Consider the following 52,094-nt stretch of genomic DNA (forward strand, 5'->3'; position numbering starts at 1 on the left):
GTAGTCAAAATAAAAATAATTGCAATACTTTTGAAATTTTTCGACAAGACTTGATATATTTGCTTATTATGAATTAGCTCATTGTAAACAAAAAATGCAAACAGTAGATTAATAAATGAAATTCCTAAAGTTACTGAATTCAGTAGCGATTCAACAGTTATTTTTATTCTAAATAATTCAAACAAAAGAGTATTACCTTGTTGGTTAATTACAAGATTAAAAACAACTGTCACTAAAAAAATGACTACACTAAATTTTAAGTATTTCAAAAAAATTTGACGATTTATTGCCAAATTTAATATAAAAAAAGAAATCGATAAAGATACTGTCAGAAATAAATTATTGTAGATTAATGAAACAAATATTATCGACAAAATATAATAGAAGATTGTTATGCTATTGACACTTTTTTGAAAATTATCTATCAACACTCTCATAGTTTATTCCATTCTTTAAAAAGAGGTCACACCATAATAGCGTGACCTTTTTTAAGACATAGTTATTTTAGATACAGAAAAGCCTAGATTATCTCTCAAGAAATACATACCTTGCTTCATTGATTCTTTAATTGAGCTGATATCTCCAGATAGAACCACTGATCCACTGAATCGATCAATGAAGACAATCTTAACCAAACCCGATTTAGTAGCAATATCTGAAGCGATTGCCGCTGCCTCAGGAGGAGTGATTGTCATTATCCCTATTGAGATATTGTCATCATCAATTCCTATCGTTTTTAAAACTTCAGAATCAGGTTTTGATATCACATGAGCCAAGGTAATTTGTTTTCCTGGAACAGACTCTTGTATAACTCTCTTTAATTTTTCAGTCATTTTATCATTTCCTATACTAATCTAAATACATCTCTAGCAATTACAATTTCTTCATCAGTAGGAATCACACAGATATTTACTTTACTTGAATCACTACTAATAACCAGTGAATTATCTTTATTTCTAGATTCATCTATTTCTGCACCAAGATAAGTAAAGTTTTTCATAACACTTGATCGTATCGAAGAATCGTGTTCTCCAACACCTGCAGTGAAAACTATCGTATCAACGCCATTCATTGTAGCAACATATGAACCAATGTAGCTTTGAATTCGATGAACCATAATATTTACAGCTAATTGTGCTCGTTGATTTCCTTCTGATGCAGCCTTTTCAACATCACGAATATCGTTAGAAACTCCTGATATTCCCAATATTCCAGATTTAAGATTCAAAATATCTTTGATCTGCTGGCTATCCAAATTTTCATGTTCTTGAAGAAATGGAATAATTTGAGGATCGATATCTCCTGATCTAGTACCCATGACCAAGCCTGCTAATGGAGTAAAACCCATTGAATTATCAACTGTCTCTCCATTTTGAATCGCAGATATACTTGCTCCACTACCCAAATGACAACTAATTATCTTAGATGATTGATGTGGAAACAAGTCTTCAACCTGTTCTTTTATGTATTGGTGACTGGGACCATGAAATCCAAATCTCTTTATTCCATATTTTTCATAATACTCATATGGGATAGCATACATTGAGTTTTCTTTTGGAATTGTAGTATTAAAAGAAGTATCAAAAATTGCTACCTGAGGAGTATCAGGCATCAAATTTTCAAAAGCTTTAATACCCAATAAATTGACTGGATTGTGTAGAGGAGAAAGAGCCGATAAACGATCTATTGTATCTTCGACTTTTTTATCGACTACAACAGATTGTTCATACTCTTCCCCACCATTTGAAATTCTATGACCTACACCTTTAATTTCAGACATATCATTAACAATATGATTATCAATAAGACCATCAATAACAAGTTGTACAGCAATTTTATGATCTAAAACACTAAGTGTTTTTTCAAATCTATCATCACTAGTTTTGATATAAAAACTAGCATCATCATGACCTATTCGATCTACCTGACCACTTGCTATAGCAGTTTCTTCAGGCATCTCATAAAGTTTGAACTTTAATGAAGAGCTACCTGAATTTATAGCTAAAATTTTTGATACCATGGAATTCTCCATCCTTAAATATACTTATCCAACTATTTTTTTATAGATATTTAGCAAATCTTCATCAGATGGTTCTACTGGATTGTACTTATAGTTTCCATCTTTTTTGGCATATTCAACAACTCGATCTGCTTCTTGCATTGCATCTTTTGCTGTAATTCCAAATTCCTTCAATGACTTAGGACAATCCATTTGAGTCATCATCAAATGAATCTGACGAATTATTTTTTTAATAGCTACATTGTCTGCAATATTTTTAGAAACTAGTCCACAACGTCTAGCTGCATCAGCATACTTTTTCTGTGCATTTTTATCTGCACGTGCATTGTACTCAATAGCATATGGCAATGTAATAGCACATGCTAAACCATGTGGCATATGATAAATTGAACCCAATTGATGAGCAATTGCATGAGCAATTCCTAATCCAGCATAACTAAATGAAGCACCTGCAGCAGCTGAAGCCTCATGAATGATTTTACGTAATTCTATATTTTGTGGATCTTTAGTCACTTCTACAAGATGATCAAATATTACACTCATAGATTTTTCTGCTAAAGCATCTGTAAATAAATTATTATCTTTACCAACTAGAGCTTCAAAATCATGTGTCAAAACATCTAATCCTGAAAATGCAGTTACAGATTTAGGGGCACTCATTACTAATTCCGGATACAAAATTGAAATATCAGGAATTAGATAATTTTCAATAATTGGAAATTTGACTCCATTTTTATCATCAGTGATAACCGCAGCATTGGTAACTTCAGAACCTGTTCCACTTGTTGTAGGGATTCCAACAAAGCAACCGATAGGACTATTTGTTATTTTTTCACCAAAGAATCTGATTGCTTTAGCTGTATCTATGGCAGATCCACCACCGACTGCAACCATCACAGTTGGTTTGACATTAACAAAGAATTTAACTCCACTAGTTATGTTTTCCAAAGGAGGATCAGGTTTTACATCAGAAAAAATCTCGATAGTATTTCCTGAATTAAGATGACTTGTGATTTTATTAAATTCTTTAGTATCAACTAAAAATGGATCACAAACTAAAAGGATTTTTTGATTTTTAAAATTATCTAATTTATTTAAACTATCACTACCTGAAACAATGATAGGTTTTAAGGTAAACTCTGACATTTGAATTTTTCCTTTCTAGTTCCAAGATCTCAATGAAAATCCTTGTGGTGAATTTAGTCTTCTACGTCTTGTAAATGACTTAGAAGTTGTTGTTCCTTCTCCAGTTGGTGTAGCAATAGTTAGAGCTGATGCTCCTGTATAACCAACACCTGTACCTGAATATGTAGGACCATTGACAACAAAAATTGATGTATTCATACGATGTGCAGCTTTGTTGATTTGTACCAAATCTCTAGAGTGGATTGAAGCAGTATGATGATTACCATTTTCTGAGAATACGGCAGTAGCTAGTGTACTTTCAAAATCAGGACATGCAACAATCGGAATAATTGGCATCAACATTTCAGTTGTATTGAATGGATGTTCTTTATCAGCTTCCAAAATAATAATTTTTGGATTGCCAGTATATGAAATATTGGCTTGATCTAAGATAAATGTGGCATCTTTACCGATAAATTTACGGTCAGGTTCACCACTTGGTTGAATTGTCATTCCTACTAATTTATCAATATCAGCTTTATTTCTTAGTAAAAATGCACCTTCTGCTTGAAGTTTTTGGATTAGTTCTGCTTTAACAGGTTGTTCAACAATAATTTCTTTTTCAGCAGTACATAGGATGTCATTATCAAATGAAATTGAATCAACTAAGTTATGGGCTGCCAAATCTATATCAGCAGTAGCATCAACAATTGCTGGAGGATTTCCTGCACCTGCACCAATTGTTTTCTTGCCACTTGTCATTGCTTGATGAACAACAGCTGGACCACCTGTAACAGCTAATAGAGCTATATCAGGGTGTTCCATCATTCTCTGAACAGATTCAATACTTGGTTCACTAATACTTACGATCAAGTTCTTTAGTCCAGTAGCTTGATAGATGAATTCATTCATCTTTTCAATTGTCCAGCGAGTAATATTCTTAGCACCAGGATGAGCACCAAAGAATATAGTATTTCCACCTGCAAACATCATAATTGCATTTGCAATTACTGTTTCTGATGGATTAGTACTTGGACCTACCGCACCAATAACACCATAAGGTGCATATTCGTACATAATAAGTCCACCATCACCAGTTTCAGCTTCTGGTTGAAGAAGTTCAGAACCGGGAGTATTGTACAAAGCATTGTTTAATTTTGCTATCTTTGCATCAACAGTACCCATTCCTGTTTCTTCTTTGATTTGTTTTGCCATCCATTCAATATAAGGCTTGAAACCTTCCTTAATTGAAGTTATGACTTTTTCTCTAGTTTCAATTGAGCAATCCATGAAGATATCTGAAGCAGCTTTTGCTGCAGCAATTGCATCATCGACATTATTAAAAATTCCATTGTTACCATCTGATGAAGATCCTTGCACTGAAGTATCTAAACCATTGGATTTTTGTAATTCTTCACTTAAAATTGCACGAATTTTTTCTTCTAAATTATCCATACTTAATTCCTTTCATAATGTATTCAACAATTGACTCGCAAATAGCTTGATCTTCTTCGACTGCTCCACCACTCACGCCAACAGATCCAATAATTTGATTGTTTACAACAACTGGAATTCCACCTGCAAATGATACAAGTTTTCCATCCAACATTGTTTCCATCTCATATAATGGTTGACCAGGTTGAATTTGAGGTCCAACTTCTTTAGTTGGCATCTTCATAGCAACAGCACTCCAAGCTTTTTTAGGAGCAAGTACAGCACTAACCATATTTGCATTTGGCATATGATAGGTTAGGATTGGTTGAGCATATGCATCAGTGATACACATTGTTACTCCAACGCCTAATTCATTTGCTTTCATTTCTCCTTGGTCTAAAGCTGATTGTAAGTTTTTTCTAGAAAAAACAGACACACCATCTTGATTTGTTATTGAGCTTTGCATTTTCACAAAAATATTTTCAGGTGTCATGATTTAACTTCTTTCCTTATATTCTTTGAGAACTTTTTCCACTATTTCATCTTGCTGGTCTATATAGTCTTCATCACGCGCAAGAATATAGAAAAAATCTGATAGACGATTAACATACTTCATTAGGTCAGGTCTCACAGTTGAAGTATCATTCAATTGATCCACTAGACGTTCTGCTCTTCGGCAAACAGATCTTGCAAGGTGAAGATGAGCTCCGGCGACACTTCTACCTGGAAGTATAAATTCATGTACTTCCGGTAACTTTTTGGTGTACTCATCAATGACTTCTTCTAAAACCTTAGTGTCATTTCCATCTACTCGCTTACTTTTACTATAGAATCTATCGGTATCTTCATTAGCTAATTCGCCAGCAACTAAAAATAAGTTGTTTTGTATTGTATCCAACAAATCTATGTTCTTGGAACTTTTACAAAATTTTTGAGCGACACTAACTTGTGAATTACATTCATCGATAGAACCATATGTTTCAACTCGCAATGAATATTTTTTTACACGTGTTCCATCAAAAAGTGAAGTACTACCTTTGTCACCTTTTTTTGTATAAATAGCCATCATTAAAACCTCTACTTATCAAATCTATCGACTATACCAACAATTGCAGAATCAGCGGCTTCATTTCTATTTTGACCGTTAGACGAATCAGAAATTCTTGCTGCTGCTCCTCTAACCATAAGAACTGTCTCGCCAATACCTGCTCCAACAGTATCTACTGATACCTCTTCACTACGAATATTGTTTCTAGAACTATCTATGGGTTGGACAATCATTAATTTTTTACCAACTAGAGATTTTGCTTTTTGCGTTGATACTACACTTCCTACTACTACACCCATGTACATATCATTCAGGCCCTTCAATTAATATTATTTTTCGTTTTTTTATTTCTTCCAGTGCTAGATTCGTTAACTTTTGCTTAGTCGTTACATACAGATAAGAATCACTATTCAAATTCATAACACTAGAAAGAGTAATGTTACGACGATTTAAAGTATTAATTGCTTTCTTTTCTTTACCAAAAAATTTGCCTGGAAATAAATTAATTAAATTCCAAGGAATCAATTCAATATTTGAAAATCCCAAATAAATACTAAAATTTATATCATAATTTACTCCTCTTTGAATCCAATTGATCCAATCATCATCAAAGTTCCAATCCTTAAGAGAATATATAAAAGATAGATCCACTTCATGGATTTCAATATTTTGATAAGTAAGAAATTCATTTTCATCTGGACAATCGTCAGAAAATTTGACCTTAAGCGTTTTTTGAGAGCGCTCATCTAACAAGTTCATAATCATTTCGACCATTGATTCATGACTATTCATCTCGTTTGGCCACCTTTCCTAAACTATTGTTCGTTGACAATGTATGCTTTAGTTCCGTCTGTAACTCCTGCTGCACTGGCTTCATCTGTATCAATGTGCATTTCCAGAACAAAATCTTTTCTTGGACGTGCAATGACATCTTCGTAGATAGTTGTTCTGTCATCAGATGTAATTTTTACACTCACAGAATCTCCATATTTAACACCAAATCTTGCAGCATCATCTAAATTCATATGAATATGACGTTTTGCAGCAATTACACCTTGAATTTCAATTTCAGCATAATCAGATTTCACTTTTAGTGAAGGTGTATTGTCCAAAACTCCAGATAATCTAATTGGAATTTGAATACCTAAATCAAATGATTCACTTCTTGAAATTTCAATTTGAGAATGTGATCTTGTTGGTCCAAGTATACGTACGTTAGGAATTTCATTCCCATTTGGACCTACAATTGTAATCATTTGCTCTGAAGCAAAATCAGAAGGTTGTTTCAATTGCTTGAATACTTTCATTTCTTGATTTGGGAATAATTTTGCAAAGTCCTCATCAGTTAAATGAATATGGTGGTTAGAAACTCCAATTGGAATTCCGCCATCATCATTTTTAGTTAATTCTTCTTCAATAATTCTACGAATCATTGAACGTAATTGATCGTCGTTCATAACTGATTATCCTCCACAGAATTATTTGTTGTTATTTGGTAGTAATTTTTCAACATCTGCGTGTGGACGAGGAATTACGTAACTTGATACAACTTCTCCAACTTCTTCAGCTGATGCAGCACCTGCGTCTACAGCTGCTTTAACAGCTCCAACATCTCCACGAACAATAACTGTTACTAGTCCTGAACCAATTTTTTCGTATCCTTCTAATTCAACATTTGCTGCCTTTACCATTGCATCTGCTGCTTCAATTGCTCCAACTAAACCTTTTGTTTCGATCATTCCTAATGCGTTATTCATAATAAAAATCCTCCAAGATTATTTTGTTTTATTTGTATTTTTTTGATTATTATTTTGTGCTTTTGGTTCTACTTTTTTTGCTGTTTCTTTAACACCAAACTTCTTTGGATCAAATGCAGGACGTGCAATAACTTTAAAGCTAACAAGTTTATCAGTTTGTTCTGCTAAATCTTGTCCAGCGGCAATTGCTGCATTAACTGCACCTACATCACCAGATATATAAATAGTCATCCAACCATTTCCTTTAGCTCGTTCAATCTTATCAATTGAAATATCGGCTGTTTTAACCATTGTATCGGCAATATATATTGAAGTTGAATAACCTTCTACTTCAACTAAACCTAGTGAATCATTCATCTTTTAATCACCTTCTTTAATTTCTTTAAATGGAATTCCTTTTACCAACCTAGCAGCATTTGTACCTAAATGATTTAGATTTTCAAGATCTGTAGTTCTCACTCGGAACAATGGTTCATCTTCTGGCAAACTCTTTTGATGTAAATAAGCAAAAGAATCATCAAAAGCTATACCCACTCCTAATTGAGAGGACAACGATGCTTGATATGCTTTTTTAATTGTTTCCATTGAGGATAAGTTTTCTATCTTCTCATCATCAACAAATGTAAAAGGGATTTCTTCTTCTTCAATACCGTAATAAATTTGTTTAATATTTTCGTTATCAATACCAGATGCTATATAGATACTAGGTTTTTTAACTTCCATAACTTAACCTCTTATCTTCAGCATATGAAAGGATCAATCCAGTAGCAACCGCGTTTCTAGGACCTTCTATTGCTCGAATATTTCCTCGTCCAGCTACCAAATTATAATGTGAAAGTTCATCTGTAACCAGCTGTGGTATTTCGAAATCTAAAGCAGATCCTCCCACAATTACAACAAATGGAATATCACGAATATTTCCAGTAGGACTAACATGTTTTAAAGATCTAATAGCATTTTGAACAAAAACACGTTTTTTAGCAGTTTGCCTAACTGACTTAATCTTCTCAATACTTAAATCACCCGGAACAGGTGAAAATCCATCTGGTTTAACTACTACAATATTGGCAAATAAATTACCCGGTAAAGCTTTGTCAAAGAACTGAACACTACCATCTTCATGACGGATAAAGAACAAGCTCTCCACTTTTGCAAGTGGATATTTTTTTATATCTTCTGCTAAATATAGGTCATCTAAGCCAAGCTCCGAATTAATGATCATTGAGACCATATCTCCAGCACCGGCTAAATGAATGGCTACAGACTCACCTTCTTTATTGATGATAGAAGCGTCAGTTGAACCTGCACCTAAATCCAATATTGCCATTGGAGCAGAAGTACCTGGTGTTGTCAGAGCACCCAATATTGCTGACTGCGCTTCAGCACCACCTATTTCAACTTTTACATTGAATTTCTTTTCAATTTCATCTGCAATAATTGACATTTGCAATCTATCAGATTTAACCATAGAAGCAATACCAACTGCCTGCTCCATTGAAAATTCACCGGCTAGTCCACCTTTAACGTCAATCGGAACGGATGTATTAACCGCCAAAAGATCCTGAATGAATATCTCACTCATTTCCTTATCAGTTAAATTTGCCATCGTTTCTCTAACACGTTCTAGCATTCCACCAATGTTAGTACCTGATTCTCCAGTAACATTATCAATTTGCTTAAAAGAAGAAATTGCTTCCATGATTTTATCGGCACCTGCTGACAAATCAACCTTTTTAGGCATTGGAGTTCCTTGAATTTCAATTGAACCCGCTGGAATAACTCTTTCTTTAACATCACCTTTAGGGGTTTTAATTACAACAGCTGATCTATTTCCAATCAATGCTCTAGAAACCGGAACAATATTCTTAGTTTCCTCTGAATCTAAATCAAACACTGTTGCTATACCGTAAGGATTAGATAATTGTGATATTACCTGACCTTTTTCTGCGACTTCCACTGCTGCTAACATTCCTATCGGAATTTTTTCAATAAAAGCAACCTCATCAACTATAGGAATACGATTCTTTATACGATTATCAACTAAGACACCGTCATCAGATTGAAGTATTGCAGCAGAAATCTTAAAACCATTGTCAACATAAGTGTTGATTAGCTTTGCCGCATCATCAAAATCAATATCTTTATTGATAATTACAATATATTGTCGATCTCGATCCTGTTGATTATAAAGATCACGAATATCGACTGTATATCCAATTCCTACACCGACACCACCTGGTGTCTTAGGATTATGACCAATCATTGTAGACTCAGTAATGATAGTCTCAGTAATGGTTTCCATGGCAACATCTCCAATAACCGGAGTTGCTTCATTTATCCTAATAAGATCGACTTTATCAATTGTGATATTGCTTTTTTCCAACAAACCGTTAATTGAATTCTCAATACCTAGCATATTTTGCTTTGTACCCTTAATTCCGGTTGTATCAGCAATATTAGAATTTATAAAATTAATAGAACCATTATCTTCGACATCAGCTAAAACTACTTCTGTAGAAGAATTACCAATATCAACGCCAATTACTTTTTCCAAAAACTAATTGTCCCCTTTAAGTTTCTTTCTGATTTCATATTCAGAAGCAGCTTCTCGGACAAAGTTTGCAGTAATAACGGCGTTATATTTATTTTGTAACTCATCGGCAATATCTAATAATTCTTGTTTAGAAGATCTATATGGTCTTAATGAACCATACATTTCAAGCAATCTTTCATCAGGAATGCTTGTTAATTCAGCAGCTCTATCCATATTACTTTTAATGGCTTCACGACCAGAATTCTTAGCAATTTCTCCTTGAGCTTTCAATGTATCTGAAGAAATACGTAAATCTTCTGGTTTAACCTGACCATTAATAGCAGCTTCTAGAGTTATTTCACTAACATTTTTTCCTGTAGGTGCATTGACCATTTCTGGATGTTTTTGAAATAGCGGATAATCATCTCTAGTCATCTCACGGTTAAGTGCTTGTGTTGCTTGTTTAACTGGTTCAGGCTTTGGTTCACTTGAACTAGCATCTTGAACGTTATTAACGATTTTACTAATTAAGTCGTCAATTTCTGTCATACCAATTACCGACCTTTCATTTCATTAATCAAAATTGATTTCTATTTCATCAGGACCTTTTCCCGGTACAACATACTTAGTTTCTTTAATATGCATCAAAGCTGATTTAGCTTGATATTGAACACGAGACATTTGGTCATTAACTGTAGGAACAGGTGATGGTGATTCACCTTTTGCATAACTTGCTGCATTCTTTCCAATAGCACGGTAAGTATCCAGATCAATAACAGGAGCTTGTGGAAATAGTTCCAGGTTAGACAATGGTTCTAGATCTTTTTGATGAATAATTGTCGTTCCCTTAGATTGAATTGATATGGCTACTCCAGATCCGGAGTATTCATCACCTTCCGCACCTGCAAATGAAACATCTGCAGTACGATATACTTTAATCACACGTGCTTTCAATCCCTGTTCTTCAATACCAGCAATAGTTTGTCTCAAAATTTCTTTATGAGGAACACCTTTTAAATTTTCAGTCATATGTTCTGCAAATCCTGGTAAAACGGCAATCACAACTTCATCAGAAGAGGTTCCTTTTTTAGCAGGTCCAACATGTTTAAACCAATCTAATTTTAAAGGTGCATCCATTCCTGGCGCAGTCGTATTAGATTCTGGTTGAACTTCTTTAGGTTTATCAGCGACCGCTGGTGAATCAGTATTAGAAGTGCCAAAATCAACGACTTTTTCATTACTTCGTTGTTCATCAATTACTTGACGAATTATTTTTCTCAATAAATCTTCATTAACTTCATTTGCCATTTTTACACCTCCTACACCAATTTTTTAAACATCAGATGGATTGATTGCCATTGGAACATTTTTAATCTTTTCCCATAACTCATCTTCCATGTGATATCCAGTTCCTGGTCCGTTATAATCGTTTGAATTATTTACAGCAGATATAACATTCCAATCTTTGTCAAAAATTGCTGAAGTTTGTAAAAAGTCACCAGCTATTCTTTGTTGTAGAAGTTTCAATACTGCATCAGCAACATCTTCAAATCCACCTTCATAAAGTGATTTGATAATATCAACACCAGTAATGCCTCGATCCATGATATCTTGAGCTGATTTCATATCTTCAACCATATTTCTATCTGGCATATCTTTAGATGTGAATGCATATGTAGCTGCTTCTACTTCTTCATCAGTAATTTCAGGAAGATTTAATCCCTTAAATACTGATTGAAGAGCTCTAGCTGCTTTATTTCTCACTCTGATGATGTCTTCTTCTTTAACTGGAACAATACCACCATTAATCTTCAAGTCACGTTGCATTGCGTAATAATCATCGTAATCCATCGCATCTGTGTTAGATCCGGCAAAAGTATTGTCATAGTTAGGGACTGAAGAATATCCTGATGAGATATAATCTGTACCTGCCAAAAATTGACCAATAAGACGTTCTGTTCTTCTGATATCAGAGTGTGAGAATGCTTGATCATTACCAGATGCACATTCAATATCTAACATCATGCACAATAGATTTTCTCCAAGAACTTCTCTGATTCCTGATGGAACTGCACCGGGGATTCCGATACAACTAACGGCACCATTTTGTAATCCTTGAACACCACAACCCTTTGTAATAAAGATACAACGTGATTCAAGATACAACATTGACTTACCTTCAGCGTATCCCATCATAACTTCTGAACCTGATCCAGAAGTAAAACGCATTTTTAATCCACGAGATGCGTAACATGATGCTAGAAATCCTTTAGACCAAGGAGTATCGTCACCATCTGTAAATACTTGTTCTGTACCATAAACAGAAATTGTTTCAGCATAAGCAGTAAAACCTCTCATACCCAAACTCAATTCCATAGCTTCTTCGACTGAACATTGTGTAATTACTCCAGGACGACCAGTTTGTGCACCAACCATAATTGAAATGGCATTTAAAGGCGCATAACGAGCAACAGCTGTTGTTGTTTCTTGTTCTGGGAAACCTCTAAAGGCAGCATCTGCAGCATCTGCAGCAATCAATACTGGATTATCTCTGATATTAGTAACGTGACATTGAGATGCAGGCATCTTACGAGGACGCATCTTTTGAACCGCCATCATCATTTCAACGAAATTTAGTTGACAGATAACATCTGCTGCTTTGGCAGGTGTCATACCAGTTGTTATAGGAATAATTTCCTCACGTGTTACATTTGGATCACATAACATATTGGCAATTTTTACTGAATCCATTGCCATAACTTTTTCAGCATTTTCAATTTTAATAGAATGCTTGGCAATAAATTTATCAATCAAATCAAATTCGTCTTCGGTTTTACCATCCATTTCAACGATTTCACCGTCACGAACTGTAACACTTGGTTTGGGGTCATTAGGACCATCCATTGCTACAAAACCTTCTTCAGGCCATTCGTCAACGAATCCATCCAAGTGAACAGGTCTTTTTTCTATTTCTTCAAATCTTTTTTGTCTTTTCAAATTTTTCACCTCTTAGAAAAGTGATCCAGAATTTTAAATAATGTATGAAGGATAATCGTTTGTAGGTGTACCACCTAAACTTGATAATAATTTAATTCCTACATCACGAGCAGACATAACTGCTTGTTTCACAGCACCAGATTCACCTGTTATATGAAGAATACCTTCATTTGAAAAACTTGTTCCATGTGCTGGTGAAGCAAATGATAGAACTTCAACATTTGCCGCTTTAACTGCAACGTCTGCCATAACTAGTCCAATTCCTGCAGGTGCACCTGAAACCATTCCATATGCTTGTCCCTCAGGAACACCAAATGCCATATTACATGCTTGACTAGCACGTGCTGTGTATTGGAATTCTAGGTGTCCGGCTTCAGTATTGTAGATATCGCCAAACATATCAGGAACTCTATTAAGAGCTGTACTAATAGCTTGTCGAACATCTGAAACATCATTTCCACCAATTAAAATCAATGAACCATGACCTGCTCCACCTTTTGTATCTCTAGGCAATTGAATACTTATAACTTCTGTATTAGTGCTTTTTACAGCTTCGTCCATTGCCAATATTTGAGGACCACCACCTGATCTTGCTGAAAGAATTCCGACAGATTTGAATGGTTTTTCAACATGTAGATGTTTAAAAAGTTCTGGATCCACATTAGCAATAGCCATGCCAATTGTGTCTCCTATAGGAGCTGTTCCGATAAATTCTGTTACTCCAACTGATAAGTTGTTCACTTGCTTATCCTCCTTGCCACTACTAACTACACCTTCTTGTAATACTTGTCCCAATATTTTGTCTACAAGAGTATTTTTATCAAGTTCCTGCATAATAACTACCTACTTACAAATTTTATAATTTAGAAATAATTAGCTTTTCAATATCTTCATGTGGACGAGGAATTACAAAGTTAGATGTAACTTCTCCAATATTTTCTGCCGCTGCAACACCAGCATCAACTGATGCATTAACAGCTCCAACATCACCACGAACCATTGTTGTAACCAATCCGTGTCCAACTTTTTGTTGACCAACAAGTGTTACATTAGCTGCTTTTAACATTGCATCTGCTGCTTCAATAGCAGGTACCAATCCGTTAGTTTCTATTAAACCTAATGCTTCTAGTGCCATAATTAAATCCTCCAAAATTATCTAAATTTACTTACAAATAAAATTATATACAATTTTAACGATTTTTAGACTATTTTTTTTATACTTGTTGATCAATAGAGCGTTGATAGATAGTTAATTCACAATTGAAATTGTTTATTACCATATGATAATTGCGTATATATTCACATAGTCAACCAACTGATATAGCTAAAGACAGCAAGAATTTATAAATATGAAGCGTTTTCATGTTTTTACATTATTTTGTACTATATGACCATAGAACACTACTACATCGGGTTTTCTATATATACTATTGATTATATTTTTACCATATATTGATTTTTCTAATTATTAATGTGAAACTAATAATAACTATGTGAATATTATTCACAATTGTGAGGTGAATCTCTTTGTTGTCTATTGTTGCAATTTCTGGTAGTAATCGACCAGATTCATATAACTTAAGTTTGATTAAATATTATCAACAACATCATATTGATGAGATACAAATACAGATTTTAGATATTGATGACTTACCAATGTTCAAAATAGTAAAAGATTCAGACACTCCTTCAAAAGTTCGTTATATTAATGATTGTGTGCGAGATGCAGATGGTATTATGATTGCTACAACAGAAATAAATCATTCCATTCCTTCCAATATAAAAAATGTAATTGATTGGTTATCTATGCAACCGGGTTTATTAAAGAACAAACCCACACTATTGATGGGTGCCTCAACTGGTCCCTTAGGAACTGTCAGAGCACAAATGCATTTGAGAGAAATACTTGCCACTCCAGCGATTAATGCAAAAGTTACTCATAATAATGAGTGCTTTATAACTAATGCTAATGACAATTTTGATGACAATAATCACGTCACATCTCAAAAAACGATTGATGTTCTTGAAAATCTGTACAGTGAATTTATAGAAATAATTAATGAAAGATTTTAGGTGAATAATATGTCAGAAGATACTTTTCCTGAAAGAATTATCCAGGAATACGTCCCTGGTAAACAAATTACCCTTGCTCATATAATCGCTAACCCTAATCCAGATCTATACGAAAAACTGGGTATTACCGACACTACTTTACCCATAGGTATTATTACTATTACTCCTTCTGAATCGTCTATTCTGGCTGGAGATATTGCAAGAAAGTCTGGTAATGTTCATATTGGATTCTTAGATAGATTTAGTGGATCGGTTTTTTTAGTCGGTAAAATAGACGATCTTATAGCATCTTTGGAGAGTGTGAATAATTTCTTCTTGAATGAATTAAATTTTAATGTTACAAATATAACAAGAAGTTAAATAAAAAAGGGGAATAATTATGTATAAAAAAATTGTTACTGTATTTATGACTTTGGCATTGCTTTTCACAACAGGAGTTTCTGCAACAAATGTTGAAGCCAAAAAATCTAATGACAGCATTCATGTTACTTACGTATTGAAAGATGGTAAGAAACAAATTGCTAAGAAGAAAATCACTCTTAAGAAGAACTCATCAGTTATGACTGGTGTCAAAAAGGGTTGGACTGTTAAGGAAAAAGATGGATTCATCACGTCTATTGATGGTCACAAACAAAATGAAAAGAAAAACAAATACTGGACTTTTACAGTAAACAAAAAGCAAGTTAACGTTGGCGCTAAAGACAAGAAATTAAAGAACAAAGATAACGTTGAATTCAAACTTGATACATATAAAGACAAATAAAAAAGCAATCCTTTAAAGGATTGCTTTTTTATTTTTTCTGTATTGTGTAGGATTAACCCCAGTATACTTTTTAAATATCTGACTGAAATACCCCACTCTTGTGAATCCAACCAGCTTTGATATATATTCAACAGAATAGTCGAAATTTTCTAGTAGATCCATCGCCTTTTGAGTGCGCTTAACATTTAAAAAGTTAGAGAAATTTAGCCCCGTTTCTTGCTTAAATAGTTTACTCAAATAATAATCTGATACATAGACGTGCTTAGCTATCTCACTTAAAGTTAAATTATCAGTTAAGTGATCATTAATATAGTCTATCGCTTTAAGGACTATTTCATTTTTTGTTTTTATTGATGAATAAATTATTAGTTCATGACTGAAATTTATAGGAGTGTTAAGAGTTTTTTCATAATCAATATATTTCTCTGTTCCTTTAATTGTTAAGATAAAATTACATATATTTTCCAAAATTTTCTGTAAAAAAAGATTTTGTTGTGCTAATTCTTTTGTATCATTCGAATCATCGGTATACCCAAAAAGATATAATTTGAACTGATTGCTTTGGATATTCAGATAATTTGTAGAAAAATTTGAATGATTTGTTATGGCTTCAAGAGTAGTTGAGTTAATTTCTAAAGTAACATCTACATAGCTTTGAATAATTTGATTACTATTATCTGTAATTAAAAAAATAAGATTATGACCATCAATGTAACTTTGAATGATATCTGAAATACTGATATCTGGATTATCGAGTATTGCTTTTAAATCAACTTTTTCACTCATGAAAACTCACTCCTGCTTTTGAATAATTCTAGCATAATTAAAAACAATATAATTAGTTTTATTCAAAAAAATTATTTACGATATACAATATTTAACGCTCTTAAAACATTAGTTTTGAGGTATCATAACTTTATGTACATAAAAAATTATACCTACAAAAAAACATGTGGTGATGAGTCAGTACGTGATTACCTTACTAGACTGTACATCCCTAAAAAATGGCAACATAATCTGAGAGTCACTAAGTCAATTAAATTCAACAATGAATATCTTTCTTTTAATAGAATTATCCCTGATTTATCTGAAGTTGAATTTATGTTTGATTTTGCTCCTAGATCTGAAAATCAATTCTATGCACCAGGAAATAAAGACATAACAGTAGTATATGAAAATGATGAGCTACTAGTAGTCAACAAACCTAGCGGTATAAAAACACATCCAAATCTTGCCACAGAAGATGATACTCTCTTCAATGATATAGCTAGATATCTGGCACCTAATAATCAACCATATATGATTCATCGGATTGACATGCTAACTAGTGGTTTAGTTTTAGTTGCAAAAACACCATATGTTGTCCCACAACTTGTCAGACAACTGTCAAAAAAAGAATTACGTCGGTCATATCTGGCTATAGTTAATTTAGAATCCCCTATTCCTAATGAAGGAAATATTGTTGATCCTATTGGATTAGATCCTGATAATAAAAGGAAACGTAAAGTCAGAATTGATGGAGACTATGCTGAAACTCATTTCAAAGTAATCGAGAAAGATATAAACTATGCTCTAGTTGAATTATCTCTTGAAACCGGACGTACACATCAAATAAGAGTTCACCTTTCTGAACATGGTTGGCCAATAGTGAATGATACTCTATACAATAGTAAAAACATTAATTCTTCATTATTAATGTTACATGCATTTAAATTATATTTTAGAGATCCGTTTACTCAAGAATCAGTTACCGTAACTACAGCTGCACCTAAATATTTTGAAGACTTTATAAAAAAAATCTCCAGATCTAAATGATCTGGAGATTTTTTTATTTAAATATAACTTTAATGACAGCACCGATAGCAATTAATCCAATATATGATAATACAAATTTAGAAATTGCCTTCATAACCAAAGGATAAGTTTTTGTTTTAACTTGTTCTTTGAAATAAGGTTTGAAAGTACTCCATATATTTGGGTATAACAAAATTAGAATTAATGTAGTATATGGTGTCACTTTCAAAATAACTAGGATAGGAACTAACAAGAATGCTAGTGCCCACAAAGCTTTGAACAAACTGATGGCATTATCGTGACCTATTTTATAAGGTAGAGTGTATCTGCCATTCTTGACATCCTCATCTAAGTCACAAGTGTTATTACATAATTGTGCAGAGAATACGACAAATGTATTAGGTAAACAGAAGATTATCAAATTAATCACTGTACTTGAATCTAATGTTCCAACATTTACTAATCCCAAAATTACATAGATTACTGGAATCAAGATAGATATTGCGATAGAAACCAAGGTTTCACCAAATATTGTTGAATTAATTGGCCTAGGACCAGCTGAGTATAGCATCCCTATACCAACACCTATTATTCCTAAAACTAATGTTATCCAATTAGTTAGGTAAACCAAGACTAAGCCCAGAATAATAACTACAAGACCTAGACCATACATCCACTTACGAATGGTTCCCAACATTCCGCGACTCATACCCACAGTACTAATCTTAGTACGGTAAAATTCATCCTTAGAATGTTTAAAATCCATATAGTTATTATGGAAATTAATAAACATGTGATCAAATATTACTACTATTAAAGCTAATATTCCTGTTAGAAAATTAAACTTTCCAAATTGTAGATAACAAAAACTGGCTGCCAAGACAAACCATGAGACATCTAAAACTGTACTTTTTACTTCAGAAAGTTCTACAAAGAGTGCTCTATTCATTTTTAAACCCCAATCCTACATTTCTTCAGGTGCTTTAACACCTAATAGGTCTAATGAAGATTGTAAAACAACTGATACTGATTTCACAAGTGCTAAACGAGCCTGTAATCCTTCATCATCTGAAAGAATCTTGCTATGTGCATAATATTGATTGAAACTCTTAGCCAAACGTAGTGAATATTTTGCTATAACTGATGGTTCATATGTGCGTCCTGCACGAGCAATTGTTTCTGGAAATTCTTGAATTAATTTTACAGTGTCCCAAGCATTAGGATCATCAATTCCAAAATCTTCTCCAGCAATAAGTTCAACATCACCAGCTTTTCTTAAGATACTCAAAGCTCTGGCATTTGTATATTGAACGTAAGGACCTGTTTCACCTTCAAAACGAACAACTTCTTCAAGATTGAAATCAAAATTATCGCGACGTTCATTCTTCAAATCGTGGAATACAACAGCACCTACACCAACAGCTTCAGCAACTTCATCTTTATTTTTCAAATCAGGATTTTTTTCATTGATTTGTTTTTTAGCTAGATCCACGGCATCATTCAAAACATTTTCTAGCAAGATAACTCTACCCTTACGAGTTGACAGCTTCTTACCGCCAGTTGTAATTAGACCAAACTCAATGTGGTGAATATCATCTGACCAGTCATAACCCATCATCTTTAAAACAGCTTTTAATTTCTTGAAGTGTTCACTTTGTTCACTACCAACAACATAAAGTGATTCTACAAAGTTGTATTCATTTTTACGGTAAATAGCTGCTGCTAAATCACGAGTAATATATAGTGTTGCTCCATCAGTTTTGCGGATAAGAGCAGGTGAAAGGTCTAAGTCTGAAAGATCAACGATTTCAGCTCCACGACTTTCTTGTAATAGTCCCTTTTCGTTGATTGTATCAATAACAGCATCCATCTTATCATTGTAGAATGCTTCACCATTGTAAGAATCAAATTGAACGTCTAGTCGATCGTAAACTTTTTGGAATTCACTCAAGGATAGATCTCTAAACCATTTCCATAGTTCAAGTGATTCTTCATCTCCGTCTTCCATACCCTTAAACCAAGAACGTGCTTCGTCTTCTAGTTCAGGATGTTCTTCTGCTTCATCATGAAACTTAACATAATACTTCAACAAGTTGTTAATAGGATCTTTTTCAACTTCTTCTTTTGATCCCCATTTTTTATAACCAACAATTAATTTTCCAAATTGAGTACCCCAATCACCTAAGTGATTGATTTTAATTGGGTTATAGTTCAACTTACTAATGATTTTTGCAATTGAGTTACCAATAACAGTCGAACGTAAATGTCCCATTGACATTGGTTTGGCAATATTTGGTGATGACATGTCTATAGGTACATTGCCACCCTTACCAATATTTTGGTCACCATAGTCATCTTCTTCATTGATAACAGCAGTAATAACATCATTTGAAAATGCCCTCTTATCAAGGAAAAAGTTGATATATGCACCTGCATTAACAACTTTTTCAAATCCATCTGAATTAATTTGACCCACTAATTCTTCAGCAATTTGATTTGGAGCTTTATGTAATGACTTAGCCAAGATAAATGTTGGGAAAGCTAAATCTCCTAAATCAGATGTTTTTGGCTTTTCTAGTAAATTAAATACTTGTTCTTCAGTAATTTCTTCAGGTAAAACTTTTAAAAGTGCTTGAGTTGCAAGATTTTTTGATTCCATAATTTCCTCCTAAAATAAAAAAAGCCTCTTTCAATAAACATTGAAAGAGACGAGATTACCCGCGGTACCACTCTAATTGATTAAGATCCACTCAAAATACAAATTATTAAATTGTACAAAGGGTACGACTTAATCATTGATTCAGTTGGCTCACACCACCCCAACCTCGCTTAGAATCTACCGACTAATTAGTCCTTCGTTGCCTAAAATAATAGCATATAAGAAGTTTTTAGACAATACTAAACTAATAGTTAAAAATTATTATTTCATACCTGAACATTAAATTTAATTTAATTTTTTAAATTCGTATTTAGGTAGAAAGTTTTTATTAACTCTCACTTTTAATAATTTGAGTTGTCATTTTTTTAAGCTGGTGTTAACCTGTGTTCATAAAATTAATTTTTTTCTAATTATTGGAGGGGAACAATTATGACAGAAACAAATAAAGTAGTATTAGCATATTCCGGAGGCCTTGATACATCAGTGGCCATTCCTTGGTTAAAAAATAAAGGATATGACGTCATCGTCTGTTGTGTCAACGTTGGCGAAGGTAAAGATCCCGAATTCATTAAACAAAAAGCAATTAACGCCGGTGCAATCAAAGCGTACTCACTAGATACATTGGATGAGTACGCTGATAATTATCTATCAGTTGCACTACAAGGTCACACCCTTTATGAAGGTGTTTATCCTTTGCTATCTGCCCTATCCCGACCACTTATTAGTAAAAAATTAGTTGAAATTGCACATTTAGAAGATGCAAAAGCTATTGCACACGGGTGTACTGGTAAAGGAAACGATCAGGTACGTTTTGAGGTAGCTATTCACGCATTGGCACCAGATATTGAAGTATTAAGTCCTGTACGTGATTGGCATTGGTCTCGTGAAGAAGAAATTGAGTACGCTGAAGAAAATAATATTCCAATTCCAATCGATTTAGACTCACCTTACTCAATTGACGCAAATATTTGGGGTCGTGCTAATGAGTGTGGAATACTTGAAGATCCATGGGAACAGGCACCTGAGGATGCGTTTGATATTACAAAATCAATTGAAGAAGCACCTAATGAGGCCACTGAAGTAGAAATCGAATTCCAACAAGGACTTCCTGTATCTCTGAATGGAAATGAAATGTCATTTTCTGAAATTATTCAAAAATTAAATGTTATCGCAGGTGAAAATGCAATAGGACGTATCGATCATATTGAAAATCGACTTGTAGGAATCAAGTCACGTGAAGTATATGAAACACCCGCAGCTATGGTACTTTTAAAAGCTCATTCTGAATTAGAAGATCTAACATTAGAGAGAAGTTTGGCACACTTTAAACCTGTAATCGAAAAAGAATTGAGTGAAATTATTTATAATGGACTATGGTTTTCACCATTAATGGACTCTCTTCTTTCATTTTTAAAAGAAAGCCAAAAAGTTGTAAATGGTGTAGTAAAACTTAAATTAATTAAGGGTAATATTTGGGTTCTAGGACGTAAATCTGCTAATTCTCTATACAATAAAGACTTGGCCACTTACACATCTGCAGACTCATTTGATCAAGAAAGTGCCAAAGGTTTTATTAAACTATGGGGACTTCCAACACAGGTCTTTGCCCAAGTCGATGCCAAAATTAATAATGCTGAAAATTCGGTGAAATCATGAGTACAAAAAAATTATGGGGTGGTCGCTTTAGTGAAGAAGCCGACCCATGGGTAAATGAGTTTGGCGCTTCTATTGCATTTGATCAATTAATGACAAAAGAAGATATTCTGGGTTCACTCGCACATGTAAAAATGCTTAAAAAAACTGGAATTCTTAATAATGAAGATGCCGACAAAATAATAAAAGGCCTAGAAGAAATTTCAGATGAATATGATGCAGGAACTCTAGTTTTCGATGTTGAAAATGAAGATATTCATATGAATATAGAAAGTATTCTTACTAAAAAAATTGGTCCTGTTGCCGGAAAATTACATACTGGACGTTCAAGAAATGATCAGGTAGCAACTGATTTTCACCTTTATTTAAAAAATCGATTGCCAATTATTATAGAAGAACTTTACAATTTACAAAAAACTCTTATAAAACTTGCTGAAGAAAACGTAGAGACTATCATGCCTGGATATACTCATCTACAACATGCACAGCCTATTTCATATGGTCATTATTTAATGGCATACTACTCAATGTTTAAAAGAGACATTGATCGATTTGAATTCAATATGAAACATACTGATATTTCTCCTTTGGGTGCTGCAGCTTTAGCAGGAACAACATTCCCTATCGATCGCGAGTTTTCTGCAAAAGAATTAGGATTCAATGAAGTATACAGTAACTCTCTAGATGCAGTTTCAGATCGTGACTTTGCTTTAGAATTTTTGAGCAATGCATCAATCCTTATGATGCATCTCTCTAGATTCTGCGAAGAAATAAGTATGTGGGTAAGCTTTGAATTTCAATATATCGAATTAAGTGATCAATTCACTACTGGAAGTAGCATTATGCCCCAGAAGAAAAATCCAGATATGGCAGAACTTATCCGTGGAAAAAGTGGTCGTGTCTACGGTAACCTACTGGGTCTTTTATCTACTATGAAATCTCTACCACTAGCATATAATAAGGATTTACAAGAGGATAAAGAAGGCGTTTTTGACACTGTAAAAACTATTATTCCATCATTAAAAGTATTCAATGGAATGATTTCTTCAATCAAAATAAATAAAGATAAAATGTACGCAGCTACAGAAAATGATTATTCCAACGCTACAGAGTTAGCAGATTATCTAAGTTCCAAGGGTATTCCCTTTAGAGAAGCACATGCTATTGTTGGAAAATTAGTTTTAGAGTGTATTCAAAGAAACATTAACTTACAAGATCTTAGCATTACAGAATTTAAAAACATTTCTAATCTGATTGAAGATGACATATACGAAATATTAAAACCTGAGATTGCGGTTCAACGCCGAAATTCTCTAGGTGGTACAAGCTTTGAACAAATTAAAAAACAAATCCAACAAGCAAAAAAAGACATCCAATAGGATGTCTTTTTTTTATTTATGAATTGTTGTTCCTTGATTACCAGCGATAATTTCTTTTACATCATCTAAGGCACCGATAACAGCAGCGTTACCAGATTCATTTACAAAATTAATAGCTGCTTGAACTTTAGGCATCATACTACCCTTTGCAAATTCATTATTATCTACGTGTTTTTGAATATCATCTACGGCAACATCAAATACTTCTTCTTGATTTTCCTTACCAAAGTTATAGAAAACTCCACCTACAGAAGTAAGAATAATAAGTTTGTCTGCCTTAACTAATGAGGCAATTTTAGCAGCACTAAAGTCTTTATCAATAACTGCTTCAGTACCTGTCAACTTGTTGCCATCTTTTATAACTGGGATACCACCACCACCAGCAACGATAGGAATGAAGCCAGCATCTGTCATAGCTTCAACAACTGGATATTCATTGATTTCTACAGGTTTAGGTGAAGGAACTACTCTTCTGTATCCACGTCCTGAATCTTCTACTATAGTCCAGTCAGAATGTTCTTTTCTCAAGCTTTCGGCTTGATCTTCTGTATAGAATGGTCCGATTGGTTTTGTAGGATCTGTAAACGCTGAATCATTTTTATCAACGATAGTTTGAGTTACTATAGTTGCGACTTGCTTATCAATTCCGTTTTCCAAAAGTACTTCTTTCATAGCATTTTGGAACCAATAACCAATACTTCCTTCTGTCATAGCACCACAAGAATCTAGTGGCAATGCAGGATTCTTTTCACTGTCTGCAGCAGCTTGTTGTAATAACAAGTTACCTACTTGAGGGCCATTACCATGAGTAATTATAAGCTCTTTGCCACTTTTTACAAATTCCACAAGTGACTCGCAAGTTTTTTTAACTGCTGCTTGTTGTGCTTCTGCACTAGCATCTGTACTCAAAATAGCATTTCCACCTAAGGCAACTACTATGCGTTCTTTAGTCATAATTATTTCTCCAATTAATATTTTAATAAGTAATCTGATAGTTTTTTCAATCCAATTTTCAATGTTTCAGGATCTGTACAATAACCTAATCTAGCAAATCCTGGTTCATCAAAAGCTTCTCCGGGTACCAATAGAACACCTGTATCTTGTAATAATTTCTCACAAAAAGTTTTGGTATCTTTAATTTTTTCAAATTTTATAAATGAAGTTGAAACTTCTGCAGGGAAAACACAACTTACATCAGGAGTTTCCTTTACCCATTCTTTATAGATATCCAAATTTGCTTTTACAAGATTAGAATTTCTTTGTAAAATTTTATCTCTATTTTTCAAAACAATTGTAGCTATCTGATCATTAAACACACCAGCACAAATCATCGTATAATCTCGATATTTTCTGAAAATATCTGCCAATTCTGAATTTGTAGCTGTCCAACCTATCCTAATTCCTGGGATAGAATATGTTTTTGATAAAGAATTTATTGAAATCCCTTTCTCGTATAGGTCAATAATAGGTGAATATTTCACGCTACTATCGAATGGTAAATAAACTTCGTCTACTAAAATATAGGCATCAATTTCTTTTGCTATTTCGACAATTTTCATTAAATAATCTCTATCAATAATAGTTCCTGTGGGATTATTCGCATTATTCAGACAAATCATCTTAGTATTCTTTTTAATAAGTTTTCTTAATTCATCGATATCTGGATACCAGCCATTCTCTTCCTTCAGTTCCCAATAGCTTACTTCTGCACCTAATGATTCAGGAATATCGTATAACTGTTGGTAACTTGGATAAGCACTGATCACATGGTCTCCAGGTTCAATCAAAGAATAGATTGCTAGTAAATTGGCTCCTGTTGCACCATTTGTCTGTAAAACATTTTCCGGTGCAACATTTTTATACAATTTAGATACTTCTTCTTTGAACTCTGGGGATCCTTCAATCCAACCATAGTTCATTTTTTGTTTGTCTAAATCTGAATATAAATCTTTACTATTTGTTAACTGGTTTAATTCATTCATAGAAAATGATTTTACAGTACTCTGTGCTAAATCATATTTTGCTTCTCTTTCATGAATGTTTAGCCATTCCTCAACTCCAAATGCATTTATTTTCATATCACTTGCCTCTAAATTTTAATCATTCCTGTAGCAACCATAACAATAGAAGCTATAGCAAGAACAACAATTATTATTGAAAATATAATTTCATTATTTGTTAATTTACCGCCATCAATATTATTTTCTTTTTTAGCTTTGTAGTAGAAATAAATTCCTGGTAGATAACCTATACAGCAAAGTAATAAGTAATGTAAACCAGCTAAACTGATAGCTCCAACTTGGAATACTAATGCAAAAATACCAATCCAAAGTTGACCCATATCTTTATTTTTGTATGAAAACTTAATTTGATATAAGGCAACGAAGATATAACAAACAACAATTGCGGCAGTACATAGTGATAGGGCAAATTCATATGCTTGTTCTGAAAATAGAAGTATTAGCAAGAATATTTGAATCAATCCTGCTGTTAAAAATAGTGAATATGTTGGTGAACCATTTTTATTTTTCTCACCAAATTTTTTAGGTAATAATTTTTCTTCAGCCATCAACATCGTTGTATCAGCTGGCAACATGGTCCATGATAACCAAGCACCAAGGATAGCAATAATAAGTCCGATACTGATGAATGCTCCACCCCATGTTCCAACCATATCTTGGAAAATGTAAAGCATTGCAGGTTGATTAATTTTAGCTAAAGCACTTTGTGACATATATCCATAAGGAAGAATTGAAGCCAAGATATATATTACTAATAGACAAATTATTCCAATAATTGTAGCTTTTCCGGCATCTTTTTTATCTTTGGCACGAGATGAAAGCATACTTGCTCCCTCAACACCAACAAAGACCCACATCATAATCATTAAACAAGATCTAAACTGAGTCCAAATGCTGTCTCCTCCAGCAATATTTCCGGCAGCATTTGTCCAGAAATGAGCAGTAAATATTCCACCTTTGAAAACAAAAATTCCGACAACTATGAATGTAAATAATGGTATCAATTTACAAATAGTAATAATCGTATTAACCGCAGCAGCTGATTCAACTCCTCGATTAACAATAATTGTTAATATCCATGAAACCACACTTGCAACCAACACTGATGCTATATTTTGACCACTCTTAAATACTGGGAAAAAGTATCCCACAGAACTCATCAAAACAGTTGCAAATGCAACGTTACCAAGCCAAGCGCTTAACCAATATCCCCAACCACTGACAAATCCTGCAAAGTTACCATAACCTTCTTTAGCATAAGCATGAATACCTTCTGCATCTGGATTTTTTAAAAGTAAGTTATTTAGAGATAGAGCTAGCATCAAAATACCAAATCCAACTACTAACCAAGCTATTAACGTAGGACCCGGTGCGGACCCAGTAGCTAAAGAACTAGTTAGTGTAAAAACACCTGAACCGATAGAACTAGTAACAACCGCCGCTGTCAAAGCTCCAAGGGATAGTCCTTTCTTTTCTTCCATGTGTATATTCCCCTTAATTAATAAAATAAAAAGAGCCACCCATTTAAAAGTAGCTCTTCGGTAAAAAATTATGCCTTAGGAATGAACAAGTTACCTAGAGTAGCTGCCATAATGGCCTTAATTGAGTGCATTCTGTTTTCAGCTTCTTCAAATTGACGAGCGTATTTACTTCTAAATACTTCATCTGAAACTTCCATTTCTGTAAGTCCATATTCGTCTTTGATATTCTTACCATAAGTTGTAGTTGCATCATGGAAAGCTGGTAGACAGTGCATGAAGATAATTTGATCGTCTGGCATTTGTGCTTTTTCAATCATATCCATTGTTACTTTGTAATCTTTTAGAAGTTCAATTCTTTCAGCCCATTGATCTTCTTCACCCATTGATACCCATACGTCTGTATAGATAACATTTGTGCCTTTAACACCTTCTTCGATGTTATCAGTAATCAAGAATTTGCTTCCTGACTTATCTGCGTAACCTTGAGCTGTTTTGACAACTGAATCATCTGGGAATAATTCTTTAGGTGCAACGATATGGATATTTACACCAAGCATTGAACCAGTAACTAGAAGACTGTTAGCCATGTTGTTACGTCCATCACCAACAAATGTTAATGTCTTGCCCTTCAATGTTCCAAATGCTTCTTTCATAGTCATGAAGTCAGCAATCATTTGTGTTGGATGCCATTCATCAGTTAGACCATTCCAAACTGGAACACCTGAATACTTGGCTAGATCTTCTACGACTTCTTGACTAAATCCTCTAAATTCAATTCCGTCAAACATGCTTCCAAGAACTTTGGCTGTATCTTCAACAGATTCTTTTTTACCTAGTTGAATATCATTAGCACCTAAGAATTCAGGATGTGCTCCCAAATCGATTGAAGCTGTTGTAAATGCTGAACGAGTTCTTGTAGATGTCTTTTCGAATAGAAGAGCAATATTTTTACCTTCAAGATAGTGATGAGGAATACCCTTTTTCTTAAGAGCTTTTAGATGAATTGAGAAATCAATTAGATATTCTAATTCCTCTGGTGTGAAATATTTTTCTGCTAAAAGACTGCGTCCTTGAAATACTGAGTTTTCTTTACCTTGAAAGTCCATAGTTATTCTCCAAATTTTATTTTATTTTTTTAGATCTTGTCGTACTAGTGGCATACTCATACAACGTGGGCCCCCACGACCTCTTGATAATTCACTTGAAATTGTCTCCAGAACTTTAATTCCATGTTGTCTTAATAGTTCATTTGAAACATAATTTCTGTCATATGTTAAAACAGTTCCCGGTGCAATAGCCAATGTATTTGATCCATCATTCCATTGTTCACGAGGTGCAATAATTGGATCACCATTTCCTGTAGGGATTAAATCTAGATCATCTAGATTTAATGCTTTTTTCAATACATCTTTTAGATCATTGTTATGTTCAATTGAAATTGATCCATCTTTTGTTGGATGTAATGTCCATGTATCAATATTTCCACCAGCTCCTAGAATTCCTGGATGTACTGTAAATTGATCATAATTAATCATTGTGAAAACAGTATCCAAGTGCATCATTGCATGGTTATGTGGAATTGAAATAGCAATAACAGTATCAAAACCACTATTTTCTGTAAATAGATTCTGTGCAATTTGTTGAATTGCTTCAGCACTTGTTCTTTGTGATACCCCAATTGCTAATACGTGATCACTAAGTACCAACTCATCTCCACCTTCAATACGGTGATTATGGTTACGACTTCTCCATACGTTCAAGCCTTTGTTAGCAAAACGTGGATGATTTTCAATGATTGTTTCCATAAACATTGATTCTCTTTGACGTGCAGCATATGTCATGTGATTAATACTCAATCCTTCACCAATTGAGGCAGCAGGGTCTCTTGTGAAGTATAAGTTTGGCATTGGATCCATGAAGAATGGATAATTGCTATCTTCAGCAAAACTTACTAAATCTGTTGGTTTGTGATCAACTTCTTCTTTTCGAACGCCGGCCATGATTTTATTGACCATATCTTGAGTATTCATGCTTAAGAAATATTCTTTTAAAGCATCATGACTTCCGCCTTTTGGGAAACCTGATTCTTTCAACATTTTTTCAAGAAATGCCTCTTTAACATTACCAGCATCAATAGCTTCAGCAGAAAGTTGCTCGAGATATAATACTTCCGTTCCATTGTCGCGCAATATTTGTGCAAAATGATCATGCTCTTTTTGAGCAATTGGAAGGTATGGTATGTCATCAAACAATAGTCTTGGCATAGTGTCTGGTGTAAGGTTTTCTACTTCCTCAGCAGGACGTTTCAACATTACAACATCTAACTTTCCAATTTCTGATGTTACATGAATTGGTTTGGTCATTATAATTCACTCCTTAATTCGATTTGTATTTCCAAGACTTAGATTAACGCTCCATCATTATGTTTGCAAGCGTTTTCACATATTTTGTAATCTAGTTTCATAAAATTAGCATATTTTAATTTAGTGAAACTCCTTCAAATTACGCAAATTCATTGAAAAATTAAAAGAAAACTAATTTAAATTTTTATGGAAAGATTGTGAATTTATTTACATCTTTCTGAAAGTTACTAATTTTTTTCTAAAAAAAAAGACTATCCCTAAGGGATAGTCTCATTTAGCGTTCTTCTTTACATAATTTTTAACATCTTTGTGGCTACCATCATAAAGTTTCCACTTCTTGCCATCTACAGTCTTAATTGTTGTTTTACCAACTTTTGTAAATGTCCAATCATTGAAATCTGGTTCTGCAATAACACTCATACCATCAATTTTGAACTTCTTCTTGTTTTTTGAATCCATAACAAGTTTAGGTTTGATAAAGTATGTAATTTTCTTTTGTGATCCATCTTTATTTACACGATAGTATTTAACATCATTTTTATCTTTACCTGTGAAGAAAGTAATATATTGATCTTTGTTATCTGAACTAACACCAACATAATCATGACCTTTAATCTCAGATTTTGTGATTTTATCAGCTGAATGAGTTTCTTCAGTCTTTTCTGCATTTTTTGAACTTGAATTAGAACAAGCTGTAAGTCCTGTAGCAGCTCCACCCAATGCTAATATGGCTAATAGTGTAACAATAATTTTTTTCATGAGGTACACTCCTATTTATTATTGAATATCAACACTTTTCATTTTAGGTTATTCATTTACTAAAAGCAATAAATATACAAATAAAAAAAGACCCTAAGGTCTTTATTAGTAAAGTGGCATATAAGTTTGTTGTTCCCAAACGGAAACTGTTTGCTTATATCTTGCCCATTCGTCATCTTTTGCAACAAGGAAGTTCCTTGTTAAAAATTCACCCAATGATTGTTGAACATATTTGTCTTCACGCAATGCTTTCAGTGCATTATGTAGAGTAGATGGTAGTTCACGAATTCCTAGCTCTGCTCTTCTTTCTTCAGTCATATCGTAAATGTTTTCTTGGATTTCATCTGAAACTTGATATTTATTTTCAATACCATCAAGACCTGCGTCTAAAATAGCACCAATTGATAGATATGGATTTGTTGAAGGATCAACACTTCTCATTTCAACACGTTTTGATTTACCTTTAGCTGCTGGTACACGAACTAATGGTGATCTATTTTTTCCTGACCATGCAATGTATGTTGGTGCTTCAAATCCTGGTACTAAACGTTTATAAGAATTAACAGTTGGATTATTAATTGCAGTTAATGCTCGAGCATGTTTTAGCAAACCACTCAAGAAATACTTAGCTGTTTCTGAAAGTTTGTCATTACCGTCATTGAAAACATTTTCTGATCCTTTGAACAATGACATATTGATGTGCATTCCAGATCCATTGATTCCTTGCAATGGTTTTGGCATAAATGTTGCATATAAACCGTGTTTTCTAGCAATAGTTTTTACAACTAATTTGAATGTTTGAATATTGTCTGCTGCTTTAAGTGCATCATCATATCTGAAATCAACTTCTTGTTGACCAGGTGCAACTTCATGGTGACTCGCTTCAACTTCAAATCCCATTTTTTCAAGTTCTAGAACTATATCACGACGGCAGTTTTCTCCCATATCAACCGGTGAAAAATCAAAATATCCACCATCATCATGAAGATCTAAAGTTGGTTGTCCTTTTTCATCCGTCTTAAATAAGAAAAATTCTGGTTCTGGTCCAATATTAAAATTAGTGAAACCTTGAGATTTCATTTTTTCTACAATACGTTTTAGGTTTAAACGTGGATCACCTAAAAATGGTTCTCCATCTGTAGTATAAATATCACAAATTAATCTTGCTACTCTTCCATGTTCTGTTCCCCATGGGAAGATTAGCCAAGTTGATAAATCAGGATAAAGTAGCATGTCACTTTCTTCAATTCTTGTAAATCCTTCAATTGATGAACCATCAAAAGTGATCTTGTTAGCCAAAACCTTATCAAGTTGAGATACAGGAACTTCAACGTTTTTGATAATACCGTTAATATCTGTAAACATTAAACAAATAAACTCTACTTGTTCTTCTTCAACTGCCCTTTTTATATCTTCTGCTGAAAAATTAGTCACTGTGAATTCTCCTTTGTATATACCAATTATTAATATTAGCAACAAAAACCATTGGGTTGGGTGTTTGTTAATAATGTATCGATAATACCAATTGTTTTACTAAGTGTCAAATATAATCCTTAAATCTTATCTTTGTATTTGACTTATCATTTTAAACAAGTTAACCTAAAAGACGTACTTTATTTATTGAATTAATATAATTATTCGGTTTATTTCAAAGGAGAGCACGATGGACGTTTTTGATTACGATGATATCCAATTAGTTCCGAACAAATGTATTGTAAATAGTAGATCTGAGTGTGACACCACTGTTAAGTTAGGAAATCACACATTCAAAATTCCCGTAGTCCCTGCTAATATGCAAACTATTATCAATGAAGAACTTGCTGTTAAGTTAGCTTCAGATGGATATTTCTATATTATGCATCGATTCGACGAGCAAAGCAGAGCAGAATTTATAGAAATGATGAATGACAATATTTTAATTTCTTCTATTAGTTTGGGAATTAAAGAAAATGAGTTCGATTTTATCAGATCTTTATCCGATCAAAATATAGTTCCTGATTACATAACTATTGATGTTGCACATGGTCATAGTGACAGTGTAATTGAAATGATCAAACACGTTAAAAAGTATCTACCAAATAGTTTCGTTATTGCGGGTAATGTTGGTACTCCAGCAGCAGTGAGAGACTTAGAAAACGCTGGAGCAGACGCCACAAAGGTCGGTATTGGCCCTGGTAAAGCTTGCATAACAAAATTGAAGACTGGTTTTGGTACTGGCGGTTGGCAACTTGCAGCAGTGAGACTATGTGCTAAGGCTGCAACAAAACCTATAATTGCTGATGGTGGTATTAGAAATAATGGAGACATCGCCAAATCTGTCCGTTTTGGAGCTTCATTTGTGATGGTAGGATCCCTATTTGCTGGACATGTAGAATCACCAGGCAAAGAAATTGAAAAAGATAATAAAAAATACAAAGAATACTTTGGATCAGCCTCAGAATTTCAAAAAGGTGAACATAAAAACGTTGAAGGAAAGAAAATGCTGGTACCTGCTAAAGGATCAATATTTGATACCCTTCAAGAAATGAAAGAAGACCTACAATCTTCAATCTCATATTCCGGCGGAAATGAATTAAATAGTCTTACTAAAGTTGACTATGTTATAGTTAAAAATTCCATTTACAACGGGGATTTACATTAATTTTTTGCACAAAAAAAGAAGCAGACGACTGGGTGTTCGTCTGCTTCAATAATGAATGGGATAGTTCATATTCAATTTGATAACCATAAATCCAATTGCACTACTAAAACAATTGAATCACTTCATATCAAATCTAACATTACTGTAACATATTGCATCAAATTTAAAAAGGACATTTTTTAATTATTTTTTAATTTGTATACTTTTTCATTTTGCTGAAATCCTTTTAAATCTCTAACAATATATCTTGGTCTTTTGTTTACTTGATTTAAAATTCTTCCCATGTAATCTCCAACTATACCAAGGGTTACAAGCATTAGACTTATGCTCAATAATATTACGACAATTCCAAAAGATTCTGCACTATATGAACTTGTGGCAATAATCGTAATTAAATAAATTATTGATCCTACAAATGGTATAGCTGCAAATATATTTGCAAATAGTAATGGTTTGATTGAGAAGGACTTAATACCATCTGTTGCTAGTTTTAGCATTTTAGAGAGCGGATATTTAGTTTCTCCAGCATTTCTCTCATGTCTATGATAGACAACACTTGTTTGCTTGAATCCAACCCAAGTTACTTGTCCTCTGACAAAGGGGTCATATTCTTTTAGTTGTTGTAATTGATAGACAACTTTTTTATCCATCAATCTAAAGTCACCAGTATCTAAGGGCATATCGATCGAAGAAAGTTTTCTGAATGTTCGATAAAACATAGATGCTGTGGCTTTTTTGAATACTGATTCACCATCACGTTGTGCACGTTTACCGTATACTACATCATATCCTTCCTTCCATTTTTTTACCATACTTGTTATGACTTCAGGAGGATCTTGAAGATCTGCATCCATTACTACAACGGCATCACCAGATATATAATCCAGTCCAGCTGTGATAGCATTTTGATGTCCAAAGTTTCTCGAAAATTCTACTAATTTAATATTCTCATAATAGTCAGCTGCGTGACTGAGAATTTCAACTGAATGGTCTTTTGAACCATCATCTACGAATATCAATTCGAAATTTTCTTCTTGTTGTTCAGTAAAGTTTAATAAAGTGTCAATTGTGTCTTGAATACCCTCTTCTTCATTGAAGACAGGTAAGACAATTGAAATTAATGGTTTCATATGAGTTACATCCCTTTCTTTTTAGTTCTATTTATAAATTGATGATAGGTCATAAAGTGTTCCACTTTGTCCGCCCATTCCACCAGGCATTCCGCCTTGAGTTGATGAGTTTTTGCTTGATGTAGAACTACTTAATTTAACAGTCTTGGCATTTTTCTTAATCCAAGATACTATTTCAGAATTAGCGCTTCCGGCTTTACCGCCAGAATAGTAATATTTAATTTTTCCATCTTTAACAAGTTGCTTGAATTCTTTTAATGTTATTGCTGGATCAGTACCATTAAATCCACCCATGGCCATAACAGCTTTACCTGTTTTGACGATATATGGTGCAGCAGTACTTGAATCATCAGTAGCAAATAGATATTCTGCACTACCTTGATGTTTTGTAACATAGTTCAATAGAGCTGTATCAACTTGTGATCCCATACCACCGGCATTTGTTCCCATTCCTCCGCCTTGACTGCTTAATAAATCAGGTCCTGCAGTAGGAATTTGAGCACTTTCACCAGAAATTGTTGGTGTTAATGACCAGAAAGCAGGGAATAGCATAATCAATATTACTCCGGTTGTTGCGACTGATTTTGTTGTTAAACTACCTTTCTTAATCCAAGGTAGAATATACATAATCGATGAAATAATAATTCCTACAACTAGGAAGACAATTGATAATGTTGAATAATAATCATTTACGTACCATGCTTGTAATGCAACAGTACTCAAAATTGCTGTTGGGAATAACAGAGACTTCCAATTCTTTTGTTTCCATTGCTTAAACATTGTATAAATCCCAATACCTGACAATGTAGCAATGGCTGGAGCAAGCATTATTGTGTAATAAGGATGGAAGAATCCAGCTACAGAGAAGAACCCTGCAACAGGTACTAACCATGCTGCCCAAAGTATTAATTCATTGCGTTTAATATTAAGTTTGTACCATTTATCTTTAGATCCACGATAATAAACAAAACTTGAAATTAATCCTAAAATTGAAACAATCAATAGCCAACTAATTTGTGGTCCAAGTTCCTTTTGGAATAATCTTAATGGACCTACAGTACCAGTGTTGAATGCTCCACCACCAGCGCCACCTTTTCCATTTTTACCTGGACCACCTTGGCCCATTTCCATACCTTTTGGAGGTGTGCCTCCTTGTTTGTTACCAGTTGGTGCATTACCACCGTTACCGTTAGGTGGTGTGCCCCCTTGCTGATTTCCGTTTGGAGGCGTTCCACCGCCATTACCATTAGGTGGTGTGCCTCCATTTCCACCTGGAGGAGTACCACCTTGTTGATTACCTGTTGGTGCTCCACCTTGTGCATTATTTGATGATTTTGAAGTAGAACTAGATTCATTTGATTTCTTTGATGAGGATCCCATACCTGGGAATGCTCCACCTGTACCAGTAGTTTGACCTAACAAACGTTGTGTTCCATTATATCCAAAGGCTAATTCCAAAGCTGAGTTGGTTTCGGAACCACCTTCATATGGTCGACTGTTTGAATTAGTCAAATCAACTGATAATGGCCATGCTAATGTGAAAACTGCTAAGAATATGGTACCAATAGCTAAATGACCTATTCTCTTTTTCCATGATGTGTTTGCTGCCAATAAATAGTATAAGTATAAAGCAGGTAAAATCATAAATGCCTGTAACATTTTTATATTAAATGAAATACCCATTAAAGACATACCTATCCAAAGATATCTCTGTTGATTTTTAATTACTGCTTTTTGGACAAAGAATACAGATAATAGTAAGAAGAATACTAAAGTAGCATCCATATTATTTGTTCGAGAATCTGCTACAGCAATTGGTGTAAGTGTCATAACCAATGCTGAAAGTCTTGCTGCTACCTTGTTGAATCTTTTACCAACTACGTTGTAAATCAGATAAACTGATCCAATTCCGAAGAGGATTGAGGGTAATACAACACTCCAACCATGAACTCCAAAAATTTTGGCACTGATTGCCATGAACCAAAGCGCAACTGGTGGCTTATCAACAGTTATATAACCTGCCGGATCAAAACTGGCATACCAGAAATTTTTAAAGCTTTGAGTCATACTGACAATAGCTGAAGTGTAGAAACTATTTGCTTCACCAGCCTCCCAGATATTCCAAGCATATAAAAAGGCTGCTAAAATCAGAATACCTATGAGCCAATAGTCATAACGATGATTCTTAATTTTATTAAAGAAGGAATTTTTCTTCTTACTTGAATTCATTGATTCATCCATATATTATCTCCTATATGTTATTTAAATTGCGATATTCACTAAGAAACAAATGATTGAATATATTATTAAAGAATATAGAATGGCTCTCATCTGCAATATCTTATCTTTCATTTCATAGCTTCCTTTCCTATCGATGTAGTTCATCTTAATTTAGGTAACTTAAATTTAACTTAAACAAAAATATTTTATTTTTAAAAATGCCTTATAATAAAAAATATCAGGGTTTAAAACTAAGGAGTAGTTGATGAAAGACATAAGAATATTACTAGTCGAAGACGATGAAAGACTAGCAGAAAATGTAGTTAATTTTCTAAATGAATACCACGTTGAAGTAGCAAACGATGGTCTTGATGGCAAATTTGCTGCTATGGATAATATCAATGATTTAATTATTTTAGATGTTATGCTTCCTAATATTAATGGATTCGATATCTTAAAAAGTATTCGTGAAGAAAACATCAAAACTCCTGTTTTGATGTTAACAGCAAAATCAGAACTAGATGACAAAATTCACGGCTTTGATTTAGGTGCTGATGACTATCTTACAAAGCCTTTCCACAGAGAAGAATTATTAGTAAGGGTTAAAGCTCTTCTAAAAAGATCAGGTTCTCTAACAGATGACTCAACATTGCAATCTAATAATATTTCTGTTAACTTAAATACCCATATCGTTACTGTTGATGATCAAGAGATTGAACTTAATGGTAAAGAATACGATCTACTTGTTTATCTAATGCAAAACAAAAATACTATCCTCACGAAAGATCAGATTTTCGAACGTATTTGGGGATTCGACTCAGACACTTCTCTAACTGTTGTGGAAGTTTATATGAGTAATTTGCGTAAAAAAATAAGGAATTCAGATAATGATAATCAAGTAAGAACAATCAGAAATGTAGGTTATATCTTCCAAGATGAGTAAAAATATCAAAACCACACAAGCTAAAATGATGCAGAAACAGCGGTACAGACTTTTCATAACAACTATGGGAGCCTTTGCCGTTCTTTTTATATCATTGGGATTACTAACATTTCGACTATTTGAAAATAATTTGTATACTCAAATAGATAGAGATATTAGTCATCAAGTTGATCACATAAAAAATGGACCTGGGAAAAATAGCGATAATCATGACAAAGATAAAGTTATGGGACCCCAATCACGTGAATTAAAAGGTAATGATGCTAATAAAGCGGACCAAGACATTCCTAATGCCCCTTTCCAGTCCTCTATAATTGTTTTTTCTGATAAAGGAAAAATTGAAAATCAGGATAATTTAGGAAATAGATATCAATCACTTAAGTCCGTAAAACTTAACAAGGACGATTTGAATAAAACCTTAACTAAAAAATACAGTAACTTTTACTTTAGAACCAAGTTGATTAAGGTAAGTAAAGGCAATACAAATCCTGCCTACTCCGGAAAATATGTTCTAGTTATACAAAATATTGATGGTCAAATACAATCGATTGATAGTTTTAGAAATATATTGATAATCATGTTTGCTGTTTTCTGGTTTATTTCTTTGATACTTGCCTTCTTCTTGACTAGATACAGTATGTCTCCAATCATAAAATCTTGGAGACAACAAAGTATATTTGTTAATGATGCTGCCCACGAATTAAGGACACCATTAACAATTATTCAAGGACGACTTGAATATATGCTAACTAATCCCAACAGTACAATTATTGATGAGGCAGAATCTATTTCTACTTCACTAGATGAAGTTAATCGATTAAATTCTTTAACAACAAATCTTCTTTCATTAGCCAGGTCTGATAATGCAACTGATGTCTACAATTTTGAAGATACTGAACCAGAATTTTTCTTACGTGATCCTATCCTCCCTTTCAAGGAAATTTGTAGTTCTCAATCCAAAGTATTTAAAGCAGATATTGATCACGATGTTACATTACATGTTGATCGAAATAAGATTAAGCAACTTCTTATCATCATGTTAGATAATGCTACGAAGTACACTTCAAAAAATGGCACAATTAATATCTATGACCGCGTTGTTAATAACAAATATCAATTTATTATTTCAGATACAGGTCAAGGAATTTCAGAAGAAGATAAGAAGAATGTTTTCGATAGATTTTATAGATCTGACAAATCTCGTAACAAACATACCGGTGGTGCAGGTTTAGGACTATCGATTGCTATGCAGATTGTTAGAGCTCATAAAGGTAAGATATTCATCGAAGATAATTTACCTCAAGGAACAAAATTTATAATTGAATTGCCAATAAAAAAAGACTAGCTATTAGCTAGTCTTTTTTGTTTTTTAAACTTAAAGATATATCTTTTAAATATTCAACCATCTCATCTTCTTTAGAAGGCTCTGCTACTTCTTCTTTCTTCTTTGATGCCTTGTTTATTAGTTTTACCATTAGGAAAACTACAAAAGCTACAATTAAGAAGTTGACGATAGATTCAATAAAACTACCATATTTGAAAGCTGCACTACCAACACTAAACTGTAAACTTGATAGATTAACTTTACCCAAAAATAAACCAATAAGTGGATTTATCAAATTATTTACAAGTGACTGTACGATAGCCGTAAATGCAGCACCTAAAATAACAGCAACTGCTAAATCTACTACATTTCCTCGATTTATAAAATCCCTAAATTCTTTTATCATAATAACCTCTCCTTTTCATTTCTTATATTCATTTTAAAGTGTTCACATTTAAAATTACAAAGTATATGATTTATTTAATAAGAAATTGAGGTATCTATTATGGAATTAATAAATAAAGGCAACATAAAAAATGTGATAAGAATAAGGGCTGACAACTCACAAAAAGGTACCTATGGCAGAAGTCTTATCGTAGCAGGTTCTGATAAATACAGTGGTGCAGCAGTTTTGGCAACAACAGCTTCCATCTATAGTGGATCTGGTTTAGTCACAGTTGCTTCTAATCCGAAAACTATGTCTGCTATCAACCATTCGGTTCCTGAAGCAATGACAATTGACTACATTGATACCCAACAATTACTATCACTACTTCCAAATTTTGATGTGGTTGCTGTAGGTCCTGGTCTAGATTTAAATATCGAAGGTACAAATATTCTAATTGAATCAATAATTAAAAATATTAATCCTCAACAAACTATAATTATCGATGCTTCAGCTTTAAATTATATATCTCAAAATACAAACCTACTCAAAGAAATAAAAGCCAATGTCATTCTTACTCCACACCAGATGGAATGGCAGAGACTTTCTAAAATTAAAATTGATCAACAAAATGAAACGACCAACATTAAAAAATTAGACGAACTATCACCTAATGCTGTTTTAGTTTTGAAAAAACATCATTCTGAAATTTATTATAAAGGTCACACAAGTTATATAAATATTGGGAACCCCGGAATGGCTACTGGTGGTACAGGAGATACATTAGCAGGAATGATTGCTGGTTTTGTAGCACAGTTTGGATTCTCTAAAAAAACTGTTGAAGCTGCTCTTTTCACACATAGTTATATTGCTGACAAAATATATCAAAATAATTATGTTGTTTTACCAACAAATTTGATTAGCAAAATACCTGAAACTATGAAAGAATTAAGCCAAATTAATTAAAGGAGATTGAATATGAAAAAAGAAATAGATATTGATGTAAAATCAAATGGAATGTGGCTAGATGCTGATATAACTTATGCCCATGTACCTGGTTGGCTAGGTAATTCAACTAGAGATCTAAAATTATCTATAATCAGACCATTCCCTACAGAAGATAAAAAATATCCCGTTATTGTGTGGTTTGCTGGTGGCGGTTGGATGGATGTAGACTATAATATCCACCTTGCTAATTTAGTAGAATTTGCTAAAAAAGGTTTCATTATAGCGAGTGTTGAATATCGTGATAGTAACAAGATTAATTTCCCAGGACAATTGACAGACGCTAAAGCAGCAATTAGATTTTTAAGAAAAAATTCTGAAAATTTCCAAATTGATACCAATAAATTCGTTGCAATGGGTGAATCTGCCGGTGGTCATATGGCTAGTATGCTTGGTGTTACAAATGGTATTGAAAAGTTTGATGTAGGTGACAACCTAGAATTTTCTAGTGATGTACAATTATCTATCCCTTGGTATGGGGTTGTCGATCCTCTGACTGCTAAACAAGGTAGTGTTACCGATGATTTTGATTTTGTCTATCGTAATCTACTTGGTAAAGAACCTGAAGAATCCCCTACTCTAGATGATCAAGCTAATCCTTTAACATATATCAATAAAAATACAGTTCCTTTTCTTATTTTACACGGTGAAGACGATGTAGTTGTTCCTGTAAAAGATGGTATTGCTCTTTATGACAAACTTCAAAGTAACCAAATAGAATCAGATTTGTACATTCTCAAAAATACTGATCACATGGATATTAAATTCTGGCAAGAGGAAATTAGAGATATCGTCGTTGACTTTATAAATAAAAATATATAAAAAATAAGCTAAGATACTTTTCAGTATCTTAGCTTATTTTATTCTTAAAATTCTTCTTAATCTGTTAGCACGAGAACCAATAATTCTATCCGCTAATTTAGTTTTCAAAACTAAATATGCATAGATGAATGCTCCGATAGCAGCTTCAAGTAATAGAATTAAAAGACTAAATACTCGATCGCTATTACCAACAAATCTAAATAATATCCAGTTTATGGCGATGACAACAATAAACATTATAAATGAGAAAATTGTCATCCCAATAAATCTACGACTAAATCGATCTATATCAAATGGATATGCAATATAGATTCTTCTCATCATTAACCAACAAATAATTGCCATACCAATGAATGTAGCTACAAGTGGTCCATATTCTCTGAATAACCAAATGGCAGGTATTTGTACAATCATCTTTATAACTAGTCCAATTAACATATATCTAATTGCTAATCTATTGCGGTAGAGAGCTTGAAGGACTGCTGAAAGAACTGTGAACAATCCTAAAAGAATAGATACTATTGCCGAAAATTGCAACATCCCTACTCCCAAAGAATCATAGCGGTAGAAAACTGTCCATAGTGGTTGAGCCACTGCGTACATTCCAAGCGAGGCAGGAATCATTACAAAGAAAAATAATTCTAAAGTACTTGCTACCTGCTCTTTTATTTTAGAGCTATTACCTTTAGCATAAAGACCTGAAATAATTGGAATCGCAGTTACAGCCATAGCGGTTGATAATGAAATGATAATCATTATTAACTTATTAGCCTGAAAACCAAATAATGAATAGTAATTGTCTAATTGACTCTTAGAAATATTCATGAACATCTGCATATATTGATTAAATGTAGACTGATCATATAAATAAAATAAAGTAATTCCTGAGTCTAGTACGATAAAAGGTAGAGCCTGCCCAAAAATTTCTCGGGTAAAATTGTTATCTAAATTTTCTGCAGGTTTACCCTCTCTTGAAAGCTTGCGCAACATTGGCATTTTTCTAAAAATGGCATAAACCAATACTCCGATAGCTGCCAATGCACCGATAAATGCTGCAAACGTTGATTGAGTAACAGCATCTACATATTTACCATGATTAACTTGCATAATTATGTACGTAGATAATAACATATACGCAACACGGGCAATTTGTTCAACAAGTTGTGATATCGCACTAGGTGCCATATCTGAATATCCTTGTAAATATCCACGTAAGATACTTAGAATTGGAATAATCAAAACGGCGATTGCCAATGAATGTATAACTGGAATACTGTTAGGGTCACCACCCACAAACAGAACAGAGATAATACCTGCCCCGAAATACATGACTCCACCGAAAACTAGTCCCATTATTCCCATGATTCTCAAACCTTGTCGGAATAATTTGTTACCAGTAGAATATTCATCTAAGGCATTATATCTAGAAATCTGCTTAGAAATTGCTCCAGGAATTCCTGCTGTAGAAACTATCAGGAATAAACTATAAATATTATATCCTTTGGCAAAAAGCGCGTTAGCTGCTGGATACATAGCACCCATCCAAGCCATCCAAGGAATAATATAGACTGCACCCAAGATTCTTGAAAAGATACTACCTGCAGTCATCCAAGCAGAACCTCTAAGCATATTAGTTTGTGTTGAAGTTTCTGAATCAAGCTTTGGAATTACTTCTTCATTCATACCTTCATTATTTGAATCCAAGACATCACCGCCTTAATCGATTAAGGAAAATTATATCAAATTAATCAACTCAAAAGTTTTTAAAATTATAAAAAGTGTCGATAAAACGACACTTTTTTTATTTAACAACAATATTTACAATTTTATTAGGTATCACAATTACTTTAACTACATTCTTGTTTTCAATGAATTTTTTGATTTTTTCATCATTCAATGCAAGATCTTCTACATCAGATTTGTCCATATCAATTGAAACTTCAACTTTGTTTCTCATCTTACCATTAACTTGAAGAATCAATTCCACAGTATCTGATACCAACTTGCTTTCATCAACAACTGGCCATGCTTCATATGTCAGTGTTTCATCGTGACCTAATTTACTCCATATTTCTTCCATCATGTGTGGAGCAATTGGAGCAAGCAACTTAGCAAAACCTTCAGCCTGTTCAATTGAAATAGTATATTGTTTATTAGCTTCGTTAACGAAAACCATCATTTGAGAAATAGCCGTGTTGTAGTGCATTTGCTCATAGTCTTCGGTAACTTTTTTGATTGTTTCATTGTAGATCTTATCCAATTTAGGATTTGCTGAATCAGTAATAAAATCTGATTTCAATGTAGATTCATCGTCATCATTTATATACAATCTCCAAACACGATCAAGGAATTTATGTGCACCAGATAATCCATCTTCTGACCATGAAATAGATGCGTCCAAAGGACCCATGAACATTTCATATAATCTAAGTGTATCTGCACCGTATGATTCGACTACATCATCAGGGTTAACGACATTTCCTTTTGATTTAGACATTTTTTCATGATTATCACCTAAGATCATACCTTGGTTATATAATTTTTGGAATGGTTCTTTAGTTGGAACAACTCCCAAATCATATAAAACTTTATGCCAAAATCTTGCATATAGAAGATGTAGCACCGCATGTTCAGCTCCACCAATATAAATATCAACTGGTAGCCATTCCTTTAATAGGTCATAATCAGCTATTTTTTCACTATTATTTGGATCGATATATCTTAGATAGTACCAAGAACTACCTGCCCATTGTGGCATTGTATTCGTCTCACGACGACCTTTACGACCGTTCTTGTCAACTACACTCAACCAATCTGTAGCGTTGGCTAGTGGGCTCTCACCTGTACCTGAAGGCTTAATATTCTTTTCAACTGGTAATACAAGTGGTAGTTCATCCTCAGGAACTAAAGTTGTTTCACCATCTTCCCAGTGAATAACAGGAATTGGTTCACCCCAATATCTTTGACGAGAGAATAGCCAATCTCTAAGACGATAGTTAACTTTCTTTTCTCCGATACCTTTTTCTTCAATATAATCGATTAATTTTGCTTTAGCATCTTCAATATTTAACCCATCAACTATATCAGAATTAATATGCTTTCCATCAGTTGTAACTGCAGATTCTGAAATATCACCTTCAATTACTTGATTGAATGGTAAATCAAACTTCTTAGCAAAAGCATAATCACGTTCATCATGTGCAGGAACTGCCATAACTGCTCCTGTACCATAAGTTACTAAAACATAGTCGGAAATCCAAATAGGAACTTCTTTTCCAGTAATAGGATTTACTGCATACGCCCCAGTGAATACTCCCGTTTTTTCATCATTTAAATCTGTACGATCCAGATCAGATTTTTTGGCTGCTTGTTCTTTATATTCATCTACAGCACTCTTATATTCATCTGTAGTGATTTGGTCAACAAGCTCATGCTCTGGTGCTAAAACGACATAAGAAACGCCGTAGACTGTATCTATACGTGTAGTGAATACATCGATTTTCTTGTCATTGTTTGCAATAGGAAATGATAATTGTGCCCCAATTGAACGACCAATCCAATTACGTTGCATTTCTTTGATATGTTCAGGCCAATCAATCAAATCTAAATCATCTAATAAACGATCAGCGTAGGCAGTAATTTTAAGCATCCATTGACGCATAGGTTTTCTAATAACTGGATAACCACCACGCTCTGTCTTACCATCAATTACTTCTTCATTGGCAACAACTGTACCTAAATCTGGAGACCAGTTAACTGGGACTTCTGCTTCATAAGCCAGACCTTTTTTGTACATTTGTTCAAATATCCATTGAGTCCACTTATAGTATTTCGGATCAGTAGTGTTTACTTCACGATCCCAATCATACGAGAAACCTAATGAATTAATTTGACGTTTAAAGTTATTAATATTCTTTTGTGTAAACTCTGCAGGATCATTTCCTGTATCGATAGCATATTGTTCTGCAGGCAATCCAAATGCATCAAATCCCATTGGGTGAAGAACATTGTAACCCTGCATTCTCTTCATACGAGAAATAATATCAGTAGCTGTATATCCTTCAGGGTGACCTACGTGTAGTCCCTGACCTGATGGATATGGAAACATATCTAAAGCATAAAATTTTTCCTTGTCTGACTTAGACTCAGTTTTAAAGGTTTTATTTTCTGCCCAATATCTTTGCCATTTTTTTTCAATTTTATTGTGATTGTACATCCCTTTTCCTCCATAAAAAAAGTCCTATGATTATGTATATATAAACATAAACATAGGACGAATATTCGCGTTACCACCTAAATTCCGCACAAATGTGCGACACTCAATAATCTGTTAACGAAGATTAATCGTAAAAACTTACTATTAATTTCAGTTTTCAATTCAAGTGGACTAGTTCAACTGAACAACAATACGTGTTTACATCAACCACACGCTTTCTATAAATGTTATCTCAGTCTAATACTTCCGTTGAGATACATTTTATACTAATAACTTTTGTCCGACAACTAAAATTTCAGAAGTAATGTTATTTTTTTGCTTCAAATCTGCAACTGAAACCCCAACTCTATTTGATATAGTTGCCCAAGAATCTCCTTCTTCAACAACTGTATACTTATGTTGATCTAAAGTACTTGATACAACTGATTTTAAATCATTTGCTGTGTCAGCTTTATTAAGAGCTTCATTTTTAGAATCGGCTACTGATTGAGTTAATGCAGTATCGTCTGAATTTGTGCTTTCAGTACTTGTCATTCCTTCTTGACTACCTTGTGTCCAAACATCTTCAGCATTTTGATCCAAGTAATTACTACTACTATTGTTTGATGATGATGTTGAAGAATCTATTGTATTTTGAACATTGATTGCAGCATTTTTAGAGTTATGTGACTTACTGTAAATAACTACACCATTTGTTTCATCTTGAACAATAACTGGTGCTTGTTGAGTACCATAGGCATCAGTTGTGTCTTCATCAGAAGTACTATTTTGAACATTAAGAACACTCATGTCTTTAATATCGTTATTTGATGAATCATTAATTTTATCAACTAGTAAAGTTTTACCAGGGAATACATAATTCTCTGTCTTAAGTTCGTTAAGTGAAACAAGATCATCTTTAGACATATCAAATGCTGTTGCGATACTATCTAATGTATCACCTTCTTGAACAACATATTCTTGAGTATTGCTTGTATCATCAGCTTCATCAAATCTAGTTAAATCATATTTTTCAATCATTGCATTTAACTTAGTTGCATATGTTGTATCAGTTGCATACTTACCTGTTAAAAAGGCAGTTGCTTCTTCATAAGAATCTGTATTACTCTTCCAAGTACCTGCGTAAAATTGTGGGTTACCTGAAATTCCACCACGAATCAATGATACGTAATCTTCTAGTGATTCTTTGTATGAAGGGTACTTCTTGAAGTTAGAGTTAATTCCATAAAGGTTACCAGAACCATCATCTTCTTGAGTTGCCATATTTACAGCATCTCCTTGATAAGTTCCCTTAATACCAAATAGATTGTAGTTAGGTGCACTAGCTAAACCACTAGTACCCCAGCCACTTTCTATCATAGCTTGAGCTATCATGACAGATGCATAGATATCATTATTTTGAGCTAACTTACGTGCAGAGTTACCAATATAATCAATGAATTGAGTATCTCCAGAACCCTTAGAGTTAGCTACTGTAGTTGTATTGTTACTTGCTGCATGAACTGTTACTGAAGTTGTGCTTGTAGTTTGAGCTACAGCTCCACCAAAAAACAATCCAGCTCCAATCAAGCTAATATTCTTCTTTAGAGTTGCACTTTTTCTTTTTTTATTATTAAATTTGTAGAGTCTATTTTCTTCTTTTATTCTTTCAATTCTGCTAATTGTCATCTGGTAATTTCCATCCTTAACATACAATGCTATGCATAATTATAAATCTTAAACAAATCTTAATCAATAGAGAGACAAATCATGAAAAACAAAACTTTAGCAATAATTGATGTTATTCTAACCATCATTTTAATTGACTGGATATACAACGTAGTAAACAATACTAGTTTCATAAGAAACTTTGATAATTCAATAATAAATTATCTATATGATCCTTCACAAGGAATCGTTCAATTCTGCCAAGTAATGACACACTTTGGTGATGAATTAACAGTTACAATACTTGTGACTATCACTGTGATAGTATTATTTATACTAAAGCGTTATTATTCTGCGCTTTTTATAGCACTGAATGAAATCGTAGCAACAGGTATCAATTCAATTCTAAAACATATTTTCACTAGAGCTAGACCAGCTCACCATCATTTTGTCGATGCAAGCGGATTTAGTTTCCCTAGTGGTCATTCTGTTGGCATGATGACATTCATGCTATCAATCATTATTCTTACGCTTTATATCAGTAAAAAAATATCTACTAAAATAATTGTTTCAATAATCTGTACAATAGTTATCATATTGATTGGTTTAAGTAGAATTATTCTTGGTGTACACTACCCAAGCGATGTATTTGGAGGGTATTTACTAGGTTTAGTAACAGTATGTACTTCTCTATTGATCTTTAGATCCAAGAATAGTTCTATTTTTAAACTCGAAGGCATTCAAGATTAAAGCCAAGGTTAATAATACAATGGAAGCTACATAAATATTATGCAATCCTTGAAAAATAATTTCTCTCATTTTGGGTAAAAGGTTTGCTGGCAAAGAACTGGCGGTTGATGGATCAATTAAACGATTCATCATATCGACAGTTATTTTTTTATTTCCAGCTGCACCATTAATTAAACTCTTGTTCAAAATAATCCCATAGACGGATATCATAATGGTTTGTCCAATTGTTCTCAATAATGTATTTAAACTCGTAGCTAGTCCTATATTTTCTGGAGGAACAACAGATTGTACAGTCACAGTTGTTGTTGTCACTGTTAGACCAAAACCTACCCCAGCAAAAGCAGCTATCAAGCAGAAATAGTAGAATGATGAACTTATCTGAGCAACAATTAAACCGATATTTGCAATAAATAAGAAAATTAAACTGATATATATAACTCTATTGGGAGCCATTTTATTCAACAACATTCCAGCTAAAAATGAAGCAAAAATCCACATAACTGAACTAGGAGTTACAGCGAATCCTCCCATTGATGGTGACATACCTTTTACTGCCTGCATCCATGTAGGAATATAAGCTTCAAATCCAATTAAAAATCCGCAGACTAACATAGCAATCAAATTTTGGATTACAAAGGTCTTATTTTTAAACAGTTTTAATGGAATAACAGGATCTTCTACTTTTTTCTCAACCCTGACAAATATAAATGAAGATATAATAGAAACCAATACTAGAATTGCTGCCAGAATATAATTCTCATTTTCTAAAATCTGCAAAGCAATCATGAATGGTAACAATATTAAAATAATTAACGATGTACCTGCATAATCAATTTTAACTTTTCTTGTCTGTTTCTTATCTTCTTTGAAAAAGAACATAAGCATCAAAATAGTAATCAATCCTACTGGTAAATTAATTAAAAATACCCAGTGCCAACTTAACTGTTGAACTATAAAGCCACCCAAAAGTGGTGCAATTATAGCAGCAATTCCCCAAGCAGATCCATTTAGACCCATGACACGAGCACGTTTTTCAATTGGGTAAATGTCAGCAATAATAGTAAACGTTAGTGGCTGAATTGCTCCAGATCCCAGACCTTGAATTGCTCTCGCAACTATCAAGAATGTCATCGAGTTAGAAAAACTGCACAAGGTAGAACCGATGATAAATAGTACCAAACCAAACATAATTACTGGTTTTCGTCCAATAATATCAGCAAGTTTTCCATATATTGGTGTTGCAACAGCAGTCATTAACAAATAAATGGAGAAGACCCAATTCATTAAATTAACTCCATGTAAACTACCGATAATGGTTGGCATCGCGGTTGAAACAATAGTTCCTTCTATTGCTGTCATAAATGTAGCTATAAAAATAGCTATTGTAACCATTGCTAAATTAGATTTTTGATGATTGTTTTCCATATTTCCCCCATAAAAAAAGCGCCTTTAAAGTTTTACCTTTAAAGAACGCCTCTGTACTCGTTAATCTTTATTTAAGAATGCCTTGATATCATTAACTTTATCAAGATTTTCCCAAGGTAGATTAATATCTGTACGTCCAAAGTGGCCATAAGCCGCTGTTTGTTTATAAATTGGTCGTTTAAGATCTAACATTTTAATAATTCCAAGAGGTCTTAAGTCAAAGTTAGCATTAATACAATCAACTATTTGTTGTTCAGAATAATCACTTGTTCCAAATGTCTCTACATGAACTGAAACTGGACGAGCAACACCAATTGCATAAGCAATTTGTACTTCACATTTTTTTGTTATTCCAGCAGCAACAAGATTTTTTGCTATATAGCGTGCTGCATAACTGGCAGAACGGTCAACCTTTGTAGCATCTTTTCCGGAGAAAGCACCACCACCGTGTCTTGCCATACCACCATATGTATCAACGATAATTTTGCGGCCGGTTAATCCTGAATCACCTTCAGGTCCACCAAGTACAAAACGTCCAGTTGGATTAATGAAATACTTAGTATTTTCATCAATTAACTCGCTTGGAGCAACTTCATCGATGATGTATTTTTTAACATCATCTTTTACTTGTTGAAGAGTTGCACTTTCTTTATGTTGAGTACTCAATACGATAGTATCAATTCTCACAGGATTATCATTTTCATCGTATTCAACAGTAACTTGTGCCTTAGCATCAGGTAATAGATAATCAATCTTACCTTCTTTTCTAAGATCAGCTGTTTTTCTCATAATTCTATGAGCTAGTGAGATAGGCAATGGCATGTATTCTTTAGTTTCATCATTTGCGTAACCAAATACAAATCCTTGATCACCAGCACCGATTTGATCAAATGGATCAATATCTGTGTTTTCTCTATTTTCTAAAGCTTCATCAACACCTTGAGCAATATCAGGTGATTGTTCGTCTAAAGCAACTAGAACAGCACAACTATTGCCATCAAAACCAGGATTTGAACCATCATATCCGATTTCTTTAATTGTTTCCCTAACAACAGATTGAATATCAACATAAGCAGATGTTGATATTTCACCTACTACCAATACTAATCCAGTAGTAACTGTAGTTTCACAGGCAACACGTGCATCTGGATCTTCTGTTAAAATAGCATCTAAGATTGAATCACTGATTTGATCAGCAACTTTGTCTGGATGTCCTTCTGATACTGATTCAGAAGTAAATAAATAATTCTTAGACATTTTTTGTCTTCCACCTTTCGGTTACAGGGCTCATTTTTTAAAAATTTTAAAAAATCCCATCAGGAACCTCTTAATACATTAACACAATTAATTTTGATTTTCATGAAAAACTTGAAACCCAGTTAATCATTATCTAAAATAGTAACAGTAAAGGAGATTTTATGAAAATAACCCCCACAAAAAATATTTTAAATTCTGTTTTAGAATTAGTAAGTTACTATATTTTCCCAATTATTTACATATGGCACTATAATCTGAGTAGCTTAAAATTAAATATTACATTTACCATTATGCTAGGTATGATTGCCTTCTATAAAAACTTCTTTAAACCATATCGACCTAACACATACTTCAATATATTCTATTCTGTATTATTCATCGTTATATGTGCTTTTTCGATAAAATCTCTAAATGTATTCGTGATGATATTGCTATACTCACAATTATTGCTACTTTTTATTTCGAAAACCATTTCGCGAAATCTAAAAATTCTAGATACAATCATTGAGTCGTTTATAGTTCCATCATTTTGTTCTATTGCTATATCTTTTGTAAATATACATTTTATTTCTTTTACTTTTATAATTCCTGTATTGCTAGTAAATATTGCAGCACTTATCATTGATTTCTACGATGGTGAAAATATTTTTGACTATCTACAATTAATTTTTATGAGTGCTATACTGATTATTCTTTACTATATGAAATACATTGAATTAACAACTTCTATAGCTATCATTGTCTTCATAGTCATCATGGCTCTGATTAAAAATCACTTTAAAACATCAAACTTAGTCAACCGTATAATCGGTAACCTATTATTGATAATATAAAAAAACATTCAATCAAAAGATTGAATGTTTTTTTATTATGGAGGATACAGGGATCGAACCTGTGACCTCCTGCTTGTAAGGCAGATGCTCTCCCAGCTGAGCTAATCCTCCATGATGACCCGTACGGGATTTGAACCCATGTTACCGCCGTGAAAGGGCGGTGTCTTAACCACTTGACCAACGGGTCATATTTCTTGTACCAAAATTAGCACAAGAAATACTATACAGGATTGTAATTAACTAGACAAGTATTTTATTTTATAAATTAGCAGTAAATTTTTCTATTCTATTCATTGCTTCAGTTAAATCCTCAATTGATGAAGCATACGAAATTCTAAAATGATTTTCTCCACCTTTTCCAAATGCACTACCGGGTGTTACACCAACTTTAGCCTCATTTGCCAATTTCTCAGCAAATTCAACATCGTCCATACCATATTCTGAAGGAATACGTGAAAAACTATAAAAAGCTCCTTCAGGAACCTGTGTTTCGTATCCAAGCTCATTTAATCGAGAAACTACAAAATCTCTTCTTTCTTGATAAACATCTCTCATTGCCTTTGCATCGTCAATTCCCACTGTTAGAGCTTCAACAGCAGCGTATTGAGCAGGGTTAGAAGGTGCTGTGACCGTATAAGCATGCATTTTACTTGCATTGGTTATAAAGTCCTTAGGAGCTGCTATATAGCCAATACGATAACCAGTCATAGCGTGTGATTTTGATAAACCATTTATAACAACAGTTTTACCTGGCATTAGTTTTGCTAGTGAAACATGTTCTTGACCATAAGTAATCTCAGAATATATTTCATCGGAAACTACGTATATTTTTTTATCCTTAACTACATCAACTATTTCTTGCAAATCAGATTCAGTATATTCATATCCAGTAGGGTTACCAGGAAAGTTCATTAATATTGCTTTCACTGAATCCTCACCTTCTTTAGCAAGAACCTCTTCTAACTTCTTACCAGTTAATCTGAAACCATCTTCTGACATATCAACTTGGATAGGAATACCACCCAAAACTTCAATAATTGGCATATATAAGGCAAATGTAGGTGTTGGTACTATAACTTTATCACCAGGGTTTAAAATAGCTCCCATAGATGAAAATATAGCCTCAGTGGCACCTATAGTTACAACTATTTCTGATTCAGGATCATAGTCTAATCCTTGTCGTGTTTTTAAATATTTAGAAATAGCATCTCGTAATTCTGGAATTCCTTTTTGCTCAGAATAGTGTGATTTGTTCTCTTGTATACTCCTAATTGCTGCTTCTTTCACGTGTTCAGAAACATTAAAGTCAGGTTCTCCTAATGTTAACTTAATTATTCCAGGTATTTTAGAAAATTTATCATTAAATAGTCTAATCTTTGAAACACCTAGTGAATTAATAATTTTGTTATAAACATCTTTTACTGAATTATCTAATTTTGGCATGTGGTACCTCCTAAATTCATTTATCTACCTACTATTCTAAACGATTTTGCACAATAATGAGAGTGTTTTTCTCTTTTTGACACAAAAAAAGAGATATGTCTTATGACATATCTCTAAGTACTCCGGTTGTCAGACTCGAACTGACGACATCCTGATTAACAGTCAGACGCTCTACCAACTGAGCTAAACCGGAA

At 33.4% G+C, this 52,094-nt stretch carries 51 protein-coding genes, 3 tRNA genes, 1 riboswitch and 1 other annotated feature (1 of these 56 running past the window's edge); of the genes, 13 read left to right on the plus strand and 41 right to left on the minus strand.

What is annotated here, in order from left to right; genetic code table 11:
• The 19 genes from EKN01_RS04775 to EKN01_RS04865 form a co-directional block, all read right to left on the minus strand.
• A protein-coding gene (locus tag EKN01_RS04775; RefSeq protein WP_129045199.1) for a hypothetical protein crosses the window boundary here: on the minus strand, positions 1-233 show its 5' end (the start). 496 nt of this gene lie to the left of the window's left edge; the window shows 233 of its 729 coding nt (coding positions 1-233); its start codon is at positions 231-233; its stop codon lies off the left edge, out of view.
• A gap of 255 nt (positions 234-488) precedes the next feature.
• Positions 489-833: a BMC domain-containing protein gene (locus EKN01_RS04780; RefSeq protein WP_099975022.1), complete on the minus strand. Its 345-nt coding sequence runs from the start codon at positions 831-833 to the stop codon at positions 489-491.
• 11 nt (positions 834-844) lie between these two features.
• A complete protein-coding gene (locus tag EKN01_RS04785; RefSeq protein WP_129045200.1) occupies positions 845-2,020 on the minus strand; it encodes an acetate/propionate family kinase in 1,176 nt (391 codons plus the stop codon).
• Positions 2,021-2,044: 24 nt separating this feature from the next.
• Positions 2,045-3,166: an iron-containing alcohol dehydrogenase gene (locus tag EKN01_RS04790; protein ID WP_129045201.1), complete on the minus strand. Its 1,122-nt coding sequence runs from the start codon at positions 3,164-3,166 to the stop codon at positions 2,045-2,047.
• Between the two features lie 15 nt (positions 3,167-3,181).
• Complete coding sequence (locus EKN01_RS04795; RefSeq protein WP_129045202.1) at positions 3,182-4,600, minus strand: aldehyde dehydrogenase family protein; 1,419 nt, start codon at positions 4,598-4,600, stop codon at positions 3,182-3,184.
• Positions 4,593-5,072, minus strand: coding sequence for a GlcG/HbpS family heme-binding protein (locus EKN01_RS04800; protein WP_099975026.1), 480 nt, complete (start codon positions 5,070-5,072; stop codon positions 4,593-4,595). The genes EKN01_RS04795 and EKN01_RS04800 overlap by 8 nt, the downstream gene beginning before the upstream one ends.
• A 3-nt stretch (positions 5,073-5,075) precedes the next feature.
• Positions 5,076-5,645, minus strand: coding sequence for a cob(I)yrinic acid a,c-diamide adenosyltransferase (locus tag EKN01_RS04805; protein WP_129045263.1), 570 nt, complete (start codon positions 5,643-5,645; stop codon positions 5,076-5,078).
• A gap of 11 nt (positions 5,646-5,656) precedes the next feature.
• Positions 5,657-5,932: a EutN/CcmL family microcompartment protein gene (locus EKN01_RS04810; protein ID WP_099975028.1), complete on the minus strand. Its 276-nt coding sequence runs from the start codon at positions 5,930-5,932 to the stop codon at positions 5,657-5,659.
• A gap of 1 nt (position 5,933) precedes the next feature.
• A complete protein-coding gene (pduM, locus tag EKN01_RS04815; protein WP_129045203.1) occupies positions 5,934-6,419 on the minus strand; it encodes a PduM family microcompartment protein in 486 nt (161 codons plus the stop codon).
• A gap of 23 nt (positions 6,420-6,442) precedes the next feature.
• Positions 6,443-7,084 carry a phosphate propanoyltransferase gene (gene pduL, locus EKN01_RS04820; protein WP_099975030.1) on the minus strand — a complete coding sequence of 214 codons (642 nt, stop codon included), beginning with the start codon at positions 7,082-7,084 and terminating at the stop codon, positions 6,443-6,445.
• Positions 7,085-7,105: 21 nt separating this feature from the next.
• A complete protein-coding gene (locus tag EKN01_RS04825) occupies positions 7,106-7,387 on the minus strand; it encodes a BMC domain-containing protein (protein WP_277750446.1) in 282 nt (93 codons plus the stop codon).
• Positions 7,388-7,402: 15 nt separating this feature from the next.
• On the minus strand, positions 7,403-7,741 hold the full coding sequence (locus EKN01_RS04830; RefSeq protein WP_129045204.1) for a BMC domain-containing protein: 339 nt from the start codon (positions 7,739-7,741) through the stop codon (positions 7,403-7,405).
• Between the two features lie 3 nt (positions 7,742-7,744).
• Complete coding sequence (locus tag EKN01_RS04835; protein ID WP_129045205.1) at positions 7,745-8,107, minus strand: glycerol dehydratase reactivase beta/small subunit family protein; 363 nt, start codon at positions 8,105-8,107, stop codon at positions 7,745-7,747.
• On the minus strand, positions 8,097-9,938 hold the full coding sequence (locus tag EKN01_RS04840; RefSeq protein WP_099975034.1) for a diol dehydratase reactivase subunit alpha: 1,842 nt from the start codon (positions 9,936-9,938) through the stop codon (positions 8,097-8,099). Before EKN01_RS04840 ends, EKN01_RS04835 begins: the two co-directional genes overlap by 11 nt.
• A 3-nt stretch (positions 9,939-9,941) precedes the next feature.
• Positions 9,942-10,466, minus strand: coding sequence for a diol dehydratase small subunit (locus tag EKN01_RS04845; RefSeq protein ID WP_099975035.1), 525 nt, complete (start codon positions 10,464-10,466; stop codon positions 9,942-9,944).
• 24 nt (positions 10,467-10,490) lie between these two features.
• On the minus strand, positions 10,491-11,225 hold the full coding sequence (locus EKN01_RS04850; RefSeq protein WP_129045206.1) for a propanediol/glycerol family dehydratase medium subunit: 735 nt from the start codon (positions 11,223-11,225) through the stop codon (positions 10,491-10,493).
• A gap of 24 nt (positions 11,226-11,249) precedes the next feature.
• A complete protein-coding gene (locus EKN01_RS04855) occupies positions 11,250-12,914 on the minus strand; it encodes a propanediol/glycerol family dehydratase large subunit (protein WP_099975037.1) in 1,665 nt (554 codons plus the stop codon).
• 33 nt (positions 12,915-12,947) lie between these two features.
• Positions 12,948-13,748 (minus strand): propanediol utilization microcompartment protein PduB, encoded by an 801-nt coding sequence (gene pduB / locus EKN01_RS04860; protein WP_129045207.1) that lies wholly within the window; start codon positions 13,746-13,748, stop codon positions 12,948-12,950.
• Between the two features lie 22 nt (positions 13,749-13,770).
• Positions 13,771-14,049, minus strand: coding sequence for a BMC domain-containing protein (locus EKN01_RS04865; RefSeq protein ID WP_099975039.1), 279 nt, complete (start codon positions 14,047-14,049; stop codon positions 13,771-13,773).
• Positions 14,050-14,444: 395 nt separating this feature from the next.
• On the opposite strand from EKN01_RS04865, the gene EKN01_RS04870 reads away from it, so the two are divergent.
• From EKN01_RS04870 to EKN01_RS04880, 3 genes are read left to right on the plus strand one after another with little or no spacing between them, the layout of a single operon-like run.
• On the plus strand, positions 14,445-14,987 hold the full coding sequence (locus EKN01_RS04870; RefSeq protein WP_164966367.1) for an NADPH-dependent FMN reductase: 543 nt from the start codon (positions 14,445-14,447) through the stop codon (positions 14,985-14,987).
• A 9-nt stretch (positions 14,988-14,996) separates the two neighbouring features.
• On the plus strand, positions 14,997-15,347 hold the full coding sequence (locus tag EKN01_RS04875) for a BMC domain-containing protein (RefSeq protein ID WP_099975041.1): 351 nt from the start codon (positions 14,997-14,999) through the stop codon (positions 15,345-15,347).
• 19 nt (positions 15,348-15,366) lie between these two features.
• Positions 15,367-15,750 (plus strand): DUF4430 domain-containing protein, encoded by a 384-nt coding sequence (locus EKN01_RS04880; protein WP_099975042.1) that lies wholly within the window; start codon positions 15,367-15,369, stop codon positions 15,748-15,750.
• 12 nt (positions 15,751-15,762) lie between these two features.
• On the opposite strand, the gene EKN01_RS04885 is transcribed toward EKN01_RS04880, so the two are convergent.
• On the minus strand, positions 15,763-16,536 hold the full coding sequence (locus EKN01_RS04885) for a helix-turn-helix domain-containing protein (RefSeq protein ID WP_129045209.1): 774 nt from the start codon (positions 16,534-16,536) through the stop codon (positions 15,763-15,765).
• Between the two features lie 132 nt (positions 16,537-16,668).
• Between EKN01_RS04885 and EKN01_RS04890 the strand changes: the two genes are divergently transcribed.
• On the plus strand, positions 16,669-17,565 hold the full coding sequence (locus tag EKN01_RS04890; protein WP_129045210.1) for an RluA family pseudouridine synthase: 897 nt from the start codon (positions 16,669-16,671) through the stop codon (positions 17,563-17,565).
• Between the two features lie 13 nt (positions 17,566-17,578).
• Here the strand turns inward: EKN01_RS04890 and EKN01_RS04895 are convergent, their stop codons facing one another.
• Together EKN01_RS04895 and argS are read right to left on the minus strand one after the other, a co-directional pair.
• Positions 17,579-18,493, minus strand: a complete 915-nt coding sequence (locus EKN01_RS04895; protein WP_129045211.1) for a prenyltransferase — start codon at positions 18,491-18,493, stop codon at positions 17,579-17,581.
• 15 nt (positions 18,494-18,508) lie between these two features.
• Entirely contained in the window at positions 18,509-20,203 is a 1,695-nt protein-coding gene (gene argS, locus EKN01_RS04900) for an arginine--tRNA ligase (RefSeq protein WP_129045212.1), read from the minus strand.
• Positions 20,204-20,632: 429 nt separating this feature from the next.
• Here argS and EKN01_RS04905 point away from each other — a divergent pair, with 429 nt between their 5' ends.
• Entirely contained in the window at positions 20,633-21,859 is a 1,227-nt protein-coding gene (locus EKN01_RS04905) for an argininosuccinate synthase (protein ID WP_129045213.1), read from the plus strand.
• A complete protein-coding gene (gene argH / locus EKN01_RS04910) occupies positions 21,856-23,235 on the plus strand; it encodes an argininosuccinate lyase (RefSeq protein ID WP_129045214.1) in 1,380 nt (459 codons plus the stop codon). The genes EKN01_RS04905 and argH overlap by 4 nt, the downstream gene beginning before the upstream one ends.
• A 12-nt stretch (positions 23,236-23,247) precedes the next feature.
• Here the strand turns inward: argH and arcC are convergent, their stop codons facing one another.
• The 7 genes from arcC to glnA form a co-directional block, all read right to left on the minus strand.
• The gene (arcC, locus tag EKN01_RS04915; RefSeq protein ID WP_099975049.1) at positions 23,248-24,189 is read right to left on the minus strand and encodes a carbamate kinase; all 942 of its coding nucleotides are present in this window, start codon (positions 24,187-24,189) and stop codon (positions 23,248-23,250) included.
• Between the two features lie 14 nt (positions 24,190-24,203).
• A complete protein-coding gene (locus EKN01_RS04920) occupies positions 24,204-25,313 on the minus strand; it encodes an aminotransferase (RefSeq protein WP_129045215.1) in 1,110 nt (369 codons plus the stop codon).
• Between the two features lie 11 nt (positions 25,314-25,324).
• Positions 25,325-26,737, minus strand: coding sequence for an arginine-ornithine antiporter (gene arcD, locus EKN01_RS04925; RefSeq protein ID WP_129045216.1), 1,413 nt, complete (start codon positions 26,735-26,737; stop codon positions 25,325-25,327).
• Positions 26,738-26,805: 68 nt separating this feature from the next.
• Positions 26,806-27,843, minus strand: a complete 1,038-nt coding sequence (gene argF, locus EKN01_RS04930; RefSeq protein ID WP_099975052.1) for an ornithine carbamoyltransferase — start codon at positions 27,841-27,843, stop codon at positions 26,806-26,808.
• A gap of 21 nt (positions 27,844-27,864) precedes the next feature.
• Positions 27,865-29,100 carry an arginine deiminase gene (arcA, locus tag EKN01_RS04935; protein WP_099975053.1) on the minus strand — a complete coding sequence of 412 codons (1,236 nt, stop codon included), beginning with the start codon at positions 29,098-29,100 and terminating at the stop codon, positions 27,865-27,867.
• A 270-nt stretch (positions 29,101-29,370) separates the two neighbouring features.
• Positions 29,371-29,859, minus strand: a complete 489-nt coding sequence (locus EKN01_RS04940) for a hypothetical protein (protein ID WP_129045217.1) — start codon at positions 29,857-29,859, stop codon at positions 29,371-29,373.
• A gap of 105 nt (positions 29,860-29,964) precedes the next feature.
• Positions 29,965-31,293, minus strand: a complete 1,329-nt coding sequence (gene glnA / locus EKN01_RS04945; protein WP_099975055.1) for a type I glutamate--ammonia ligase — start codon at positions 31,291-31,293, stop codon at positions 29,965-29,967.
• A 229-nt stretch (positions 31,294-31,522) separates the two neighbouring features.
• Here glnA and EKN01_RS04950 point away from each other — a divergent pair, with 229 nt between their 5' ends.
• Positions 31,523-32,500: a GMP reductase gene (locus EKN01_RS04950; RefSeq protein WP_129045218.1), complete on the plus strand. Its 978-nt coding sequence runs from the start codon at positions 31,523-31,525 to the stop codon at positions 32,498-32,500.
• A 179-nt stretch (positions 32,501-32,679) separates the two neighbouring features.
• On the opposite strand, the gene EKN01_RS04955 is transcribed toward EKN01_RS04950, so the two are convergent.
• Together EKN01_RS04955 and EKN01_RS04960 are read right to left on the minus strand one after the other, a co-directional pair.
• Positions 32,680-33,630: a glycosyltransferase family 2 protein gene (locus EKN01_RS04955; protein WP_129045219.1), complete on the minus strand. Its 951-nt coding sequence runs from the start codon at positions 33,628-33,630 to the stop codon at positions 32,680-32,682.
• Positions 33,631-33,657: 27 nt separating this feature from the next.
• Positions 33,658-35,871, minus strand: a complete 2,214-nt coding sequence (locus EKN01_RS04960; protein ID WP_432264335.1) for a glycosyltransferase family 39 protein — start codon at positions 35,869-35,871, stop codon at positions 33,658-33,660.
• A 244-nt stretch (positions 35,872-36,115) separates the two neighbouring features.
• Here EKN01_RS04960 and EKN01_RS04965 point away from each other — a divergent pair, with 244 nt between their 5' ends.
• Positions 36,116-36,793, plus strand: a complete 678-nt coding sequence (locus EKN01_RS04965) for a response regulator transcription factor (protein WP_129045220.1) — start codon at positions 36,116-36,118, stop codon at positions 36,791-36,793.
• Positions 36,786-38,138: a sensor histidine kinase gene (locus EKN01_RS04970; protein ID WP_129045221.1), complete on the plus strand. Its 1,353-nt coding sequence runs from the start codon at positions 36,786-36,788 to the stop codon at positions 38,136-38,138. The genes EKN01_RS04965 and EKN01_RS04970 overlap by 8 nt, the downstream gene beginning before the upstream one ends.
• Before the next feature lie 7 nt (positions 38,139-38,145).
• Here EKN01_RS04970 and mscL read toward each other — a convergent pair whose 3' ends face one another.
• Positions 38,146-38,523: a large-conductance mechanosensitive channel protein MscL gene (mscL, locus tag EKN01_RS04975; RefSeq protein WP_099975060.1), complete on the minus strand. Its 378-nt coding sequence runs from the start codon at positions 38,521-38,523 to the stop codon at positions 38,146-38,148.
• A gap of 99 nt (positions 38,524-38,622) precedes the next feature.
• Between mscL and EKN01_RS04980 the strand changes: the two genes are divergently transcribed.
• Positions 38,623-39,468 (plus strand): NAD(P)H-hydrate dehydratase, encoded by an 846-nt coding sequence (locus EKN01_RS04980; protein ID WP_129045222.1) that lies wholly within the window; start codon positions 38,623-38,625, stop codon positions 39,466-39,468.
• 12 nt (positions 39,469-39,480) lie between these two features.
• A complete protein-coding gene (locus EKN01_RS04985) occupies positions 39,481-40,329 on the plus strand; it encodes an alpha/beta hydrolase (RefSeq protein WP_129045223.1) in 849 nt (282 codons plus the stop codon).
• 33 nt (positions 40,330-40,362) lie between these two features.
• Here EKN01_RS04985 and EKN01_RS04990 read toward each other — a convergent pair whose 3' ends face one another.
• The 3 genes from EKN01_RS04990 to EKN01_RS05000 all read right to left on the minus strand — a co-directional run bounded on the left by EKN01_RS04990 (position 40,363) and on the right by EKN01_RS05000 (position 46,213).
• Complete coding sequence (locus tag EKN01_RS04990; protein WP_129045265.1) at positions 40,363-42,012, minus strand: putative polysaccharide biosynthesis protein; 1,650 nt, start codon at positions 42,010-42,012, stop codon at positions 40,363-40,365.
• A 118-nt stretch (positions 42,013-42,130) separates the two neighbouring features.
• On the minus strand, positions 42,131-44,545 hold the full coding sequence (gene leuS, locus EKN01_RS04995; protein WP_129045224.1) for a leucine--tRNA ligase: 2,415 nt from the start codon (positions 44,543-44,545) through the stop codon (positions 42,131-42,133).
• Positions 44,546-44,595: 50 nt separating this feature from the next.
• Positions 44,596-44,807, minus strand: a binding site (T-box leader).
• The gene (locus EKN01_RS05000) at positions 44,807-46,213 is read right to left on the minus strand and encodes a glucosaminidase domain-containing protein (RefSeq protein ID WP_129045225.1); all 1,407 of its coding nucleotides are present in this window, start codon (positions 46,211-46,213) and stop codon (positions 44,807-44,809) included. (Overlaps the previous feature by 1 nt.)
• A gap of 81 nt (positions 46,214-46,294) precedes the next feature.
• Here EKN01_RS05000 and EKN01_RS05005 point away from each other — a divergent pair, with 81 nt between their 5' ends.
• Entirely contained in the window at positions 46,295-46,942 is a 648-nt protein-coding gene (locus EKN01_RS05005) for a phosphatase PAP2 family protein (RefSeq protein ID WP_129045226.1), read from the plus strand.
• Here EKN01_RS05005 and EKN01_RS05010 read toward each other — a convergent pair.
• Together EKN01_RS05010 and metK are read right to left on the minus strand one after the other, a co-directional pair.
• Positions 46,883-48,367 carry an MDR family MFS transporter gene (locus EKN01_RS05010; protein WP_129045227.1) on the minus strand — a complete coding sequence of 495 codons (1,485 nt, stop codon included), beginning with the start codon at positions 48,365-48,367 and terminating at the stop codon, positions 46,883-46,885. The genes EKN01_RS05005 and EKN01_RS05010 overlap by 60 nt on opposite strands.
• A gap of 60 nt (positions 48,368-48,427) precedes the next feature.
• Complete coding sequence (metK, locus tag EKN01_RS05015) at positions 48,428-49,624, minus strand: methionine adenosyltransferase (RefSeq protein WP_129045228.1); 1,197 nt, start codon at positions 49,622-49,624, stop codon at positions 48,428-48,430.
• Positions 49,622-49,705, minus strand: a riboswitch (SMK box riboswitch). (Overlaps the previous gene by 3 nt.)
• Before the next feature lie 80 nt (positions 49,706-49,785).
• On the opposite strand from metK, the gene EKN01_RS05025 reads away from it, so the two are divergent.
• Positions 49,786-50,457: a hypothetical protein gene (locus EKN01_RS05025; RefSeq protein WP_129045229.1), complete on the plus strand. Its 672-nt coding sequence runs from the start codon at positions 49,786-49,788 to the stop codon at positions 50,455-50,457.
• A 38-nt stretch (positions 50,458-50,495) separates the two neighbouring features.
• Here the strand turns inward: EKN01_RS05025 and EKN01_RS05030 are convergent.
• The 4 genes from EKN01_RS05030 to EKN01_RS05045 all read right to left on the minus strand — a co-directional run bounded on the left by EKN01_RS05030 (position 50,496) and on the right by EKN01_RS05045 (position 52,093).
• Positions 50,496-50,568: transfer RNA gene (locus EKN01_RS05030), tRNA-Val, on the minus strand.
• 4 nt (positions 50,569-50,572) lie between these two features.
• Positions 50,573-50,644, minus strand: a tRNA-Glu gene (locus EKN01_RS05035).
• Between the two features lie 71 nt (positions 50,645-50,715).
• Positions 50,716-51,900: an aminotransferase class I/II-fold pyridoxal phosphate-dependent enzyme gene (locus tag EKN01_RS05040; protein ID WP_129045230.1), complete on the minus strand. Its 1,185-nt coding sequence runs from the start codon at positions 51,898-51,900 to the stop codon at positions 50,716-50,718.
• Positions 51,901-52,020: 120 nt separating this feature from the next.
• A tRNA-Asn gene (locus tag EKN01_RS05045) sits at positions 52,021-52,093 on the minus strand.
• Position 52,094: the final 1 nt, after the last annotated feature.

This window comes from Companilactobacillus metriopterae (assembly GCF_004117915.1).
In the GTDB taxonomy this organism is placed as follows: domain Bacteria; phylum Bacillota; class Bacilli; order Lactobacillales; family Lactobacillaceae; genus Companilactobacillus; species Companilactobacillus metriopterae.

Coding starts and splice junctions, on each gene's coding strand:
- EKN01_RS04780 (WP_099975022.1), bottom strand. CDS start 833: ATGACTGAAAAATTAAAGAGAGTTATACAAGAGTCTGTTCCAGGAAAA.
- EKN01_RS04785 (WP_129045200.1), bottom strand. CDS start 2,020: ATGGTATCAAAAATTTTAGCTATAAATTCAGGTAGCTCTTCATTAAAG.
- EKN01_RS04790 (WP_129045201.1), bottom strand. CDS start 3,166: ATGTCAGAGTTTACCTTAAAACCTATCATTGTTTCAGGTAGTGATAGT.
- EKN01_RS04795 (WP_129045202.1), bottom strand. CDS start 4,600: ATGGATAATTTAGAAGAAAAAATTCGTGCAATTTTAAGTGAAGAATTA.
- EKN01_RS04800 (WP_099975026.1), bottom strand. CDS start 5,072: ATGACACCTGAAAATATTTTTGTGAAAATGCAAAGCTCAATAACAAAT.
- EKN01_RS04805 (WP_129045263.1), bottom strand. CDS start 5,645: ATGGCTATTTATACAAAAAAAGGTGACAAAGGTAGTACTTCACTTTTT.
- EKN01_RS04810 (WP_099975028.1), bottom strand. CDS start 5,932: ATGTACATGGGTGTAGTAGTAGGAAGTGTAGTATCAACGCAAAAAGCA.
- pduM (WP_129045203.1), bottom strand. CDS start 6,419: ATGAATAGTCATGAATCAATGGTCGAAATGATTATGAACTTGTTAGAT.
- pduL (WP_099975030.1), bottom strand. CDS start 7,084: ATGAACGACGATCAATTACGTTCAATGATTCGTAGAATTATTGAAGAA.
- EKN01_RS04830 (WP_129045204.1), bottom strand. CDS start 7,741: ATGAATGATTCACTAGGTTTAGTTGAAGTAGAAGGTTATTCAACTTCA.
- EKN01_RS04835 (WP_129045205.1), bottom strand. CDS start 8,107: ATGGAAGTTAAAAAACCTAGTATCTATATAGCATCTGGTATTGATAAC.
- EKN01_RS04845 (WP_099975035.1), bottom strand. CDS start 10,466: ATGACAGAAATTGACGACTTAATTAGTAAAATCGTTAATAACGTTCAA.
- EKN01_RS04850 (WP_129045206.1), bottom strand. CDS start 11,225: ATGGCAAATGAAGTTAATGAAGATTTATTGAGAAAAATAATTCGTCAA.
- pduB (WP_129045207.1), bottom strand. CDS start 13,748: ATGCAGGAACTTGATAAAAATACTCTTGTAGACAAAATATTGGGACAA.
- EKN01_RS04865 (WP_099975039.1), bottom strand. CDS start 14,049: ATGGCACTAGAAGCATTAGGTTTAATAGAAACTAACGGATTGGTACCT.
- EKN01_RS04875 (WP_099975041.1), top strand. CDS start 14,997: ATGTCAGAAGATACTTTTCCTGAAAGAATTATCCAGGAATACGTCCCT.
- EKN01_RS04880 (WP_099975042.1), top strand. CDS start 15,367: ATGTATAAAAAAATTGTTACTGTATTTATGACTTTGGCATTGCTTTTC.
- EKN01_RS04885 (WP_129045209.1), bottom strand. CDS start 16,536: ATGAGTGAAAAAGTTGATTTAAAAGCAATACTCGATAATCCAGATATC.
- EKN01_RS04890 (WP_129045210.1), top strand. CDS start 16,669: ATGTACATAAAAAATTATACCTACAAAAAAACATGTGGTGATGAGTCA.
- EKN01_RS04895 (WP_129045211.1), bottom strand. CDS start 18,493: ATGAATAGAGCACTCTTTGTAGAACTTTCTGAAGTAAAAAGTACAGTT.
- argS (WP_129045212.1), bottom strand. CDS start 20,203: ATGGAATCAAAAAATCTTGCAACTCAAGCACTTTTAAAAGTTTTACCT.
- EKN01_RS04905 (WP_129045213.1), top strand. CDS start 20,633: ATGACAGAAACAAATAAAGTAGTATTAGCATATTCCGGAGGCCTTGAT.
- argH (WP_129045214.1), top strand. CDS start 21,856: ATGAGTACAAAAAAATTATGGGGTGGTCGCTTTAGTGAAGAAGCCGAC.
- arcC (WP_099975049.1), bottom strand. CDS start 24,189: ATGACTAAAGAACGCATAGTAGTTGCCTTAGGTGGAAATGCTATTTTG.
- EKN01_RS04920 (WP_129045215.1), bottom strand. CDS start 25,313: ATGAAAATAAATGCATTTGGAGTTGAGGAATGGCTAAACATTCATGAA.
- arcD (WP_129045216.1), bottom strand. CDS start 26,737: ATGGAAGAAAAGAAAGGACTATCCCTTGGAGCTTTGACAGCGGCGGTT.
- argF (WP_099975052.1), bottom strand. CDS start 27,843: ATGGACTTTCAAGGTAAAGAAAACTCAGTATTTCAAGGACGCAGTCTT.
- arcA (WP_099975053.1), bottom strand. CDS start 29,100: ATGACCAAACCAATTCATGTAACATCAGAAATTGGAAAGTTAGATGTT.
- EKN01_RS04940 (WP_129045217.1), bottom strand. CDS start 29,859: ATGAAAAAAATTATTGTTACACTATTAGCCATATTAGCATTGGGTGGA.
- EKN01_RS04950 (WP_129045218.1), top strand. CDS start 31,523: ATGGACGTTTTTGATTACGATGATATCCAATTAGTTCCGAACAAATGT.
- EKN01_RS04955 (WP_129045219.1), bottom strand. CDS start 33,630: ATGAAACCATTAATTTCAATTGTCTTACCTGTCTTCAATGAAGAAGAG.
- EKN01_RS04960 (WP_432264335.1), bottom strand. CDS start 35,871: ATGGATGAATCAATGAATTCAAGTAAGAAGAAAAATTCCTTCTTTAAT.
- EKN01_RS04965 (WP_129045220.1), top strand. CDS start 36,116: ATGAAAGACATAAGAATATTACTAGTCGAAGACGATGAAAGACTAGCA.
- EKN01_RS04970 (WP_129045221.1), top strand. CDS start 36,786: ATGAGTAAAAATATCAAAACCACACAAGCTAAAATGATGCAGAAACAG.
- mscL (WP_099975060.1), bottom strand. CDS start 38,523: ATGATAAAAGAATTTAGGGATTTTATAAATCGAGGAAATGTAGTAGAT.
- EKN01_RS04980 (WP_129045222.1), top strand. CDS start 38,623: ATGGAATTAATAAATAAAGGCAACATAAAAAATGTGATAAGAATAAGG.
- EKN01_RS04985 (WP_129045223.1), top strand. CDS start 39,481: ATGAAAAAAGAAATAGATATTGATGTAAAATCAAATGGAATGTGGCTA.
- EKN01_RS04990 (WP_129045265.1), bottom strand. CDS start 42,012: ATGAATGAAGAAGTAATTCCAAAGCTTGATTCAGAAACTTCAACACAA.
- leuS (WP_129045224.1), bottom strand. CDS start 44,545: ATGTACAATCACAATAAAATTGAAAAAAAATGGCAAAGATATTGGGCA.
- EKN01_RS05000 (WP_129045225.1), bottom strand. CDS start 46,213: ATGACAATTAGCAGAATTGAAAGAATAAAAGAAGAAAATAGACTCTAC.
- EKN01_RS05005 (WP_129045226.1), top strand. CDS start 46,295: ATGAAAAACAAAACTTTAGCAATAATTGATGTTATTCTAACCATCATT.
- EKN01_RS05010 (WP_129045227.1), bottom strand. CDS start 48,367: ATGGAAAACAATCATCAAAAATCTAATTTAGCAATGGTTACAATAGCT.
- metK (WP_129045228.1), bottom strand. CDS start 49,624: ATGTCTAAGAATTATTTATTTACTTCTGAATCAGTATCAGAAGGACAT.
- EKN01_RS05025 (WP_129045229.1), top strand. CDS start 49,786: ATGAAAATAACCCCCACAAAAAATATTTTAAATTCTGTTTTAGAATTA.
- EKN01_RS05040 (WP_129045230.1), bottom strand. CDS start 51,900: ATGCCAAAATTAGATAATTCAGTAAAAGATGTTTATAACAAAATTATT.